General features: G+C 33.9%; 52 protein-coding genes and 1 pseudogene (1 of these 53 running past the window's edge). 36 read left to right on the forward strand and 17 right to left on the reverse strand.

Translation table 11 applies throughout. The annotated features are described in order from the left end of the window. Nucleotides 1–2,907: pseudogene (locus tag BMW63_RS18210) on the forward strand (hypothetical protein); the annotation flags it as partial. Beyond that, nucleotides 2,908–3,570: a hypothetical protein gene (locus BMW63_RS15810; RefSeq protein WP_074724431.1), complete on the forward strand. Its 663-nt coding sequence runs from the start codon at nt 2,908–2,910 to the stop codon at nt 3,568–3,570. Nucleotides 3,571–3,973: 403 nt separating this feature from the next. Here BMW63_RS15810 and BMW63_RS18640 read toward each other — a convergent pair whose 3' ends face one another. The 4 genes from BMW63_RS18640 to BMW63_RS15825 form a co-directional block, all read right to left on the reverse strand. Next, nucleotides 3,974–4,138: a hypothetical protein gene (locus tag BMW63_RS18640; RefSeq protein ID WP_317040301.1), complete on the reverse strand. Its 165-nt coding sequence runs from the start codon at nt 4,136–4,138 to the stop codon at nt 3,974–3,976. Nucleotides 4,139–4,207: 69 nt separating this feature from the next. Next, on the reverse strand, nt 4,208–4,576 hold the full coding sequence (locus BMW63_RS18645; protein ID WP_317040302.1) for a transposase: 369 nt from the start codon (nt 4,574–4,576) through the stop codon (nt 4,208–4,210). A gap of 1,070 nt (nt 4,577–5,646) precedes the next feature. After that, complete coding sequence (locus BMW63_RS15820; RefSeq protein WP_074724432.1) at nt 5,647–6,336, reverse strand: SIMPL domain-containing protein; 690 nt, start codon at nt 6,334–6,336, stop codon at nt 5,647–5,649. Between the two features lie 53 nt (nt 6,337–6,389). Next, the gene (locus BMW63_RS15825; protein WP_074724433.1) at nt 6,390–7,028 is read right to left on the reverse strand and encodes a rhomboid family intramembrane serine protease; all 639 of its coding nucleotides are present in this window, start codon (nt 7,026–7,028) and stop codon (nt 6,390–6,392) included. A gap of 115 nt (nt 7,029–7,143) precedes the next feature. Between BMW63_RS15825 and BMW63_RS15830 the strand changes: the two genes are divergently transcribed. Continuing rightward, nucleotides 7,144–8,013 carry a lysophospholipid acyltransferase family protein gene (locus BMW63_RS15830; protein ID WP_074724434.1) on the forward strand — a complete coding sequence of 290 codons (870 nt, stop codon included), beginning with the start codon at nt 7,144–7,146 and terminating at the stop codon, nt 8,011–8,013. 79 nt (nt 8,014–8,092) lie between these two features. Further along, on the forward strand, nt 8,093–9,658 hold the full coding sequence (locus BMW63_RS15835) for a protein adenylyltransferase SelO (protein ID WP_074724435.1): 1,566 nt from the start codon (nt 8,093–8,095) through the stop codon (nt 9,656–9,658). 77 nt (nt 9,659–9,735) lie between these two features. On the opposite strand, the gene BMW63_RS15840 is transcribed toward BMW63_RS15835, so the two are convergent. From BMW63_RS15840 to BMW63_RS15855, 4 genes are all read right to left on the reverse strand, one after another. Then, a complete protein-coding gene (locus BMW63_RS15840; RefSeq protein ID WP_074724436.1) occupies nt 9,736–11,223 on the reverse strand; it encodes an aminotransferase class V-fold PLP-dependent enzyme in 1,488 nt (495 codons plus the stop codon). Between the two features lie 198 nt (nt 11,224–11,421). Next, the gene (locus BMW63_RS15845) at nt 11,422–12,003 is read right to left on the reverse strand and encodes a porin family protein (RefSeq protein WP_074724437.1); all 582 of its coding nucleotides are present in this window, start codon (nt 12,001–12,003) and stop codon (nt 11,422–11,424) included. 22 nt (nt 12,004–12,025) lie between these two features. Continuing rightward, entirely contained in the window at nt 12,026–12,802 is a 777-nt protein-coding gene (locus BMW63_RS15850) for a membrane metalloprotease (RefSeq protein ID WP_074724438.1), read from the reverse strand. Nucleotides 12,803–12,896: 94 nt separating this feature from the next. After that, the gene (locus BMW63_RS15855; protein WP_074724439.1) at nt 12,897–13,940 is read right to left on the reverse strand and encodes a hypothetical protein; all 1,044 of its coding nucleotides are present in this window, start codon (nt 13,938–13,940) and stop codon (nt 12,897–12,899) included. Nucleotides 13,941–14,188: 248 nt separating this feature from the next. On the opposite strand from BMW63_RS15855, the gene BMW63_RS15860 reads away from it, so the two are divergent. The 3 genes from BMW63_RS15860 to BMW63_RS15870 are packed head-to-tail and all read left to right on the forward strand — an operon-like array spanning nt 14,189 to nt 18,191. After that, nucleotides 14,189–14,704 (forward strand): RNA polymerase sigma factor, encoded by a 516-nt coding sequence (locus BMW63_RS15860; RefSeq protein WP_074724440.1) that lies wholly within the window; start codon nt 14,189–14,191, stop codon nt 14,702–14,704. Nucleotides 14,705–14,764: 60 nt separating this feature from the next. Beyond that, nucleotides 14,765–15,673, forward strand: coding sequence for a FecR family protein (locus tag BMW63_RS15865; RefSeq protein WP_074724441.1), 909 nt, complete (start codon nt 14,765–14,767; stop codon nt 15,671–15,673). Continuing rightward, the gene (locus BMW63_RS15870; protein ID WP_074724442.1) at nt 15,639–18,191 is read left to right on the forward strand and encodes a TonB-dependent receptor plug domain-containing protein; all 2,553 of its coding nucleotides are present in this window, start codon (nt 15,639–15,641) and stop codon (nt 18,189–18,191) included. Before BMW63_RS15865 ends, BMW63_RS15870 begins: the two co-directional genes overlap by 35 nt. 166 nt (nt 18,192–18,357) lie before the next feature. On the opposite strand, the gene BMW63_RS15875 is transcribed toward BMW63_RS15870, so the two are convergent. Further along, nucleotides 18,358–18,834: a hypothetical protein gene (locus BMW63_RS15875; RefSeq protein ID WP_074724443.1), complete on the reverse strand. Its 477-nt coding sequence runs from the start codon at nt 18,832–18,834 to the stop codon at nt 18,358–18,360. Nucleotides 18,835–19,242: 408 nt separating this feature from the next. Here BMW63_RS15875 and BMW63_RS15880 point away from each other — a divergent pair, with 408 nt between their 5' ends. The 26 genes from BMW63_RS15880 to BMW63_RS16005 all read left to right on the forward strand — a co-directional run bounded on the left by BMW63_RS15880 (nt 19,243) and on the right by BMW63_RS16005 (nt 44,168). Further along, complete coding sequence (locus BMW63_RS15880) at nt 19,243–19,716, forward strand: rhodanese-like domain-containing protein (RefSeq protein WP_245744995.1); 474 nt, start codon at nt 19,243–19,245, stop codon at nt 19,714–19,716. After that, a complete protein-coding gene (locus BMW63_RS15885; RefSeq protein ID WP_074724445.1) occupies nt 19,706–20,332 on the forward strand; it encodes a TIGR04282 family arsenosugar biosynthesis glycosyltransferase in 627 nt (208 codons plus the stop codon). Before BMW63_RS15880 ends, BMW63_RS15885 begins: the two co-directional genes overlap by 11 nt. 39 nt (nt 20,333–20,371) lie before the next feature. Further along, a complete protein-coding gene (locus BMW63_RS15890) occupies nt 20,372–21,241 on the forward strand; it encodes a sterol desaturase family protein (protein ID WP_074724446.1) in 870 nt (289 codons plus the stop codon). Nucleotides 21,242–21,309: 68 nt separating this feature from the next. Next, nucleotides 21,310–22,068 carry a DUF547 domain-containing protein gene (locus BMW63_RS15895; protein ID WP_074724447.1) on the forward strand — a complete coding sequence of 253 codons (759 nt, stop codon included), beginning with the start codon at nt 21,310–21,312 and terminating at the stop codon, nt 22,066–22,068. Next, on the forward strand, nt 22,061–22,753 hold the full coding sequence (locus tag BMW63_RS15900) for a TIGR04283 family arsenosugar biosynthesis glycosyltransferase (RefSeq protein ID WP_074724448.1): 693 nt from the start codon (nt 22,061–22,063) through the stop codon (nt 22,751–22,753). The genes BMW63_RS15895 and BMW63_RS15900 overlap by 8 nt, the downstream gene beginning before the upstream one ends. A 187-nt stretch (nt 22,754–22,940) precedes the next feature. Then, the gene (locus BMW63_RS15905; RefSeq protein ID WP_074724449.1) at nt 22,941–23,825 is read left to right on the forward strand and encodes a hypothetical protein; all 885 of its coding nucleotides are present in this window, start codon (nt 22,941–22,943) and stop codon (nt 23,823–23,825) included. A gap of 17 nt (nt 23,826–23,842) precedes the next feature. Further along, complete coding sequence (locus BMW63_RS15910; RefSeq protein WP_074724450.1) at nt 23,843–24,802, forward strand: fasciclin domain-containing protein; 960 nt, start codon at nt 23,843–23,845, stop codon at nt 24,800–24,802. A 330-nt stretch (nt 24,803–25,132) separates the two neighbouring features. After that, nucleotides 25,133–25,888, forward strand: coding sequence for a DUF6503 family protein (locus BMW63_RS15915; RefSeq protein WP_074724484.1), 756 nt, complete (start codon nt 25,133–25,135; stop codon nt 25,886–25,888). An 80-nt stretch (nt 25,889–25,968) separates the two neighbouring features. After that, complete coding sequence (locus tag BMW63_RS15920; RefSeq protein WP_074724451.1) at nt 25,969–27,264, forward strand: NAD(P)/FAD-dependent oxidoreductase; 1,296 nt, start codon at nt 25,969–25,971, stop codon at nt 27,262–27,264. A 2-nt stretch (nt 27,265–27,266) separates the two neighbouring features. Further along, entirely contained in the window at nt 27,267–28,856 is a 1,590-nt protein-coding gene (locus BMW63_RS15925; RefSeq protein ID WP_074724452.1) for a 4Fe-4S binding protein, read from the forward strand. A gap of 17 nt (nt 28,857–28,873) precedes the next feature. Then, nucleotides 28,874–29,593, forward strand: coding sequence for a DUF547 domain-containing protein (locus BMW63_RS15930; protein WP_083380524.1), 720 nt, complete (start codon nt 28,874–28,876; stop codon nt 29,591–29,593). Between the two features lie 45 nt (nt 29,594–29,638). Next, nucleotides 29,639–30,028 (forward strand): toxin-antitoxin system YwqK family antitoxin, encoded by a 390-nt coding sequence (locus BMW63_RS15935; protein ID WP_074724453.1) that lies wholly within the window; start codon nt 29,639–29,641, stop codon nt 30,026–30,028. 11 nt (nt 30,029–30,039) lie between these two features. After that, on the forward strand, nt 30,040–30,729 hold the full coding sequence (locus BMW63_RS15940) for a glycosyltransferase family 2 protein (protein WP_074724454.1): 690 nt from the start codon (nt 30,040–30,042) through the stop codon (nt 30,727–30,729). A gap of 4 nt (nt 30,730–30,733) precedes the next feature. After that, entirely contained in the window at nt 30,734–32,215 is a 1,482-nt protein-coding gene (locus BMW63_RS15945) for a cellulose synthase family protein (RefSeq protein ID WP_074724455.1), read from the forward strand. A gap of 305 nt (nt 32,216–32,520) precedes the next feature. Next, a complete protein-coding gene (locus BMW63_RS15950; RefSeq protein ID WP_245744997.1) occupies nt 32,521–33,558 on the forward strand; it encodes an MptA/MptB family glycosyltransferase in 1,038 nt (345 codons plus the stop codon). Between the two features lie 19 nt (nt 33,559–33,577). Continuing rightward, nucleotides 33,578–34,159: a sigma-70 family RNA polymerase sigma factor gene (locus BMW63_RS15955; RefSeq protein WP_074724457.1), complete on the forward strand. Its 582-nt coding sequence runs from the start codon at nt 33,578–33,580 to the stop codon at nt 34,157–34,159. Nucleotides 34,160–34,182: 23 nt separating this feature from the next. Next, nucleotides 34,183–34,452 carry a hypothetical protein gene (locus tag BMW63_RS15960; protein ID WP_074724458.1) on the forward strand — a complete coding sequence of 90 codons (270 nt, stop codon included), beginning with the start codon at nt 34,183–34,185 and terminating at the stop codon, nt 34,450–34,452. A 70-nt stretch (nt 34,453–34,522) separates the two neighbouring features. Next, nucleotides 34,523–35,188 (forward strand): hypothetical protein, encoded by a 666-nt coding sequence (locus tag BMW63_RS15965; protein WP_074724459.1) that lies wholly within the window; start codon nt 34,523–34,525, stop codon nt 35,186–35,188. Between the two features lie 207 nt (nt 35,189–35,395). Continuing rightward, nucleotides 35,396–36,460, forward strand: coding sequence for a DUF2652 domain-containing protein (locus BMW63_RS15970; RefSeq protein ID WP_074724460.1), 1,065 nt, complete (start codon nt 35,396–35,398; stop codon nt 36,458–36,460). Nucleotides 36,461–36,580: 120 nt separating this feature from the next. Beyond that, complete coding sequence (locus BMW63_RS15975; protein ID WP_074724461.1) at nt 36,581–37,609, forward strand: glycoside hydrolase family 113; 1,029 nt, start codon at nt 36,581–36,583, stop codon at nt 37,607–37,609. Between the two features lie 15 nt (nt 37,610–37,624). Beyond that, complete coding sequence (locus BMW63_RS15980) at nt 37,625–38,311, forward strand: haloacid dehalogenase type II (RefSeq protein WP_074724462.1); 687 nt, start codon at nt 37,625–37,627, stop codon at nt 38,309–38,311. A 930-nt stretch (nt 38,312–39,241) separates the two neighbouring features. After that, nucleotides 39,242–39,568 (forward strand): hypothetical protein, encoded by a 327-nt coding sequence (locus tag BMW63_RS15990; RefSeq protein ID WP_083380526.1) that lies wholly within the window; start codon nt 39,242–39,244, stop codon nt 39,566–39,568. After that, nucleotides 39,565–39,732 carry a hypothetical protein gene (locus tag BMW63_RS18290; RefSeq protein WP_217643742.1) on the forward strand — a complete coding sequence of 56 codons (168 nt, stop codon included), beginning with the start codon at nt 39,565–39,567 and terminating at the stop codon, nt 39,730–39,732. The genes BMW63_RS15990 and BMW63_RS18290 overlap by 4 nt, the downstream gene beginning before the upstream one ends. Before the next feature lie 679 nt (nt 39,733–40,411). Further along, nucleotides 40,412–41,065, forward strand: coding sequence for a hypothetical protein (locus tag BMW63_RS15995; RefSeq protein ID WP_074724465.1), 654 nt, complete (start codon nt 40,412–40,414; stop codon nt 41,063–41,065). A 570-nt stretch (nt 41,066–41,635) separates the two neighbouring features. Next, nucleotides 41,636–42,436, forward strand: a complete 801-nt coding sequence (locus BMW63_RS16000; protein ID WP_074724466.1) for a helix-turn-helix transcriptional regulator — start codon at nt 41,636–41,638, stop codon at nt 42,434–42,436. Between the two features lie 70 nt (nt 42,437–42,506). Further along, entirely contained in the window at nt 42,507–44,168 is a 1,662-nt protein-coding gene (locus BMW63_RS16005; protein ID WP_074724467.1) for a serine hydrolase domain-containing protein, read from the forward strand. Between the two features lie 158 nt (nt 44,169–44,326). On the opposite strand, the gene msrB is transcribed toward BMW63_RS16005, so the two are convergent. The 6 genes from msrB to BMW63_RS16035 all read right to left on the reverse strand — a co-directional run bounded on the left by msrB (nt 44,327) and on the right by BMW63_RS16035 (nt 51,720). Beyond that, complete coding sequence (msrB, locus tag BMW63_RS16010) at nt 44,327–44,872, reverse strand: peptide-methionine (R)-S-oxide reductase MsrB (RefSeq protein WP_074724468.1); 546 nt, start codon at nt 44,870–44,872, stop codon at nt 44,327–44,329. 4 nt (nt 44,873–44,876) lie between these two features. Next, a complete protein-coding gene (msrA, locus tag BMW63_RS16015; RefSeq protein ID WP_074724486.1) occupies nt 44,877–45,509 on the reverse strand; it encodes a peptide-methionine (S)-S-oxide reductase MsrA in 633 nt (210 codons plus the stop codon). Between the two features lie 153 nt (nt 45,510–45,662). Further along, nucleotides 45,663–46,625 (reverse strand): nucleoside hydrolase, encoded by a 963-nt coding sequence (locus BMW63_RS16020; RefSeq protein ID WP_074724469.1) that lies wholly within the window; start codon nt 46,623–46,625, stop codon nt 45,663–45,665. A gap of 6 nt (nt 46,626–46,631) precedes the next feature. After that, nucleotides 46,632–47,621: an aminoglycoside phosphotransferase gene (locus BMW63_RS16025; RefSeq protein ID WP_074724470.1), complete on the reverse strand. Its 990-nt coding sequence runs from the start codon at nt 47,619–47,621 to the stop codon at nt 46,632–46,634. A gap of 177 nt (nt 47,622–47,798) precedes the next feature. Next, on the reverse strand, nt 47,799–50,774 hold the full coding sequence (locus BMW63_RS16030; protein ID WP_074724471.1) for a TonB-dependent receptor domain-containing protein: 2,976 nt from the start codon (nt 50,772–50,774) through the stop codon (nt 47,799–47,801). Nucleotides 50,775–51,021: 247 nt separating this feature from the next. Beyond that, nucleotides 51,022–51,720, reverse strand: a complete 699-nt coding sequence (locus tag BMW63_RS16035; RefSeq protein WP_074724472.1) for a DUF2064 domain-containing protein — start codon at nt 51,718–51,720, stop codon at nt 51,022–51,024. Nucleotides 51,721–52,117: 397 nt separating this feature from the next. Here BMW63_RS16035 and BMW63_RS16040 point away from each other — a divergent pair, with 397 nt between their 5' ends. Beyond that, nucleotides 52,118–53,281 carry a hypothetical protein gene (locus BMW63_RS16040; protein WP_074724473.1) on the forward strand — a complete coding sequence of 388 codons (1,164 nt, stop codon included), beginning with the start codon at nt 52,118–52,120 and terminating at the stop codon, nt 53,279–53,281. A 172-nt stretch (nt 53,282–53,453) separates the two neighbouring features. Here BMW63_RS16040 and BMW63_RS16045 read toward each other — a convergent pair whose 3' ends face one another. Next, complete coding sequence (locus tag BMW63_RS16045) at nt 53,454–53,906, reverse strand: hypothetical protein (protein WP_074724474.1); 453 nt, start codon at nt 53,904–53,906, stop codon at nt 53,454–53,456. Between the two features lie 289 nt (nt 53,907–54,195). On the opposite strand from BMW63_RS16045, the gene BMW63_RS16050 reads away from it, so the two are divergent. Together BMW63_RS16050 and BMW63_RS16055 are read left to right on the forward strand one after the other, a co-directional pair. Beyond that, nucleotides 54,196–55,152 (forward strand): CorA family divalent cation transporter, encoded by a 957-nt coding sequence (locus tag BMW63_RS16050; RefSeq protein ID WP_074724475.1) that lies wholly within the window; start codon nt 54,196–54,198, stop codon nt 55,150–55,152. 88 nt (nt 55,153–55,240) lie between these two features. Continuing rightward, a complete protein-coding gene (locus tag BMW63_RS16055) occupies nt 55,241–56,167 on the forward strand; it encodes an alpha/beta hydrolase (RefSeq protein WP_083380530.1) in 927 nt (308 codons plus the stop codon). A gap of 373 nt (nt 56,168–56,540) precedes the next feature. Here the strand turns inward: BMW63_RS16055 and BMW63_RS16060 are convergent, their stop codons facing one another. Beyond that, a protein-coding gene (locus BMW63_RS16060) for a M28 family peptidase (RefSeq protein WP_074724476.1) crosses the window boundary here: on the reverse strand, nt 56,541–57,671 show its 3' portion. It continues 174 nt past the right edge of the window; 1,131 of the gene's 1,305 nt are visible here — the last part of the coding sequence; its start codon lies beyond the right edge, outside the window — the gene reads right to left on this strand; its stop codon occupies nt 56,541–56,543.

Genomic DNA, 57,671 nt, shown 5'->3' on the forward strand with positions numbered 1-57,671 from the left:
TCTGACCTGAACGGGGAAGAGACTTTTATTGCCAAAGCCACCTTCAAAAACGGAAAAACCAAGGACAACATCGTTTTTAAAACCGATAAAGGCGCAAAGGTTGAAACGGAATGGATAGACGCTACAACGGCAAAAATCACGATCCAGAAAACTTTTGACTTTGCTAAAGAAAGTATTATTGCCACGGTAAGCCCAACAACCCAAAAAACGGAAGAACCAAAAGCCAAGGATGACATTGCTGGTAAAGTAAACATTTGGCATCTTTCACAAAAACCTATAAATGTTACTTTGGTAAGTGTAAATGGTGCCACAATACCAGCAAAAGCAGCTGAGGATCTAAATACCATTTACAATAAAGCAGGAGTGCAATTTAGTGTAAAAGAGGAGAATATAAGAATTGACAATTTACCTAATAAAATAATTTGTGGTTCTAGTGATCTCTTGAACACCTATACCCTAGATCAAATAAGCATAACTACTGCAATCCGGAAAGCTCTTGGTAGTAGTTATGATAAGGAAACGTATTACATGCTTTATACGGGCAGTACAGCTGATAACGGGGTAGACGGTTTCATGCCATTAGGACGCCAGTATGGTTTTATTTTTGACAATAAAAATCACACATTAGCACACGAATTAGGACACGGAGCATTAAGACTAGAGCACCCTTTTACCGAGTTTAAAACGACTAAAGGCAGCACCACATTATTAATGGATTATGCCGACGGAACTAAACTAGACCACAACAACTGGCAAAGCATTCACGGAGGCGGATGGAAACCGTATTTGTTTCAGAATGATGCGGATGGGGCTTTGGCAGGCGGTTATGCAATTGCGCCTGATTGGAGTTTTGTGAGTAATGGGTCGGAAGGTACAGTAAAGGCTAGTGGTGATAGTGACTCTAAAGGTTTCTTACGAGGTATTGTTGTTAATGATGTTACCTATATATGGAAGCTTGATTCTGATAGAAAATTCAAATATTTAAATGAAAATTCAGTTCCGTATACAAATCCACAAATTTTGCCTAAAGAGGATAAAGACCTTATATTTTTATTCTTTGCAAATCAAAATTCTCGTGGAAAGTATATAAAAACGGTCTACAAAGAATTAGCAAGTATTATCAAATCAAAAAGCGATAAAGATTTAAGTGATTTTATTACGAAGCATAGTACTCCCGATTTATACACAAAAGCAAAAGATGAAAAACGTAATACCTATTGGGGCTATGTAGGCTGTAGCAATTGTGATAGTAATGGCGTTGAGAATGGAAGTAGTGACGAACAAAAATTACAAGATTTAATAGCTAAATTAAAAATTAAGACTGGAGTGGAATCTGTAGCTTCAGAAGCTATAATTTTAGATAAAAACAACCCGCAATATCAAGAAAAGTTAGCTGAGGCACTAGAAAAGACTTCTTATATTCTAGCAACTTATGATAGTAGTGGAAAGGAATCTCTAAAACTACAATACAAATTGCAAGTTCCAAAAGCGATCAAGGATCTTTTTCCTGATTTCAAAACATCAGATAATTGTATTCAAGACTATATAAACAATAGTTTAGAAAACCTACATAAAAATTTAATTTATAAAAACTATCAGCCTGTCGATCAAGCTTCATTAGAAATTTGCACTGTTTTTTATCAAGGTTTTTTCGGTATGTGGTCTTGTGCAACTAGTGAAGAAAGCATTGCAAATTCAGGTGAAATACAACAATGTTTAGCAGGTGCCACACATGAAGCTATTGCAATGATTGATGTAGTTGCGCTAGTAAATGGAGTAGCCACATTAGCAAAAGAGGGTACAAAAACATATCTGGAGAGCTATGTAAAATATTATGAAAATCTACAATCTATAAGCAGCACAATTATTCAAGGAAGCGAGGTACAAACCACACAAATTTTGGGCGCAGTATTAATTCCTCCATACAATATAGCTTCTCAAGTAATTGATAAAGTAGTAAAAGTCGCAGACAATTTTAAGAAATCATATTTTACAGAATGTAATAAAACGGAATTTAAAAACGGAAAAATTGCTGATATTTGCTGGTATCGTTATGGGCAATTGGGGGCAATGATAGCTCCAATTATATATACTGGTGGCGAATACGCAGTAACTAAAGTTAAGCAAATTGCCAACATATCCAAAACAAGTATTACTCTTGCAGAAAATGTTATAAAACTTAACGAAAAACTTATTGCAAAAGGTGTATATTTGCTCGAAGCTGATGGTAAAACCCTCATAAAAAATGCAACAACAGGAGAAGTTGTAACTGTTAAAGGGACTGCTGTAAAAGATGTTGAGAAGGCTTTGGATGAGTTGGGTGTTGTGCAAGGGGCGGGGAGTTTTATTCCTAACCTTTTAAATAAAGTAGATAACATAGAAAATGCTGTTGTATCTGTTGCAAAAAATGAGGCGGAAATATTAGACGAGCTTGTAAAAACCAATAACACCGTAACAGAAAATGCTAAAAAGTTTTGGGCTCAACATGAAATGAATGTTACAAAACATTTAGATGATGTTTATGGAAGTGGTAAAGTTGGACAACAAATAACAGTTGATATTTATATTCAAGGGCAAACATTGCCAGTACGCTGTAGAATTGATAACCTTATTGACGTTGGTGGTGGTAAATTTAGAATTGTTGACGGAAAAAGTAGCATAATAAATAATTTAAGTACAAAAACGCCAACGGAATTATTGAACAGCATGAGTACTGTTAACCAAAAAGCGTTTTATGATGCTTTGAAAAATGGCACGATAACTCAAATCAAACCTGCAGGAGCAAGAGCCCAAACGTTTTTAGGGAATCTAAATCCAATTCAGGTAGAGAAATCCGTTGACTTTTTTGTAAATGATGTGTCAACCAACGGTTACAATATATTTAAAAAGACATTAATACTTCAGTAAATGAAAATTTCAGAATTAACGAAACATATTAATGAAGCTGTAAAACAAAGATTGTCCCCACTTGGTTTTAAAAAAGATGGTTATGGATTTACTTTAAATGAAAACGGTTTTACAAAAAAAATTATTTTTTCTAGTATAGATAGAGATAATTCTTTTCCTACATCTTTTTCTGTATGGTTTGGATTTTTAGGTGTTGATAGGGTTTTATTTAGAGCAACTGGTAATGAAGTAGATTTAAAGAAAATCAAACATGGAGGGCAAGTTTTTATTCGTCAAGTAGAATTATTTGAGCAAGGGACATATCCATTTAAAGATTATGATATTTATACTTTTGAACAAGCTGATGATGCAGTAAGTGAGTCCCTAAATTATTTTATAGACTTCATTATTCCAGATATGAATAAGTTTAAAAGTGTTCTAAAACTGGAAGAACAAATCAATTTAAAAGGGCAATTTATAAATGATAGATTTTTATCAACTAAGGTAAAGTATGGTCTAATTTTAGCCAAGTTAGTTAATAATCCAAATTATGAATTTCTAAAGAATAAATATCGAGAATTGCTAAATGATTGGAGCGATTGGGATAAGCAGGAATTAGAAAAAGTGATTGATTTTATAGATACACATAGCCAAGAAGAATTATTGAAAATTGCAGAAGAATAAAATGAAATTTCTACTTCAAATATTATTTCTCTTTCTCACTTGGTTTTCCCCGCTGGCTTAAGCGTGTGCTAGCGCGAGCGTCTCGCTCGTGCCCGCAAAGTAAACACAACCCCGATGGCTCGGCTCGGATATGTCCACTCAACGATAGTGCGGAATTGTATTCCGTACCCACACAGTAAAGCAACAATCTAAAATAAAGCCGATGGGGAATGTTTCAGATTATTTAAAATAACTTTTTTTAAGATGTATCCCCCGCTGCCGCACGAATCCTTTCGTGTGGCTATAGCTACTAACGGAGCCGACGGTTTCATGCCATTAGGGCTCCGCTCTCCGAAGTGTTCGTTTCTAACGCTACGCAAATGTCTCCGACTTTGCGCTCACCTCCATTTTCTCTTATCCCATCTTAATAACTACTGTATTTTGTAAATGACCAAGACTTCAAAACATCGGCAATCGGATTATCCATTTTTTCTATGGTCACTAAACCACTATCGTGTACATAATTGCTCGCACTCGAGTAAATATAATCGGAAGCTTTTTCGACAATGCCTGCACGCAAAGGATTCATGTGAATATAATCTAGCTTTGACCAAATAAACTTAGGCGCATAAATTTCTTCTGCATGATTACCATACTGTCAAAATTGGTAGTTTTTGTCCCTCGAATGACTTTCGGTTGGCAACTTAAATCGTTCCAACATCCATTCACGTCTACTTTCTGGTTCAGTTTGATTTTTTTCTAAAATAATTTTTGCCCTAAATTTTTTAAAATCACGCAATAAATCCGACAACTCACCTGTACTAGATTGTAGCACCAAATGAATATGATTACTCATAATTACATAACCATATACAAGCATGCCCTTATTTTTAACATAAAAATTAAGACAATCAATAATGCTGTCTCGATATATCTTTCTAGAAAAAACATCAACCCAATCTACTACCGTTGCTGTTATAAAATGTGCCTTGCTTTGATCACGTATTACATAGCCTTCTTTGGTCATATTTCTATTTTAATTATTTTAGTATGTAACTAATTATTGATTAGCATTGTGGCTGATAGCAGTGGGCGCAAAGTCGGAGACATTTGCGCAGCGAGCAGACTATTAATTAACTCTTTGCGCAGCGGGATGTTCGACAGTCGAACACCTCAAGACATTTTTAATGAAACAATTTACATTTCAAAAAACTATATATTTAAAATTAAATATAAAAAACTCATAATTATCATTTAAAAAAGAGATACAAAAACAACATGAAAAAATTAAAAATCCCCAACAATCATAAGCCTTTACAAACTATTTCCTAAGTTATCCAAGAACATTAATATAGGTAAAAGGTGTTCGATTGTAATCCCTTACACTCTACGGGAGAGGATAATTTAAAAATCATCCCTTCTTTTATTTTAATTCAACAATCCTTTTTCTTGCATTAACAAATGAGTTCGAGACAATATTGGTATCATGGTAAGTGTTCAATAGACATCTTCCTGATAGTATAAATTGTAATCGAGTACCAATTTGCTAATTTCTTTTGTGAATAATATTTGGGTAATTGTATATCGACTTTAGATTTCCAAGCAGGCTTAAATTTTTTTTAAATTTTAAATATTTGAGAATTATCTTTTCTAAAACGCACAATTATACCCTCACAAGATTAAATAATATTCTTGCTAAGAATCAAAAATAAAATAATAGTTCTATAGTAACTTTAAAAAATTACTACAATTTTATTCTAAATTTAGCTATATTTGATTTTCATTAAATATGAATTATTACGTTCATTAAATTCAAGTTAATTAGCTGATAAGGTTATAATTTAGCTATCAAATTAATTCGTTTAATTTTGTGGCAAAATCATGGCACATTGGGTTATAAATTTAGACAAATGCAGCATAGATAAGGGTTCAGCCGATTAGGTTCGAATCCTACCATCCACACAAAACGCTGCAAGCAATTGCAGCGTTTTTTTTTATCCAATTATTACTATAGTTCAATACTAAATTTGCAAAATAAAAAAAGCTCCGCTTCTTAATAAAAAGAACGGAGCCATATCAAATCTGTAGTAACTAATTTTATTCTAATATAAAACTCACGCTTACATTTGCGGTTATCGTGATTTCTCCTTCAGCCAGTGTTTCTCTTGGCACTGTACTATCTTCCATAGCCATTGATTTCATTCTTGCATAAACGGGCTGTGGCTGATAAATTTGTGAGTTATCTGAGATAGTCATCGCTTTACCTACTTTTTGCCCTAAAACAGACACATAGTCTTCTGCTTTGAGTTTAGCATCCTTCATCGCTAATTTTCTTGCCTCTGATTGGTATTGCGCTAGTTTTGAAGACTGGAAAATCACATTATCAATTCTATTGATTCCCTGATTCACTAGTCCTTCCATTAACTCATCATATTGCGATAAATCTCTCAAAAGAATCTCAACGGTTTGGCTAGCATTATAGCTTGTCTTCTTTTTTTCATAATCATAAACCGGATTTAATGAAACACGCTGCGTTCTATAATCAGCCGGTGCCAGATTCATTTTTTTGATGATCTTCAAAACCGCTTCCATTTGTTGGTCATTTTGCTTTTTAACCTCCTTAGCATCATTCCCTTTTGTCTCCACTGTCGCAGTAATAGTGGCCTGATCTGGCACTACTTTAACTTTTCCTTCTCCTGCAACATTGATTTGCGGAATTTGTTTGATTTCTTGAGCATATGACAGGGTCATAAACATCATGGACAGTACCACTAGTGCTTTTTTCATTTTGATTTGTATTAATTAATATATGAACTATAAATCTTTCAAAAATTATGCCATTATAATTTTCCCATTTTTGCCATTACAAAAAGAATAATTATTGGAATAGTAAGTAATACCACCATAAAAGTATGATCAACCACTAAATGCGGATTAGAAATCAAAGTAATCAAATACCCCCCAATAGCGCCTCCAAAATGCGCTGTATGCCCTATATTATCGTTCTTAGCTCTCATTCCATAAATAGAATACAACAAATAAAGAATCCCAAAAAGATAAGCTGGCATTGGAATTATAAAAAAGATCCCTAACATCATATCTGGTTGCAATAATATCGCCGAATACAGAACACCCGTAACGGCTCCAGAAGCGCCTATTGCTCTATAATTATAATCGTCTTTATGGAACATGATGGTCAATAAACTTCCAAAAATTAAACTTCCAAAGTAAACAATCAAAAACGACAAACTACCCAAATGACCAATCACCACAGGAGCAAAAAAGTAAAGTGTAATCATATTGAATGCCAAATGCGCGATGTCTGCATGAAGAAAACCGGAGGATATCAGTCTGATTTGTTCCCCAGCGCGAACACTTCCCATATGGAATTCGTATTTTCTAAAAAAAGCTTGATCATCAAAACCTTTGAAACTAATAAGTACAGTTACAACAATTATTGCTATTAAAATGATATTCATAAAGTCTATTTATTGTGAATTACAAAGGTACTAATTCTGACAGACCCTATTAGTACCTCATCAAAATATATCTGGATATTCATTTTTGACTTATCTTTGCAAGAAAAAATACTGCATGCAATTCCTCGTTTTTATTATAGCTTACCCTTTTCTTTGGATGATTTCCATTCTTCCCTTTCAAATTTTTTATTGGTTGTCAGATGGAGTCTATTTTTTAGTGTATTACATTATCGGTTATCGCAAGAAAGTGGTTAGAGCAAACATTGCTTTGGCTCTGCCTCATCTTACCGATAAAGAAAGACTGTTAATCGAGAAAAAATCATACCATCACTTATGTGATATGTTTATGGAAATGATAAAAACCATGACCATATCGTCAGAAGAAATGAACAAAAGATTTGTAATTACAAATCTTGAGCTGATGACAGAATACGAACAAAAAGGAAAAAGCATTATGCTGATAGCTTCCCATTATGCCAGTTGGGAGTGGTTAATTACACTTAATCAAAAAATAAGCTATCAGGGTGTAGGTGTCTATAAAAAATTAAGCAATAAATATTTTGATAAACTCATCAGAGACATTCGATCAAAATACAATACTGAACTAGTTACTACTAGCAGAACAATTCCATATATCGCACACAATCAAAAAGAAAATATTCTTTCTGTATATGGCTTAGCTAGCGATCAATCGCCAAAAGCAGATCGTATCTTTCATTGGAAATCATTCATGGGAGTAGAAGTTCCTGTTCATACAGGCCCAGAAATGCTGGCAAAGAGATATGATCTTAATGTCATTTTTGCAAAAGTAAAAAAAGTTGGAAGAGGCTATTATGAATGCACACTGATTCCTATCAGCGACAATTCCAGGTCAGTTCCTAATTTTGAAATTACCGATGCTTTTATTCAAGAAGTAGAAAAACAAATCCATGAAGCTCCAGAATATTATTTCTGGACTCATAAAAGATGGAAACACAGGCGATAAGAAGGCCGCTGTAATTTTAGTTTTAATTAACTGTCGGTGCAAAAATATTTGACTAATTTTGAGGCTAATGCAAAATAAAATGAAGTTAAAAATCAATAATAGATTTAGCACAGAATTACCCGCAGATCCTGACGAAACTAATGTTACGCGTCAGGTTAAAAATGCTTGTTTTTCTTTTGTGACACCCCAAATACCCTCGAATCCTAAATTAATCCATTTTTCAGAAGAAGCGGCAGCACTGCTTGGCATTTCTAATGAAGACGCGCAATCTTCTGAATTCACAAACGTATTTTCAGGGAAAGAACTGCTACCAGGTTCACGTCCGTATTCGATGAGCTATGCCGGACATCAGTTTGGTAATTGGGCTGGGCAATTAGGAGATGGTAGAGCCATTATTCTTGCTGAAGTAGAAAACAAGGAACAAGTTTATACCTTACAATTAAAAGGAGCCGGCATGACTCCTTACTCCCGTAGAGCAGATGGTCTAGCCGTATTGCGCTCTTCCATACGAGAGCATTTGTGTAGCGAAGCCATGTTTCACCTTGGTGTACCCACTACCCGATCGTTATCCTTGATGCTTACTGGAGACCAGGTATTGCGTGACGTCATGTATGACGGAAACCCCGCTTATGAAAAAGGCGCAGTGGTTTGCAGAGTAGCGCCTTCTTTTATTCGTTTTGGAAATTTCGAACTGTTCTCTTCTCAAAAAGATCTGAAAACATTAAAAGCAATCACTGATTTTACGATTAAATATCATTTTTCCGAAATCAAAGGAAATACGGCAGCCAATTATGTTCAACTTCTACAAGTCGTTGCAGACAAGACTCGCAAGATGATTATACACTGGCAGCGTGTTGGTTTTGTACATGGCGTGATGAATACGGATAATATGTCCATTTTAGGACTTACTATAGATTACGGCCCCTACGGATGGTTAGAGGATTACAACCCCAACTGGACCCCAAATACAACGGATCGTGAAAATCGTAGGTATCGTTTTGGCAATCAAGCCGAAATAGCACTATGGAATTTATATCAGTTGGCCAATGCTTTGTACCCCCTGATTCAGGAAGCAGCGCCCTTAGAATCGATATTAGAAGCCTTTCAATCGCAATATGAGAAAGAATATTTAAGTATGATGCGAAATAAATTAGGACTGTCCACTACAGAAGAAGAGGACAACCAACTTATTCATATCCTTACCGAAAATCTTCAACTCACAGAAACAGACATGACAATTTTCTTTAGAAAATTAAGCCAAATTAAAAAAGAAGAAGCTGTTGAAGTAGCTTTTGAATTGATTAAGGAATCCTTCTATAAGATAGAAGAACTTGTAGACAAAACGTACGATGCTTGGATGTATTGGTTTACCCAATATTTAAATAGACTGCAACAGGAATCGATATCAGATGCAGACCGTAAAGTAGCAATGGATCAAGTAAATCCTAAATATGTATTGCGAAATTATATGTCGCAATTAGCTATTGAAGCGGCAGAAAAAGAGGATTATTCACTAATTGAAGAACTACACCTTTTATTAAAAAATCCGTATCAAGAACAAGACGAATACCAAAAATGGTTCGCCAAAAGACCGGATTGGGCTAGAGAAAAAATTGGAAGCTCGATGCTATCCTGCAGTTCTTAAAATGAATTAATACCAACTAAAAAGCCCTTTAAGTATCTCTTAAAGGGCTTTTTTATATAAAAATAGATTTCTATTGGTTATAGTGAAAACCAGCTTTTAACCAATTCATCTTCTAACGGCTGTGCGTCCTTGTGGACAAACTCATTTGTATCTCTATTGTAGGTATAATCCATAGCCCATGTTTTATGGTTTTCGGCCAAAGCCTTAATGCTGTTACAAACAAATTCAATCTCGGCATTTGTTGTTGTAGGATGAATAGACATTCTAATCCAACCCGGCTTTCTTATTAAATCCCCTAAGGTAATTTCGTCAATCAATTTATGAGACGTTTCCTGATCTACGTGCAATAAAAAATGTCCGTAGGTTCCAGCGCAACTACATCCTCCACGAGTTTGTATTCCGAATTTATCATTCAGTAATTTCACACCCAAATTAAAATGTAAATCATCAACATAAAATGAGATTACACCCAATCGATCTTGATGCTGTGCCGCCAAAATTTTAATATTCGAAACAGTTCCTAATTCAGAGAAGATATAATCTACAATTTCATGTTCTCTTTTCAGGATATTATCAATTCCCATCTGCTCTTTCAGTTGAATAACAAGCGCAGTCTTAATCACTTGTAGAAAACCAGGTGTTCCCCCGTCTTCCCTATCTTCAATATTATCGATATACTTATGTCCGCCCCAAGGATTAGTCCAAGAAACCGTCCCTCCTCCTGGATTATCAGGAACTAAGTTTTGATATAATTTTTTATTAAATACTAAAACACCACAGGTTCCAGGTCCTCCAAGAAATTTATGAGGTGAAAAGAAAATGGCGTCCAAAAAGCTTTCTGAATCTTCAGGATGCATGTCGATTTCTACATAAGGTCCCGAACAAGCAAAATCAACAAAACAAAGTCCGTTATGTTGATGCATTATTTTTGCCACCTCATGATAAGGTGTTCGTATCCCCGTTACATTAGAGCAGGAAGTAATTGACGCAATTTTAAAACTTCGATCTTTGTATTTATCTAATAGTATTTCTAAATTTTCTACGCTAAATAATCCATCCTCCGTAGAAGGAATAACCTCAACATCAGCAATAGTTTCTAACCAGGAAGTCTGATTTGAATGATGCTCCATGTGCGAAATAAAGACAACAGGTTTCTTATCAGCAGGTACATTTATAAAATCTTTCAGGTTCTCCGGTACTTTCAATCCCAGAATACGTTGAAATTTGTTGACTACCCCCGTCATACCCGTTCCGTCGGTAATTAGAACATCATCACTATTTGCATTAACATGCTTTTTGATAATGCTGCGAGAATGGTGGTAAGCTTTAGTCATCGCTGTACCAGACACCGTAGTCTCCGTATGCGTATTTGCAACAAAAGGCCCAAATTCATTCATCAATTTTTCCTCAATCGGACGGTATAAACGACCACTGGCGGTCCAATCCGTATAGATAATTTGTTGTTGCCCGTACGGAGAACGGAAGTCTTGATCGATTCCTATAATATTCTTGCGAAATTGTTGGAAATACTGTTCTAATTGGGTTGGATTCTCTTTGGTAGTCATTCTAATCATTATTTGGTCGTAAAGATAATTGAATTTTAGGGAATCTGCAATTGAGATCGACTGTCATTCGTACGAATGAAATCTACACTTTAGAATCAGAAAGAACTGTTTCCAATACATTACTCATTCGAAACAAAAACAAAACCCTTTCAAAGTACTACTCTGAAAGGGTTTATCATATTATTAAAACGTCATGACTTACAAATCAAATCCAACTGAAAATTGCCAAACTCGGTTCTGTGCTTTTCCTTCATCATACAAATCTCCAAGGCCTAGGTGGTAACGCACTCCTAAACTGATTCCGGAATTAGTTTTAAAACCTCCTCCAAAGTTCATTCCCCAGTCAAAGTTATTAGGATCATATTCCTGAGAACTACTAAACAAACCATCGTATTCTTCCTTATGAGAAATAGCTAATCCTATTTGTGGTCCTGCCTCTAAGAAGAAATTTTTAGACGGATAGGCTTTTAGCATTAGCGGTAAATTGATATAATTCAGTTTTTGAGTAAAAGTACCATTAGCATCTTTGATTTCGTAGCCTTGTTGAGAATACATCAATTCCGGTTGGATAGAAAAGCTTTCGCTGATAAAGGATTCTCCATAAACCCCTATGTGAAACCCTTGGCGTTGTCCCGTTTCTCCGTCACCGTCAAAACTTACGGCAGCTAAATTATACCCTCCTTTTATTCCCGCATTTGACTGATGCGTTGCTGTATTCTGCGCGTTTACAGATGTCACTATTCCTACTAATAAAACTAGTGTCCTATATATATATTTCATGTTTTCTTATTTATACTTATTTTTATTTCCCGCCGTTCGCTTTAAGATCTGCTAAACATTGGGCATCCAGTTTCGGGGCTGAACCTCCTGAAACCATATTGGCAACTCCACTTCCTGATTCTGCAGACCAATACATTAAACAACTTTCGACATTACAATGTTTTTCGTGTGCCGCATCTTCATGATTGCTTTGCAAGGGCGTGCCTAAATTAGTCAGTCCTAGAATATGCCCAAACTCATGCGTTATTACTGTTGTTTCAAATAAAGCCCTGTTAGGTTCAAAAGGACTATCGCTCAAACTTTGAACCGTCTTTTCATAGATGACAAAGGATGTATTTCTATAAGCAGTTACTAAAACATAGCTATTTCCTGAGTCAGAAGCAGAAGCTCCATCTATAAAAAGAGCCCAAACTGCAATCTGATTTGCCGTGTTGTACTTCGTCCTGTTAGCATCTTCGATAGCGACAATTTCTTGATTTGTAAAAGTGGCTTTCGCCGGTGACGCAATTGCTCTCTTTACCACTGTTATTCCCCCTGACTTATTAGTTCTGGCATTCAAAAAAGAAGTGAAATTACTAATTGCCGTCGCTGATGGTTCGTATCCTTGGACATAAACCAATTCGATTACCATACTTTTATAAGTATCACCAGATAATAAATCATGGGACGAACTTCCTGTTGCTTTCTTATTATTAGTGATTGAAAATCCGTCTACAGAGGCAGTATCTGTACTATCCTCTTTAGAACAGGAAACTAATAAGGCAAAGGCCATCGTTACTAATGCAATTCTTTTTTTCATATTATTCTTTTTTTTGAATCCCGTTTTAAAAAACAGCAACCATTTCCAGTTGCTGTCTAAAACTAATCCAATATTTTTAAACTAATAGCTCGAGTTATATTTGTGTCAACACTAAGCTTACGGCAGCATTTGTTGTACTTTGTAACGTTATTGTCGATGTAGTAAAACTTGCTACTTTCCATGTATTATTCAATAAGCTAAAAGAAGTACTTCCAGTGAAATTTAATTTCAGAAAAACATCTAACTCTGAACTTACGGCATAAGTCCCTGTAGCAGTCGTTGTCAAAGCAGTAACCGCTTTTACTTTCCAGTCGTTTGCAAAATCTACAGTAGTATCTTTATAATTGTTTGCTGAATCTACTCCAGCAGTTATAAACGATTGTACTTTAAACGTACCATTAACTAAAATCGTTTCTAGTTTTTTCGAATTCTGCTCTGCTTGCGTTATTGTTGCTTGCGTTGTAACAGAAGCATTAATATTTGATTGCAATTCAGCATCGCTATTAACTGTTGATTGTGTACCATCAATAAGTTTAACCGTTATTGGATACTTAACTGCAAACAATTCAGTACTGCTTACATTACTCATATACGTAAACAATTCCTTTTCGGATGTGATAACTACACTTCCTGTTTGTTGTAAACTCACATTATAAGTTAAAATTGTAATAGGAAAGTTAATATTTAATGAAGTAATGGCAGCTTGACCTGAACTTTCGGCTGAACTACATGCATTCAAAATTGCATTGTACTCCGTTTGATTGTTCACAGTAACCTCTGTATAGTTACTTGTTCTAACACGCAATGGAAATTGGAGTTCCACTGAATCCTGATCATTATTAAACTGCCCTAAAATAGAAATGACTTGTTGGTAATCCAATTGGCTTAAAATAGAAACCTGAATCCCGTTTACTTTTGCGGTAGCGGGCAATAAAATAGACGAACAAGAAGCTCCATCTATAAAATCATCAAATGAACCATCATACATCGAAGTACGTTTCAGGTTGTTTGCAGTTGTTGAATTAGCAGCATTTGTATTTGGATTCTCTCCTTGCACTTCATTTACTTCACTTTGGCATGATGTTAAACCAAATATAGCCATCAATGCAATTCCGGTAATACTTTTTAATCTTTTCATAATTTACAAATTTAATGTTTTTCTAATGTTATAGAGCGATGATTGATTCGCCTTTCTGTTAGTAAGACAATCAACATTATTTTTACCCTACCCCCTTTTTTAATTAAAAAATAAACAAATATCTAAATCGCTTTAAATCAATATTTTACAATCCTAAAAAAGACAAAAAAAAATTTCAGTTTAATCCTCTTGTCCCGTTGTTTAAAAAATAATTTACATTTACAGCCCATACAATGAACCTACTATAAATGAATAACGGAGATAAAAACCTTTGTGAGGAACAACATTTTAGCGACTTTTATATAAAGAACGTACAATCAGCAACTAATTTTGCCTACTATAAATGTGGAGATAGCGATGCTGCCTTAGATCTTGTTCAAGATGCATTTGCCAAAATTTGGGAGAATTGCTCCCAGATTGATTTTAGTAAAGTCAAAACTTATTTGCTAACCACCGTAAATAATTTATTTCTGAATACCATAAAACACAATAAGGTAGTTATGGCTTTCGCCAAAGAGACGCCTAATTTAGACACCACAAATCAAAGTCCAGAATATCTACTCGAAGAAGAAGAATTCAAAATAAAACTGCAGAATGCAATTGCCTCCTTAAGTGAATCACAGCGCGAAGTCTTTCTAATGAATCGCATTGACGGAAAAAAATACCGCGAAATCGCTGAATTGCTTGATATTTCGCAGAAAGCCGTTGAAAAAAGAATGTCGGCAGCACTTAAAATTTTGAAAACACAAATAGAAAACATATAATTATTTGATTTATAGTAGGGTAAATCGAATTGAAGTTGTCTTATACATATAGAGTTGAAAATGAAAAACGAAAACGAAATAATAAAATGGCTTAACGGCGAACTTTCAAGTCAAGAAATTGAGGATTTAAAACAATCTGAAGGTTTTGACACGCTTGAAAAAATAGCACATTATGCTTCACATTTGGAAACCCCAAAGGTAGATGCGCAAGCGGCTTTGGCAGCTTTCAAAACCAGATCCCTTTCGAAAAAAGAAACAAAAATACGAACGCTAAAATTTACAACCTTCTTTAAGGTGGCGGCCGCTTTATTGGTACTGCTTACTTCCTCTTATTTCCTGTTTTTTAACAATACCCAATCCTACGAAACCGGAATCGCACAAACAAAAACATTCCGATTACCAGATAACTCGGAAGTTTTATTGAATGCAGAATCAAAAATCACATTCAATGAAAAAAAATGGGAAAATAACCGTGATTTAACCCTTGATGGAGAAGCCTATTTTCAGGTACAAAAAGGAGAAACCTTCAGCGTACAAACTGCTGACGGTGTTGTACAAGTACTGGGAACTCATTTTAATGTGAAACAACGCAACAATTATTATGAAGTAAGTTGCTACGAAGGACTAGTAAGTGTAACCTATAATAATGAAACCGTTAAGTTACCTCCTGGTAAAACGTTTAGAGTTGTCAATAAGCAAATTGAAGCCGTCGATGATTCTACTGCTGAAAACCCATCGTGGATGCAAAAAGAATCCAGTTTTACTCGAATTCCTCTGAATCAAGTAATAGCAGAATTAGAGCGTCAGTACGATATTAAAATTAAAGTGGATGGTGTTGATACAACTAAGCTATTTACAGGAAGTTTTACCCATACAAATCAAAAAATCGCGCTGGAAGCTGTGACTATTCCTTTAAAATTGAGTTACAAAATAGATGGCAAAACTATCGTATTCTATAACTATGAATAAATGGATTCTTTATTTATTGTTGTGTATGACCACTATTGTTCAGGCACAAACTGCAACCAATAAAACCGCTTTAACAGCGATTATAGGTACTATTGAGCAGCAATTCAATGTAAAATTCTCCTATGCTGTAGAAGATGTAGCTACTATAGCTATCGAAAAACCAGCTCTTGAACTAACCCTTGAGCAAACTATAGCGTACCTCAACTCAAAAGTACTTTTGAACTTTAAAGCGCTAGACAATCGCTATGTAACAGTTTCTGTACTAAACAAAACATTCCCAGTTTGTGGCATCGTAATCGCTCAGGATTCAAAGACTTCTTTACTGGGAGCATCTATACGCATTGATAATAGCTCAAATGGAACCATTACTGCAAAAAACGGCACTTTTATCTTAGAAAAGGTAGCACTTGACGCCAAAATCACCATTTCGTACATAGGCTACGAATCCAAACAATTTACTGCAAATGAATTATTTTCTACGGAAGGTAATTGCAAGAAAATATTCTTGAACCCTTCCAAGGAAGAACTCAATCAAGTATTGATAAATGTTTACCTAACACCTGGATTACAGAAATACATTGACGGAAGCACGGTTTTAAACACTAAAAAATTTGGAATTCTTCCCGGACTAGTCGATCCTGATGTATTACAGTCCATACAAGCTTTGCCAGGAGTGGAAAGCACGAATGAAAGTATTGCTAATATCAATGTACGTGGTGGTACAAATGACCAGAATTTAATGCTTTGGGACAATATAAAGATGTACCATTCTGGGCACTTTTTTGGTTTGATTTCGGCTTACAATCCTAATGTAACTAATAAAGTCACCGTAAGTAAAAACGGAACCAGCGCTGCCTATAGCGATGGAGTCTCGAGTACCATCAACATGAGTACAAACGATCACATAGGAACTACAATTTCAGGTGGCGGTGGTGTCAATCTAATTAGCGCCGATGCCTTTGTAGAAATTCCTCTGGCGAAAAATCTCGAGTTGGATATCTCTGCACGTCGCTCCGTAACTGATGTAATTACCACACCCACTTTTTCCAACTATTACCAGAGAAGTTTTCAAGACACAGAGATTAATGCTGACCATACGGATAAAAGCACTAAATCCGATTTCTATTTTTATGACTTTACTGCTAAATTACTATTCGACTTAAACGACAAACATAGCTTTAGAGCCAATATAATCGGAATCAATAACGCCTTGAATTATGCTGAATATTTGAATACTGACCAAAGTGCTTCTAAAGTCAGCAAGCTTTCGCAAAAGAACATTGGATACGGAGGAAGTTGGAAAGGGCAATGGACGGATGCCTTTAGTACTGAGGTAGTCACTTATTTTTCTAGATACAATATTGATGCTACCGATTATCGCGTACCAACAGACCAGCTTTTGACCGAAGCTAATGAAGTACTTGAAACCGGAACCAAGCTGAATGCACATTATAAAGCTAGTTCAAACCTTAGTTTATTATTAGGGTACCAGGTGAACGAAACCGGAATGCTCAACCAAACTACCGTGAGTGCTCCCTCCTATTCCAGCACTAAAAAAGACGTATTACTCAATCATGCCGTCTTTGCGGAAGCAGAGTACAATAAAAACAACACCTATTTACGACTGGGAGCACGTTTAAATTATTTTAAAAAATTTGACAAATTACTAGTAGAACCTCGTATTAATGTCCGCCAACAAGTATCGAAGCAGTTTGCTCTAAAATTAGAAGGCGAATTTAAAAATCAGACCGCAACTCAAATCATCGATTTTGAAGACGATTTCCTAGGTGTTGAAAAAAGGCGGTGGGTATTGGTAAACAATGAAGACATTCCTATCGCAACTAGCAAACAAAGTTCTTTTGGAATAGAATTTAAACAAAATAAATTGAATATTGAACTGACAGGATTTTACAAAATCGTGGATGGTATTACGGCTTCTAATCAAGGGTTTTACAATAACTTTCAATATAAAAATGCGCACGGCAGTTATACGGCAAAAGGAATCGAATTTCTTGCCAATAAAACGGCAAGACGATTCAGTACCTGGATTAGTTATACGTATAGTACTAACGATTATGAATTTGACTCCTTTACTCCTTCTACCTTTCCAAATAATGTAGACATTCGGCATTCAGCTTCACTCGGGTTTAATTATGATATCCTGGACAATCTGAAAATTTCAGTGGGAGGAATTTGGCGAAATGGACAACCGTACACCAGCCCGATTGCAGGCAATGAAACTGTAAAAAGCGGTAATAATACTATGGTGAATTATGGCGCTCCTAACAGCGAGAATCTAGATGATTTTATGCGTTTGGATGCTTCTTTTAGTTACGGTTTCAATTTCAGTTCTGCCATTAAAGCTACACTACGTGGCGGGGTAATCAATATCACTGATGAAGACAATGTCATAAACCGCTATTACAAAGTAGATCCAAACGACGACAGTAAAACTGTTACCGTAAACAACAAATCTCTAGGTATGACTCCTAATGTAAGTTTTAGAGTTAATTTTTAACCTCGGATAAATCATCACCAATTTAGAAAAAAATCCCTTTCAAATTTCACTTTGAAAGGGATTCTTACATTGGACTATACGTAAATGCTATTATAAAAATATAACAGTCATTTATTTAGAAAGTATAACGTTATTTAGAACCAGAAATTCTCTATTTCTTTTTCTACTATTTATCAACACAATCCACAGCAGTGAATTTATATTTTACACGCTCAAAATCGATAGGCTCCCCTTTAACAAAATGAGAGGCTCCCAACGTAATTTGTATTTTCCCATCACCTAAAATCAGTTCGTCCCCACGCTTTAGAAATGCCATCGGATTTTTATATGTTTTCTCCGTATATCCACCCTGGGTAAACGTATAACTAGCAAATAAGGTATCACCATGAAATTCTCCTGCAATTTCACCAACTTTTTTCGGCATATTAGCAATCGCCATCTCCATATTACCCTTTATTTCCCCATTTTTGAAAGTATTAATTTTCAAATCAAGCGTATCTTCTTCATAAAGTGCTTTATAACACTGTACGCTTACGATCTCTACAGCTTCCTTAGCTTTAATGATTTTTTCACTTTTATTATTTTTACAACTTTGGAGTCCAATGCAAGTAAACAGCAAACATAAAAGGCCTAGATTTTTCATAATAGTATCTATTAGTTAATAATATTGGCAATAGCCATTGCTAATTTACAAATAAATAGCGTGAAATAATATAGATTTTATATAAAATTTGAAGAGAAATATCTTAATAAAATAGAAGCCTTACCGCTCCACTATACTGAAGTGCCATATATTTAAAAGAGCTGTCCCTAACATATATTACGGTTGTAATGCAATTACATTGTTTACAAAGAAGTTTAAAGACCCTCAGTGTAGAGGATATTAAGTAGCAACGAAAGCTAGACCAAATGAGATTCGAACTTAAATAAAATAATCTATTTTTATTTTTTACCGTATTTAAAATTTACACTGTCAGGAAATAAGTTTTTAGACGTCTAATAAATTAAATACCTTTATAAAAAAAATACCATGCGCCTCTATATCTATTTTATGAGTTTCTTTTTTTCAATAATGTTATCTGCACAGAATAACATTCCGCAAGTATTGAAAAAACTGAATAAAGAAACGGTTCCCTATATCAAAGTGAATGAACTGAAAGAGAAAAAAAACTTAGTTTTTCTGGATGCCAGAGAACCTAAAGAATACAAAGTAAGTCACATTCAAGGGGCCCTTCCCGTAGGCTTCGATCATTTTAAGTCTAACAATGTTACCGCTAACATTACAGATAAGAATGCCACTATAATAGTCTATTGCTCTATTGGAGTTCGTAGCGAGCAGATAGGCGAAAAATTACAAAAATTGGGCTACAAAAATGTTTACAATTTGTACGGAGGTATTTTTGAATATAAAAACACAGGCGGAAAAGTGGTGAACAATCAAAATAAAGTAACAGACAGTGTACACGCTTACAATAAGGCATGGAGTGTTTATTTAACCAAAGGAATCAAGGTGTATGAAGACTGATGCTTTATTAATTTTTACTCGTAATGCCGAATTAGGCAAAGTAAAAACCAGACTCGCAAAAACTATCGGTAATGAAAAAGCATTAGTTGTGTACAAAGATTTACTTTTACATACCATGACTGAAACCCATTCAATCGACTGTGATAAATTTGTGTTTTATGATAGCGGCATTGTCGAGGATGACATTTGGTCTAGAGAATTTTATCAAAAAAAGTTACAAGTTAATGGTGATTTAGGACAACGGATGCACGATGCATTTGAAATTCTTTTTGAAATGGGATACCAAAATTGTATTATTGTAGGCAGTGACTTATTTGACTTAAAAGCAATCATTATTGAAACTGCTTTTAAAAAGCTTATAAACCATGATGTGGCAATCGGGCCTGCAGAAGATGGCGGTTATTATTTATTGGGACTAAAAAAAGGCCATCCAGCAATTTTCCAAAATAAAGACTGGGGAAAAGACTCTGTTTTTAAAGCTACAATGAAGGATTTAAAAGGCCAGAAAGTTTGTCTTTTGGATACTTTAAATGATATTGATACCTTTGCAGATTTAGAACAAAGCTCTTATGACATTGCTGTCTTAAATCTAACTTCAATAACTAAAAGAGATTAAAAAAAGCTGCTTAAACCTTAAAATACGAATTGCAAACAAATGGAAAAATACATTGACATACTACTGAATTCCTACAGCGGTTATTTTAACTACCTGAAGAACGAAATTCTATATTGGAATTGGGACAACTATTTTTATGGGTTGATTGCCATTTCCTTGGTAGTCTGGTTGCTTGAAATTGCGTTTCCTTGGCGAAAAGAACAAGCTATTTTTCGCAAAGATTTCTGGCTGGATCTATTTTATCTTTTTTTCAATTTTTTCTTACTCAATCTAATTCTTCTTATTGCATTATCTAATGTAGTGGAACAATTTATTAATGATATACTCCATTTTTTTGGGCTCGAATTAATGTCTATTCAGCTCTTTTCTATATCTGAGTTCCCAAAACCATTAGCTTTATTCGTGTTCTTCCTAATTAGTGATTTCATCCAATGGAATGTACATCGTTTATTACACATGATTCCTTTCTTATGGAAAATTCACAAAACCCACCACAGCGTAAAGGAAATGGGGTTTGCAGCCCATTTTAGATACAATTGGATGGAACCTCTTGTTTATAAATCTATACTTTATATCCCTATTATTCTTATTGGGGGTGTAAACCTTGAAGATGTTTTTATTGTACATTTCATCTCGATTGCCATAGGCCATTTGAACCATGCTAATGTGGGTTGGGACTACGGTTTTTTAAAATACATATTTAACAATCCTAAAATGCATATCTGGCATCACAGTAAAAAAATACCAAACAAATACGGTGTCAACTTTGGAATTTCACTAAGTTTATGGGATTACATATTTAAAACCAATTATATACCTGAAGACGGAAGAGATATCGAACTTGGGTTTGACGATGAGAATGAGTTTCCAAATGATTTTATTAAGCAAGAAATATATCCTTTAAAATAATCATTGATTTTTTCTGTCAGGACTGACTGATATGATTGTCTATACTTGTATAATTTTAAAAAAAACCAATGAAAAAATATTTCTTAACACTACTTCTATTACCACTGCTTTCTTGCGGTAAAAATAAAAATAATCTTGAAATTCCAACTAAAGCATACCAAACAACTACCACAGCAGATGCTGAGAGTATGAATCATGCTAGATGGAATGTACTATTGCAAAAAAATGTTTCTAAAAATGGAAATGTAAACTATAAAGGCTTTAAAAAAGACAGTAACCAATTACAGACGTATCTAAATGAGTTATCGGAAAATGTGCCTACAAAATCATGGTCTAGAAACGCTACACTTGCTTATTGGATCAATGCGTACAACGCCAATACAGTAAAATTAATTTTAGACAATTATCCAACTAAAAGCATCAAGAACATTAATGATCCCTGGGGTAAAAAATTCTTTTCTTTAGGAAACAAAAAATACAGTTTAGAAGAAATCGAACATGAAATACTTCGCAAAATGGATGAACCAAGAATACATTTCGCCATCAATTGCGCTTCTTTTTCTTGTCCTAATTTACTTAATGAAGCCTATACTGCAGCCAAATTAGACCAGCAATTAGCTACTGGTGCAAAGAGCTTCATTAATGATAAAACTAAGAATACCATAACAGCAAACAAAATTGAAATCTCAAAAATATTTGATTGGTTCGCTGGTGATTTTAAGAAAAAAGGTTCCGTTATTGATTTTTTAAACCAATACAGTACTACTAAAATCAGTAGCAAGGCAAAAGTAAATTACAAAGACTACAACTGGAGTTTGAATGAATAAAATTTCAATAATAATTCCCATTTTTAATGAGTTAAAAACCATTACAAAGCTATTATTACATCTTGAAAATAAAGTGTTCCAGAAAGAAGCAATTGAAATAATAGTTGTTGATGGAGGAAGTACCGATGGTTCTCCTGATATATTGAAGGCTAATTCAAACGTAAAATTAATTCAAACAGAAAAAGGGAGAGCGATACAAATGAATCTGGGAGCCAAAAAGGCCACAGGAACCGTTCTTTATTTTTTACACTGTGATAGTTTTCCTCCAACCAATTTTGACCGCATTATTTATAATACTGTTCAAAAAGGAAAGCAGGCCGGCTGTTTCAGAATGAAATTTGATTATAAACATCCCGTTTTGATAGTTTCGCAGTGGTTCACTCGATTCAATCATATTTCCTGCCGCGGCGGCGATCAATCTTTATTTATAACTAAAAAATTATTCGAAGAAATAAACGGTTTTGATGAGCAATTTATCATCTATGAGGATAATGAAATCATTTCAAGGCTGTATGACAAGAAACAGTTTGTCGTGCTTCCTGATTATATAATTACATCGGCCAGAAGGTACCGACAAAATGGGGTTTGGCGTTTGCAATACCATTTTAGTATCATTCATCTTAAACGTAGGTTAGGCCACTCTACTGAAAGTATGCTGGAGTATTATAAAAAAAACATCCTGTGAACTAATACTATCCTGCAAAAACAAACTATAATCTATTTAAAGAATTAAATTTTTTTTGTTTTTTTTATGACGCTAACTATATCAAAATCAGCATTATTTAAAAATTTTTCCTTTTTTTTCCTTTTTTTTAAAACCAACTATATTCATTTTACGTAAATCAGTCACGAACGTAAAACAATAAACCATTATGATTAAAAAACAATTACTATTAATTTTAGCAGTAACAACACTAGGATGTGTTAATACTGCTTTTTCGCAGAGTCCAATAAGTGGGTTTATGCAAGGAAAAGGAAAAGGAAATGTATCAATTTCTTACAGCTATGAAAAATATGACAAAGTATTTTTTATTCCTGAAGAAGTAGATGGAGTCCCCGTTTTTAATGAAACAAAAATCTCCAGTACTTCAATTTATGCAACTTATGGGATTACTGACCAAGTTGATGTGGTATTAGTATTGCCATATGTAACTGCAAAAGGTAATGCAACGCAAGAAGTACTAACAAATTTGAACTTAGAAAACGAAAGAAAAGGTTTTCAAGATGTATCTGTATTTGTTAAATACAGTCCTTTTAATTTTAATTTTGGTTCATCTTCATTACGCCTTATTGGTGCTTTAGGTTTAAAAACACCATTAAGTAATTATAAAGTTGAAGAAGGTTTTCAATCAATTATTGCAATTGGTAACAGAAGTACTACAGTTAGTACAACTGGAATGGCAATGTTCAGAATGGATTCTGGAGTATTTGCTTCAGCGCAGTTAGCAGGAAATTATGCATCTAATGATGTTCCTAATTCTTATGCAACAGAGCTTAAAGTAGGTTATGCTGCAAAATACTTTTATGGAGATGCTTTTATCGCTAATCAAAAATCTACAGGCGGTGTTGATATCTTCGGTGAAGGTTTCGCAGGTTATTTCCCAATTACAAAAGTAAATTACACAAAGATAGGTTTAAACCTATACACCCCCCTTACTGAGGCCTTTGGTGTTTCTGCGGGAGCAAGCACTTTAGTAGCCGGTAGAAACATTGGTAAATCGACTGGTTTTTACGGTGGATTAGTTTATAAATTTTAATTAAAAAAACGAACAAAATGAAAAATTTAAATATAAAAAGTGTCGTTTTAGCACTATCTTTAATTGCAACTCTTGTTTCTTGTGATTCAGAATATAAAGACGAAACTCCAAGTATAGCTGGTATTGCAGTTGCTAATCCAAATTTCAGTACACTTGAAGGCGCTGCAGTTCAAGGCGGCGTTGTAGGAGTTCTAAGTAATAGCAATCCTAATGATCCTTCAGGACATTATACTGTTTTTGCCCCTACAAACGATGCTTTTGCAAGATTAGGATTGGTAAACACTGGTAGCTTAGGCGGTTTACAAAATAGTTTCTTAACGAATACATTATTATATCATGTTTCTAATGGTGATTTACTAGCCAATCAAATCATGTCAGGAAGTACTTCTGCATCTGCATTAACAATTAATAGACGTTTTATAAGTAGAGGAAATGATTTATATATTAATGGATCAAAAATTATCCTAACAGATGTAAAAGCTAGTAATGGGACTGTTCATGCTATTGACAAAGTAATGATTGCTACAGGTGTTGACATTGTTGCATCGGCGATATTACTAAAAGAAGCTAAGGTTTTTAAAACACCAGAACTTACTTTCTTAGTACAAGCGGTTATTACTTCTGGTTTAGCTCCAACTTTAGCTGATCCAAATAATAATTTTACCATTTATGCCCCAACAGATGCTGCTTTTATAGCTGCAGGTTTTGCAACTGTACAAGATGTTGCTAATACGCCAGCTGCTGTGTTGCAACAAGTTTTATTAAATCACGCTATCGGAGGAGGAAAATTTACTTCAGAGCAAACAAGTACAACTGCTACAACAGCTGGAGGAGGAACATTATCGTATAGTCCTTTTTTAAACGGAGTCTTTACTGTTAAAAGTAGAGGAATCACAGCGCCCGCAAATATGGTCATTCCAGATATTCAATGTAATAATGGTGTAGTGCACGTTATAGATAAAGTTTTACTACCCTAATTACTTTATATTAGTCTAAATAACCGATAAATATTTTTTGATTAATTAAAATAACAGTTGCGAAACTAGTTTTGCAACTGTTAAATTTTAAAAGTTTTAATTTCAATACACAAAAGAAACCTTTGAGCAATTAAATAAAAACACTGTCTAAATGAATTTATTTACAAATTGAATAAAAGGTTTTATGAAAATCATAATTTGCTACTATCGCTAGAACGGATATTTCAAGGTTTCGCAAAAAGAAGATACTGAAAATTTAACGTTTTTTAAAAAGTGTCACTAGAACTAAAAACTATATTTGCTTTTAGCATAATGAAAAAAAAAAAAATAATGAAAAAAATTGCCTTTACATTAACAGCAGTCATTCTTACAGCGGTAGGATGTAAATCGAATGAAGAAAACTTAAAATTTACGGACAAAGTTGAAAATGCACACCATAAACAAGAGTTTTTAGCTAAAGAAGCGGTGCAATTTAATCTAAAATTAGAGTTTGGAGGAGAAGAAAGAATGGATGCCAAATTTACAATTCTTACCAACTCAACTAAAGGAGTTATAGAATATAAAAATGGAGCGAAAATCATTTTTGACAAGGATAAAGTGTTTTACTCTCCTACAATTCCAAATGAAAAATCCGTTCGGTTTGATACATTCACATGGAGTTACTTTTTCTTATTTCCAAATAAATTAAATGATCCAGGAACGATATGGAATACGTATGATAATACAGAAAAAGATCATGAAAATTATGTGACAGAAAAGCTAACCTTTACATCAGGAACAGGCGAAGCACCAGATGATTGGTACGTAGTTTATGCTGATAAAACAACGCATTTAATCGAAAAAGCAGCTTATATCGTTAGTATAAATGGCGGTAAAGAAGCTGCAGAGAAAAATCCACATGCGATTCAATATTTAGAATACAAAGCCGTTGACGGTATTCCTATGGCAACAAAATGGATTTTCTGGGGATGGCAAGATGGAAAAGGTCTCACTGATGAATTAGGACATGCAACGCTAACAAATATCAAATTTGTTAAAGCAGATACTAACTATTTTACACCTGGTACTGACTTTAAATCGAAATAGAACCTTTGATTTTAAAGGATTAGCTTTAAATATCAAGGGATTAGCTTTATATTAAATACATAACGAACAAATTCATTTTTATGGAACATATTGTCATCATAGGTAACGGAATTGCGGGAATTACGCTCGCGCGTCACATTCGGAAAAAATCAGATTCAAAAATTACAATTGTATCTTCTGAAAACGAGTTTTTCTTTTCTCGAACCGCTTTGATGTACGTGTTCATGGGACACATGAAGTTTGAGCACATGCAACCTTATGAAAATGATTTTTGGAAAAAAAATAAGATTGACCTAGTTCAAGGAATGGTTACTGACGTAGTTCCTGATGCAAAAGAAATTGTATTATTGAACAATGAAAAGATAGGCTATGATAAATTAGTGCTGGCAACAGGGTCGAAACCCAATAAATACGGATGGCCAGGACAAGATTTAAAAGGGGTTACCGGTCTATATCACAAACAGGATTTAGAAGCTTTAGAGAACTGGGCTCCCACAACAAAGCGTGCCGTAATTGTAGGTGGAGGTTTAATTGGTATCGAATTAGCCGAAATGCTGCGTTCTCGAGATATCCAAGTCACTTTCCTAGTTCGTGAAAAAAGTTTTTGGGATGGTGTTTTGCCTTTCGGCGAAAGCCAAATGATTAACCGTCATATTTTAGAACATCATATCGATTTGCGTTTGGAAACTAATTTGGTAGAAATTATTTCGGACGAAAAAGGACATGCCAAAGCAGTTGTTACAGATAAAGGAGAGACTATTGATTGTGAAATTGTTGGCTTAACAGCTGGCGTTTCCCCTAATATCGATTTCCTGAAAAATTCTGGAATAGCACTGGGAAAAGGAGTCAAAGTGAACCGTTTCTTAGAAACGAATATTAAAGATATTTATGCCATTGGAGACTGCGCTGAACAGCACGAAGCTATTGATTTACGCAGACCAATAGAAGCCGTTTGGTACACTGGCCGTATGATGGGAGAAGTATTAGCGCAAACATTAACCGGCACACTTACCGCTTACAAGCCGGGGCATTGGTTCAATTCGGCTAAATTTTTAGATATTGAATATCAAACTTACGGCTGGGTTTGGGCTACAGCCAAAGAAAATGAGGAACAGTTTTATTGGGAACACCATTCTGGTAAAAAAGCAATCCGAATTTCATTTGACAAAAATGACCGAACTTTTTTAGGCATCAATATTTTTGGAATACGCATGCGCCATGAGTTCTTTGACAAAGTGCTCACGAACAAAAAAACTATTGATTATGTCGTTGATAATCTGAAAAAAGCCAACTTTGACCCAGAGTTTTATACTTCATACGAAACCGAAATACAAAAACAATTTAGTAGCCAATACGTTAGTGTAAAAACAATATAAATATGAGTAAATCAGTCACAAATATATCTATCGCCTCTCATGAAAACATGCAAATGGACGGAATCCAGAAACTAGGCATTGCACTTGGATTACTAGGTTTGTTCATTATGACACTAGCCTTATTAAATGTTTCCTTTCCTAACAAATCGATTTGGCTAGCAGGATCTATCATCTCCATTTTCACGGGAATTATAGTCTATGCTAACAGAACGTATCTAAACCAGCCTGAAGGAATAAAAAACAACGGTATATGGCATACGAACTTTACCAATAAAGGAAGTTGGGCTTGGATGACGGGTATTATACTGACTGCATTTTATATTGTTTTGTACTGGTTTCCACAATACTTGGGACTGAATCAAGACGGTGGTGTCAATACAGGGATTGTTGGATTTTTTGATCCTTTAAGTTATATTTTGAATGGAAAAGCTTCTAGTCAGTGGTTTGTATACGGAACATTGTATACCGTCGCCATTCTAGGTTTGGGTTATAAGTTTATTTTAAAGTACAGACACAATAAATACCAGTTAGTACGTACTCTTTCGGTAATGTTTTTTCAGCTGGGATTCGCTTTTCTAATTCCTGAAATACTCGAAAAATTAAACCCTGAAAAAGCGTACTTCGCGAAAGATTTAAAAAACATGTGGCCGCTTAATTATTATTTCTTTAATGATTGGCATTTAAAAAACATGCTTGAAGGAGGGAATTTAGGAATGTTCATGTTAGTATTTGGGATAGCGATGATTTTTATTATCTCCCCAATTCTAACCTATTTTTATGGAAAACGTTGGTATTGTTCATGGGTTTGCGGTTGCGGTGGTCTAGCAGAAACTGCTGGCGATAGCTTTAGACATCTATCAAGTAAATCAACCGTATCTTGGAAAATTGAGCGATGGATGATTCATAGCGTTCTTGTGTTTTCGTTTGTAATGACTATTGCGGTCATCTTTACTTTTTTGTCTAATAACCCTGAAATGAGTTTTATTACTAAAGGGCAATTCATCTGGGGTATCGTGATTTTTCTAGCTGTTTTCACTACGACTTTATATGTTTTCAAAAGAAAAGATTTGGACACAGATGCTATTTATACTATGGTTTCGTTAGTAGTAATAATTATTATATCTTTGCTCCTCAATTATTTTTATGGAAATCAAAACATTCTGTTTTTAGATAGTAATACACTGAGAGAATGGTATGGGTTTGCAATAGGAGCTGCATTTAGTGGCGTTGTAGGAGTTGGGTTTTACCCAATTTTAGGAAACCGTGTGTGGTGCCGTTTTGGCTGCCCTATGGCGGCAATATTAGGGCTTCAACAACGCTTATTCTCAAGATTTAGAATTACTACTAATGGCGGACAATGTATTTCATGTGGAAACTGTTCAACATATTGCGAAATGGGGATTGATGTTCGTAGTTATGCTCAAAAAGGAGAAAACATCGTTCGTTCCTCCTGTGTAGGATGTGGAGTTTGTTCAGCAGTATGCCCACGTGGAGTGCTAAAATTAGAAAATGATACTCCTGCGGGAAGAATCAACTCTAACGAGATTTTACTAGGAAATGACGTTGATCTAATGGACTTAATAAATCAATAATAATTAAACAATTTCAAATGAAAAAAATTACTTTAACGCTATTCTTTTTGGGTTTCTCCCTTATTTCTCTTGGACAAACTCCTCAAATATTTTTTGAGCAAACTACAGAATTTTTAAAGAAAAATGTAACTGAAGAAGGTAAAGTTGATTATTTTACCATCAAAAAAAGCCCTGGAGAATTAATCTATATTTTAAGCAATATTGAAAAACTAGATACTAAATTTAGTGACAAAAAATTTGCTAAAGCATTCTGGATAAATGTTTATAACCTTGAAGTAATTAAAGCTGTTATAGAGCATTTTCCATTAGCATCTGTAGAAAAAGTACCTGGATTTTTTGATACAACGACTTTTACTGTTGGTAATCAACAATTAACACTCAATGATATTCAAAATGTAATTCTTAGAGATTTATTTTTTGATCCAGCGGTACATTTTACATTGGCAAGTGGTGCAAATGGTGGTGCGCCGCTTTTAAACACTGCTTACTTACCCACTACAGTTGATGTACAAATCAAACAACGAGCTACTCTGGTTATTAATTCTAAAGAATATTTTTACATTAATAAAGACCTAAAAGTAATTGAACTACCTAAAATATTTGAGTGGTACAAAAAAGACTTTGCCGTAAACTATTTTAATGAAATCGATTTTATAAATCTGTTTTTAGAAAAAAAGGTAGACAACAAACTAACGGTTAAAACCTATGACTTTGATTGGTCTTTAAACCAAAAATAACTCCTAGAAAAGAGTCTTTGCTTGACCATTACTAAACTTATACAAATGATTAAATCTGTTTTCATAATAATTTTACTTTATTTTTTGCCAGCTTCAGGGCAAAAAATATACTTTAAAAATTATTATGAAAACGGAAATATGAAGTCAGAAGGATGGCTTTATGAGAATCAAAAAGTAGATTACTGGTTTTATTATTATGAAAATGGCACTAAAAAAGAAGAAGGTCACTTTGAGGATAATAAAAAAATTAAATGGTGGATCTTTTATGATATTAAGGAAAGCATTCAAAAAAAAACTGAATTTAAAAATAATGTACAAGAAGGACTTTGTATAATTTATAAAAACGGATCTATTATTAAAGCAGAACAATATACAAACGGAGTAAAAAGCAAAGAATGGAATTCTCTTTTAAAATACAAAAGAGATAATCCCTGATAAAAAGATTGATGAATAAAATTAACGTAATTATTCCTGCTTACAACGAAGAAAAAGCGATTGCAAATGTCATTCATGATATTCCAAATTGCGTTTCTGAAATAATTGTAATCAGCAATAATTCTACAGACAACACAATTCAAGTAGCTAAGGATGCGGGGGCAACTGTACTCGCTGAAAGTAGAAAAGGATATGGTTATGCCTGTTTAAAAGGGCTGGAGTATATTGCCCAACTGGAAACAAAACCAGATATTATCGTTTTCCTGGATGGAGACTATTCTGACTATCCAGAAGAACTAACTAAGCTAATTGCTCCTATTGTAAATGATGACATCGATTTTGTTGTTGGTGCTAGAGTTGTCTCTTTAAGAGAAAAACATTCGATGACGCCACAGCAGGTTTTTGGAAATTGTTTAGCAACAACTTTAATGAAAAACTTCTTCAATGCGACATTTACAGATTTGGGGCCATTTAGAGCCATTAAATATGAAAAATTAGTCGCTTTGAATATGGAAGATAAAACATACGGATGGACGGTAGAAATGCAACTTAAAGTTCTAAAACAAAAAATGTCCTACGTAGAAATTCCTGTTCGTTATAAAAATAGAATTGGAGTTTCAAAAGTGTCAGGAACCGTAAAAGGGAGCATTATGGCAGGAGTAAAAATAATAGGATGGATTTTCAAATACACCTTTAAATAATAGCATGCTACTACTTTCTTATATCATTGTAATTTTATACAGCATTTCGATTTTGCTTTTATTTTTATACAGTCTAGCTCACTTTAATTTACTGCTAAACTATCTAAAAAGTAAAACGAGTATCGATCAGTCTATACAATTTGACTTGTCAAACGCAAATGAAATTCCCTCCGTAACCATACAACTACCTATATACAATGAGAAGTATGTAGTGGAACGCTTACTAACTACCATTGCACAAATGGACTATCCAAAAGACCGATTGGAAATTCAAGTTCTCGATGATAGCACTGATGATAGCGTACTGGAAACGGAAGTGATAATAAAAAAAATTATACAGTCAGGATTAGATATCAAACACATTAGACGCACCAATAGAACGGGTTATAAAGCCGGGGCATTGAAGGAAGGTTTGCTTAGCGCCAAAGGAGAATTTATCGCTATTTTTGACGCTGATTTTGTCCCTCAAAAAGATTGGCTCTATAAAACGATTCCCTATTTTAAAAATCCAAAAATTGGGGTGGTCCAAACCCGCTGGGGACACCTGAACCGAAATTATTCTGTATTGACAAAAATTCAGGCTTTTGCCTTAGATGCCCATTTCACTTTAGAACAGGTAGGGCGAAATTCAAAATTGCATTTCATTAATTTTAATGGAACCGCCGGAGTATGGAGAAAGCAATGTATCCTAGATGCGGGCAACTGGGAAAGTGATACTCTTACTGAGGACTTGGACTTGAGTTACCGTGCTCAGTTAAAAAAATGGGAATTCAAATATCTAGAAAATGTGGTTACTCCTGCTGAATTGCCTGCTATTATAAGTGCTACACGTTCCCAACAATTTAGATGGAATAAAGGAGGCGCCGAAAATTTCAGCAAAAATGCTACTCGAGTATTACAATCAAAATCTATTGGATTTAAGACGAAAGCACATGGAATATTGCATTTATTGAATAGTTCTATGTTTTTAGCTATTTTTACAATGGCAATCTTAAGTGTTCCAATGCTCTACATAAAAAATGAATTCGCCGTATTTGAAAAAGTATTTGACTTGTTAATCTTTTTTATCATTACTTCTATCCTCTTTTTTATCAGTTATTGGGCAACATACAAAAGTATTCATGGAGGAGGTTTCATGAACTTTTTAAAATATATTACTTTATTCATCACATTCTACACTATTGCAATGGGATTTTCATTTCACAATACCATCGCAGTGCTGGAGGGTTTGTGGGGCAAGAAAAGTGAATTTGTACGCACTCCAAAATTGAATATAGAAACACTTAAAGAAAAATGGAGCCAAAATAGCTATATTTCCGATACTATTTCAAAAAACACTATTGTTGAAGGAATATTAATTCTTTACTTTATTTTTGCAATGTATAGTGCTTTTCTATTGAATGACTACAGCTTGATTGCCTTGCATTTAATGCTTTTCCTAGGGTTTAGTTTTGTATTTATCAAATCGATCCAAATTAATAAGTGAGTTTTAATGCTTCAAATAATAGGAAGTCCTATGGCTTTTTTACACTAAGCCTCCTTATCTATGCCTATATAGCTTATGTTTTAAATCGAGCTGATTTTCTATATTTAGTGATTTCTTATAGTTTTTTGTTTGTCTCATTTTATCAAATTATAAAGCTACAAAAAAACAATCTTTCTTTTTTAATTGGGGCAGCACTGTTATTTCGATTGGTTTTTCTATTTGCGTTACCCCGATTATCTCAAGATTATTTTAGGTTTATATGGGATGGGAACCTTATCCTTGAAAATATAAATCCCTATTTGCAGTTGCCAAAAGATCTAATCAATCAAAGCAAATTTGCTATTCCGAATGCCTATGATTTGTATAAAGGAATGGGAAGTTTGAGCGCTGGGCATTACTCCAACTATCCACCTGTAAACCAATTCTTATTTGCCATTGCAGCCTTTTTTAGTACGCAATCTATACTAGGAGCAGCAATAGCGATGAGACTACTAATTATTGCGGCAGATTTTGGAACATTATATTTCGGCAGTAAATTACTTGTCAGTTTAGGAATGGAGAAACACCGCATTTTCTGGTATGTACTCAATCCATTAGTTCTTATTGAGCTTACTGGAAATTTACATTTTGAAGGAATCATGCTCTTCTTTTTTGTTTGGGCAATGTACCTCTTAGAACAAAATAAATGGAAATTAGCCGCCTTAATTTTGGCATTGTCTATTTCCGTCAAATTATTACCATTATTATTATTACCGCTATTCTTAAAAAAATTAGGTTGGAAAAAGGCTATTTCATTTTATACTATTGTTATTGGTGTAAATGTGCTGCTCTTCCTCCCCTTTCTTTCGAAGGAATTAATTCAGAATTATAGCGAAACCATAGGCCTGTGGTTCACTAATTTTGAATTCAATGCCAGTATTTATTACGTCATCCGTCAGATTGGATTTTGGATTACCGGATACAACATCATTCATATCACGGGAAAAATTATTCCCGTTTTTATGATTTTTTATATTGCTTTTCAAGGTTTAAAGGAAAAAAACAAAAGCAGTATCGCACTTTTCAACAGTATATTATTGGTATTGACTGTGTATTTTTTTACTGCTACGACAGTACATCCTTGGTACGTAATTAATCTTATTTTGATTGCTGTTTTTGCATCCTACAAATACCCTTTTATATGGAGTTACACTATAATTTTAAGCTATAGCGCCTACTCTCACATAGAGTTTGCTGAAAATTATTGGTTAATTGCAATCGAATATTTAACGGTTATCCTTTTTCTTTTTTATGAAAAAAGGAAGATTTTAAGGTCTGGAAAAAGAGTATATTTGAATTTTTAAAATAAAAAAGGCAAAATTCATGGACCTGATTAAAGAAAATTCAAAATCCATTTTAGAGCAATGGGTCAATCAATTTAGTGATGAACTCTATTCTTGGGCATTTTTTAAAACTTCCTCCAAAGAAGTTGCCGAAGATCTAGTACAAGACACTTTTTTGGCTGCATTTCATAAAATAGATAGTTTTCAAGGCAAAAGCCAACCTAAGACCTGGTTGTTTTCAATACTCAATAATAAAGTGATTGATTATTACCGATTGAGTGCCCGAACGACTAAGAAAAACTTCAGTTTGACCGAAACTAGTGGCTATGAACTTTCTGATGGACTTTTTAATAGTTATGGATGCTGGAAAACTAATGATATCAATGCCGTTTGGGATCAAGAGCAGGAATTACTAGACAATCCTGATTTTAATACGATCATGGAAAAATGTATGGATGACCTGCCACAGAAATGGAAATTAGCCGTAACATCCAAATACTTAAGTGAGAAAAAAACAGAAGCCATTTGTCAGGAATTAGAAATTACTACGTCTAACTATTGGCAGATTGTTCATAGATCCAAGCTGCTTTTAAAAAAATGTCTAGAATTAAAATGGGTTTAATCAAACTTTAATATTCGAAGAAAATGAATACAGTAATGAGAATATTGTTGAGACCCTGTAAAAAGACAACAGAGTTAATCGACAAACAAATGTTTACTCCTTTAACGATAAAAGAAAAGATACAATTACAGGCTCACAAAGCCCTATGTCAAACTTGTAATACCTATGAAACCCAATCTAAATTAATTGATGCACTCATAGGAAAATGGTTTGCCGCTGACTCTAACAAAAAAACTTCTAAATTAGACGAAGAGAAAAAAAATAAAATTATTGAAGAGATTAAAAAAATCTAGTCTGATATAATTTGTCAGGAAACAGTACTAAGTGTGTCTATACCAGTAATACAAACCAGTGTATAAAAACATGAAAATGATTGCTGCTTTACTTTCCAAAAAGAATCCGCTTATGCTGGGTTTTTTAATCAGTTTAATGGGTGCATTACCTTTAGGATACATCAACATTATCAGCTTACAAATTTTATTAGAACAAGGAAACTGGGCATCACTTTCATTTATTCTAGGAATTATTTCAGTCCAATATTTTGTACTACAATCAGTAAATAAAATTTCAGGATGGCTCGTTAATCAAGAAAAGTTGCTGCTACTAATTGACCTTTTCACAATTCTATTCCTTTTGGCAATTGGACTATACTTCATGAGTAATACAGCTAGCCATGAAAACAGTAGTTTATCTTATTTTAAACTGGCACAATATCCCTTTCTATTAGCCCTATTTCTCAATGGTTTGAATTTTATCCAATGGCCGTATTGGTCGGGGATTTATATCTATCTTTTCAGAACGGCTAAATTAGATCCCAAGAAAAAAACCAACACTATATTCATTCTAGGAGCTGTGCTGGGAACTAGTTTGGGAATGTTTGTTTTTGCCCATTTTGGACAATTTTTAATTGTATCAAATCAAATAAAAATGACTACTTACCTTAACACGATTTTTATGGCTCTGTTCTTATTTTTAGCGTTGGTCCAAACGGTGAAATTTATTTTAAAAATAACTTATTACGCACCGTAAAAAATAGAATACGACTGTAAAGTAAATCCTTATCCTTAAGCTAGAAGAATCAACCAAAAAGTTATTGTACAACACAAAAAGAAAATTTTAACTAAAAAAGTGAAACAAGTATTGCGTTTTGCTATCAAAATATTTAGTTAAAAAAAGCTAACACAAGGAAATAAAATCTTAAATTACTAGTACTTAACTTCAAATTTTAAATAAAATATGGCTGAAGCACTCTATTTTATGCCAGATATAAGTGGCTTTTCGGATTTTGTAAATGAGACAGAAATAGAGCACAGCATCCATATAATAGCTGAATTGCTAGAACTTTTACTTGATAACAATACGCTTAACCTCCAACTCGTAGAAATCGAAGGTGATGCCCTGTTCATGTTTAGCACAAAGATTCCTAGTTATGAAGAGTTGATGCAACAAACAGAAACAATGCTGGAAGAATTTCATAGACACACAAAAGAGTATGATACTAAACGAATTTGTACGTGCGGTTCCTGTAAGACTACCATCGATTTAGACCTTAAATTTTTAGTCCATTATGGCGACCTAACGATGATAAAAGTCAAAAATATCATTAAACCTTATGGAAGAGAAGTCATTCAAATCCATCGATTACTAAAAAATCAAGTACCCGTTCAAGAATATGTTTTATTTACTGAGAACATCTATATACTCTATCAGAATAATATGATAGAAAGTTGGACAAAAAAAACGGAGATATACGATTTGCAAAATTTAAATTATTTCTACAAAATTTTGGATAATATCAAGCTCAAAGTGGAAGAAGAATCGCAGAAAGAAGCGCAAAAAAATGAGGATTTTACCATTCCTGATGCTATAATAAATAGAACGTTTAATGCCAACATTGAAAAGATTCACCGCTACTTAAGTGAACTAAAATACCGCCATATCTGGGATAAAGAAGTTATGAGAGTTGAATTTGATGAAAATGAAGTCAACCGAGTGGGCACCGAACACAATTGTGTTTTAAAACTAGGGACTTTAAAATTTGAGACTATTAGCAGACCATCAAAAGACAGCTTGATTTATGGTGAAAAAACCGAGAGTATCATTTTTCTAAAAAAATTCTATTACCTCGTAAATTTACATGCGCTAGATTTAAACGCCACTGAAATAAGTCTGAACTTGTATCTAGAATATACATTCCTGGGGAGTTTTATGAAAAAAAGCATCTTAAAGCGCATTACAAAAATGTGGCAAAATAAATTAGAATCCTTACATCAAGTTACAAAGAGTGAACTTTTTCCATAAATTATCTTAGGTCCTAGCTGACGGAAGTAAAAAATATTGTCACCTCTTCAAAACCTGAAAAATATCTTAAATTATCCCTAGAAATTAGCATCTCCTTTTTTAATAAGTAACTTTACTGTTATGAAGAAAACTTTTTTTATACTCATTGTATTTCTACTAATAATTGCTAGCGGATATTCTTTTTATCATTTCAAAACCTATACTGATATGCCTGCTTTGGCTAAATTAGAATATAAAGGAATGAACTTGGTAGCACCTATTAAAGAATTAAAAAACGCCACTTTTGATGAATTGAAAGCATATCACATCAATTCGATATCTTTAATTCCTTACGCTTTTGTTGATGTCGACAATGCCTCTATACACTATAATAACAAAAGACAATGGTGGGGCGAAAGAACAGAAGGAATTATCGCCAGCAATCAACTTGCCCATGATTATAAAATGACGGTAATGCTAAAACCGCATCTTTGGGTAAACCATAACTTTTACACCGGTAATTTAGATTTTTCAACTGATACCGAGTGGAAAAAATGGGAAACCGATTATGAGAAATACATTCTTGATTTTGCGCAACTAGCCCAAAAAGAAAATATAGAGCTTTTTTGTTTCGGAACTGAATTAGGAAATGCCGTTGCAAAAAGACCTGAATATTGGTTTCAATTAATCCATAAAATCAAAAAAATATATACCGGAAAACTAACTTACGCTGCAAACTGGGATGATTTTGATAAAGTCCCTTTTTGGAATCAGTTGGATTACATTGGGATTGATGCCTATTTCCCTTTATCAGATGCTACGACACCCGCAGTAGCCGACCTTAACAAAGCATGGCAGCAACACATCCTAAAAATGGAAAAACTGCAAGCCAAAACAAAAAAGAAAATAATCTTTACAGAGTTTGGCTACCGTAACTCAGATCAAGCAGCCAAAGAACCTTGGACAGAAAATCAAAATAGCATTAATAATTTGGCCCAAGCCAACGCCTATGAATCCTTATTTCAATCTTTAACTAAAAAAGACTGGTTTGCGGGAGGATTTGCCTGGAAATGGTATGCCGATGAATACCATAAAGAGGAAAAAAACAGTGTTGATTACACACCGCAGGATAAACCTGCACTTGAAACCATTAGAAAATGGTACCAATAATTTAAAATTAAAAAAATGACTCCACACAAAAATAAACCCGTACTTGTCTTTGATGTAAATGAAACCTTACTGGACATGACGCCTTTAAAAATATCAGTTAATGCATTACTTGGTAATGAGCAGGGCTTCCGAATATGGTTTGGTATGTTATTGCACTACTCCACTGTATCGAATAGTATCAATGAATATTATGACTTTAGTACTATTGCCGCAGCTACATTAGGAATGGCAGCTACCTCAATGAATAAAAAAATAGACGAAGATGAAATAAAAGAAGCACTTTCTACAATTAAAACGTTAGAAGCATATCCAGATGTTAAGAACGGTTTAAAGCTCTTAAAGGATAATGGATTTAGATTGGCTACATTGACCAATTCTCCACCTCATGCGCTAAAGCAACAGTTAATCAATTCAAATTTGACCGATTATTTTGAACAGACATTGAGCATTGATAGTCTTAAAAAATACAAACCTGAAGCAGCAACCTATTTATGGGCGGCAAAAGAACTAGCTGTGCAACCTGAAGAAATGCTTATGATTGCAGCACATGGTTGGGACATAGCAGGTGCATCTCACGCTGGTTTAGCGACCTGCTTTATTGCTCGTGAAGGGCAATCTATATATACTTTATCTAATAAACCTGATTATGTAGCTGATGATATTCTAGCGATCGCTGAGCAACTAGTTGCGGCTTATAAATAATAGCTAATAGTACGTTTCTAACTTCACTATTTTACATAAAGCAACAAGAATATTTTGGGCGTGACCCTATAACCCCTGATAGTAATCGGGGGTTTATAGGGTCGGGCTATCCGTTGCAAGTCCTCAACAAGTTTCGCTATCGCTACACTTATTTGTGGGCTTTTCACTGCTATCCCTCACGCGAGTAATGTGGAATTAAATGCTTTAAGGAGGTATTTTGGATTATTAAAAGAAGGAAAATACTTTAATCTAAATCAATAAAAGATACATAAACTTTTGTATATATACTAGTTGCAATACATATTGTTGCCAAATTTTGCGGTGAAAAATTTACTCTGATATCGTTAAGCAGAAAGTAATTTACTTCAATGTAAACGATGCAGTTTGCGTCCAAATAGATTAGTGCGAAATCGTTAAGCAGAAAGTAATTTACTTCAATGAAAGCGATGCAGTTTGCGTCCAAATAGATTAGAGCGAAATCGTTAAGCAGAAAGTAATTTGCTTCAATGAAAGCGATGCAGTTTGCGGCGAAATGTATTGCGGCGAAAAATTGAATAACGAAAAAACTTTGTGGTGATAAATACATATTGCAACACTGGTTTAGCATGATGGGGAATTTAGTGGAACTACGTTTATTTTCATATATTCGTGTAGCCAAAAATAATCTGCTTAAAAGTTCCCCAACAAGCTAAGCCAGGAAACGTTATAGGTAATTTTGAAAAAAAAAGAAACGACAACATAAATTATAATGGAATATAAACAAACAGAAATGAAATTGAAATAATTATTATAAGAATTAAAGCAAAAGAGAGTAAAATTTATTGCAGCATATTTATGTATAAAGACAAATAATTAAAAAACAAAGTGGACGAAATAAATATACCATATCATTTAGCAATACCGACAATTTTTAATCTCATTGGACTTTCAATGATATTATTTTATCGAAAAAGACTGTTCTCTAAAAATAAATTACTTTGGATAAGTATTACAGTATTTTTAGTTCTTTACTTAGTAATTGTTGGAAATGCTACACTTGATGCTATTTTTTATCATTGGGACTTAAATCGATACGACCTTGACAAAAATGGAATGTTTTCTGGAATAGAAATTACAGAAGAACAGAATCAAGCAATGAAAAAGTTGACAAATGATACTGGAAGAAATTTTTCTTTCATTACAGGTTTTATTTTTGCTTCAATTATTGCAACCGTGGCTTATTTTTCGGGAAGACTAATTTTAAAACACAGAAATTGAAAATAATAACTTGGAATTGTAACGGAGCGTTTAGAAAAAAAATTGAACATATTTCAGCATTAAATGCTGAAATTTATATTATTCAAGAATGTGAAAACCCGATCGCGCGGATATATACAGAATTGTATTCTGTGCCCGCAAAGATTACAGCTGCTGCTATTTAAATTATAATGTAAAAATTTAAGTTAAAAATACTTTGCGTGATTGCCGCGCTACGCTCGCAATGACTTGGTTTCTACTAATACTTATTCATCTCAATAGAGGAAGTAGAAACCCGATCGTAAGGATATACACACAATAGTTAGCGCAGAATTGTATTCTGTGCCCATAAAGATTAGCGCTGCTGCTATTTAAATTATAATGCAAAAAGTTTAAGTTAAAAATACTTTGTGTGATTGCTTCGTTCCTCGCAGTGACGTGGTTTGTACTAATAATTATTCATCTAAATCGAGGAAATCGAACTCGTAGAGATTCTTTCAGAATGACAAACGGAGTGGTGTTTGATTGCGAATTCTTTTTGCATCCCAATCCCTCGGATTTACTACGATAATTAACGTAGAATTTCATCCTGTACCCACAAAATTTAGTATTGCTACGTCTCGACGAAAGCATCTACAAAACGAACAGGATTATCTGGTATAATCATATCTTCTAAACTCAAAAAGACCATCTGATTTCGCGGAATTTCTGTGATGTGTTGCATCTTTAAATCTAAAACTTTTCTTGCTTTTGTATAAGGAATATGTATTATATTTGAAAGAACATAACGACTGTTTTTTTAACAGACTGACGTTGTCGGTAATTTTCCCTGAAAGCAACGAATATTTTACTTAAAACTATGAAATGAAAAAAAAAATATTTCTTATATTTATATTATTTAGCTCTTTCAGTTTAAATGCTCAAAATTATGTTTTCAACACTTTGACAAAATATTCATCAAAATTTGATAATAATAATAATAATAATGGCGAAGTAATAAGTTATTCTAATTCGAAAAATGATTCGTATTTTTTAAGACTTAAAAAAAATCAAAATTCATTTACTGCAAAACTATATGATTATAAAAATTTAAAAGTTCATGAATATACAGTAATTGAATCGAAATCAAAAGATGAAATATTTTTTAAATTTAACTATGAAGATACGACTGAATTATATTATTTTAATAAAAATGATTATAAAAAATATGTTTTTACTTTCCAAACCATAAATATAAATGATAGCATTAAAAAGGTAAAGTTTAATGTCTATAAAAACTCAAAAAAGAAAAAGTATCTTATGGAATATGAATTAGAAATAAAAAAAAGTAATGAAAATTTATTTCCAACATTCAGAATAAGTTGTATGCATCCATATGAGTTTCTTGAAAGACTAAATATTTTTGAAAATGGTGTTGTAATAAATGCAAAAGGAAAAACTTTGTCTGGAAACGAAATCGAATTTAAACTAGAGGAATTGAAAGTAACTAATTTTGAATTAGATATACCACAGCAATAAAAAACTCGATCGCACGGATATACACACAATAGTTAGTGCAGAATTGCATTCTGTGCCCGCAGAGATTAGCGCTGCTGCTATTTAAATTATAATGCACAAAGTTTAAGTTAAAAATACTTTGCGTGATTGCTTCGTTCCTCGCAGTGACGTGGTTTGTACTAATACTTATTCATCTGTATTGAGGAAGTAGAGTTCGTAGAGATTCTTTCAGAATGACAAACGGAGTGGTGTTTGATTGCGAATTCTTTTTTGCATCCCAATCCCTCGGATTTATCTTCAATCTGGTGCTCCCTTACAACGACAACTTAATTTTAAAAAAAAAACGTAGCATTTGTAATGCGGTTCAAATAGCCATATAATCAACTTTGTGTGAATATAGTAATGCGATTGCCACGAGATGCTCGCAATGACTAACTTTGCGGAAATTATTTGAAGTTAGCAACTTAAGTTTGCTGATTACAAACATTATAGATTTTGAGTTTGCACAATAACTGATTATGTAGCCAATGTTACTCAATAAAATGCATAGAAAATAGTGGTGACTTATAAATATTAATGAACTGAAAGGGAATGGATAAACTAGAAAAAGGGGAGTTTTACGGAATACATTACCAGAAGTCAGCTTTTGACAACATAATTATTACAGATACTGAATACACCCATAGTAAAGTCGACTGGCATTATCATGAAAACCCTTATTTTACTTATCTTCTAGAAGGTAAATTATTTGAATCTAACAAAAAAGAATCTTATTATTTAGAACCCGGTAGTCTATTGTTTCATAATTGGCAAGATGCGCATTATAATATAAAACCGACTGATTATACTAGAGGTTTTCATATCGAACTTAACGAAAACTGGTTTTCAAATTTTGATATAAAGACATTAGACATGCAAGGCAGTATTAATTTGAGAAACCCTTTAATTAAAAACTTGATCAACAAAGTATTTATCGAAACTAAAATTAATGATCAATATTCACATTTAAGTATCGAAGCGTCATTGATTGAACTATTTAATACCATAACTGAACCCGCAGAAAAGATCTACAAAAAACCATTATGGGTAAACAAACTACAAGAGCTTCTATGGGAAGAAGAAATAGATTATTCTTTAAATAATTTAAGCTCCATTTTAGAAATACACCCAATTCACTTATCAAGAGAGTTTAATCGCTATTTTGGGACAAGTCTAGGAAATTACATAAGATTACTCAAACTCAATAAAGCGTTTTACCTTATTACTTCAAACAAACTATCCATGACAGAAATTTGTTATCAATGCGGTTTTTACGATCAAAGTCATTTTATTACCAATTTTAAAAAAATCTATAATACCACTCCAAAAAAATTATTAGGAAAAATTTGCTGATGTTAATTTTATACAATTTTAGATCGTTTAAAAAATTTATTTTTACAGCTCAATCAAAATCAATCAAAAAATGAGATTTCAAAACAGCGTATTATTTTTTTTCCTCCTTTTTATTCTTTCTGTTAATGCACAGCAAATGGAAGAATACGCACATCCTTGGGAAGGAAAGCTAGAAAATTCTAAAACATTCCATTTTACAGTAACAATAGAAAACTTAGGGTTTGAAGATGCAACATTCAAAATTTCAAACGATCACAGCATTATTAATTATCCGTTTAAAAAAGCAAATATCACACAGATAAATATTCCATTTGCAGAAAATTTATTTTTCGAAGGTACTATTGCTCCAAATGGCAAAGAAATAAATGGATTTATCAAATCTGGATTACTGCTGTATCACTTAAAGTTAACTAAACGAAAAAACAATTCTTTTGTAGGGATTTGGAATGTATTAATGGTGGATGAACTGAAGTCCCAAAAGTTCTTTTTAAGTATCGAAAACGGCTCTGACAATGATTACCAGGCCTATCCTATTTTTGGAGACAATCGCTTTACAGGCACTTGGTGTACTAATTTTCAAAAAGAAAACAATAAAATAACATTTAACGATTTTAAGACGGGATTACAATTTAAAGGAACTTTATTAACTAATGAAATTCAGTTGGAAATATTCTTAGGAAACCACCTAATCACCCAAGTAAATTTGATTAAATCCACAACCGATTGGAAAATTGGTGGTTTCAGTACTAATAATAAAAAGTCAAAGCTTTCACTTGTTGAAATGGAAAACCTTATATCAAAGGATTCGTTACCCAATACACATTCCGTTTTAATTTCGAGAAATGGCAAACTTATTTATGAGAATTATTTTGATGGTTATGATGCAAATGTCCCACACGACATGCGTTCGTCATCAAAAAGTATTTCTTCTGCAATTGTAGGCATCGCACAAGACCAATCATTATTCAAAAGTGTGGAGCAATCTATTTTTGATTTTTTACCTGCAAAATATCAAATTCAAAAGGACCGTATAAAAGAGAAAATAAACATTCAAAGTCTTTTGACAATGAGTTCAGGATTAGATGCCATTGATTACGGTATTAATGCCAATCCAAAATCTCCTGCAGTGGAAGATAACTATCAAATGGCAAACGATTGGACAGCGGCAGTACTAAGTGCTCCAATGATAAATAATCCGAATACAAAAGCAAATTATGGTTCTGCAAATCCTTATTTACTTGGTATCGCCATGGATTCTTTAATTTCAGAACCTTTGGAGTTGTTTATGGATCAGAATTTATTTCAAAAACTAGCTATTTCAAACTATATTATACAAACTGATTTGAATGGAGACCCCTATTTTGGAGGCGGAATGTATCTCACTCCAAAGGACATGTTAAAATTTGGAGAACTATACCTAAACAAAGGAAAATGGAACTCAAAACGCATAATCTCTGAAAAATGGATCGAGAGCTCATTTAAGAATTATCGCGTTTTAGAAAACACAAAAGATAAAAATGGATACGGCTATTTGTGGTGGCACAATATCTACCAGAGCAACGGCAAGAGTATTGAATCAATCGAAGCTCGAGGCGCTGGAGGACAATATATTTTTGTTGTTCCTTCTTTAAAGACTGTAGTCATTATAACATCTGGAAATTATAGAAATGGAAAAACGCAACAACCCGAAACCATTTTTGAAACATATATTCTACCTTATCTTGAAAACTAAAGCTAGTTTGCAACCACATTTCTAAATAATGTCTAGGTTAGGTTTTGGTTCTACGCCACTACTTATAGCTGTAAAGCATTTAGTGATACAAAACTCAAAAGGCAGTTAGTTCCAAATGGAACAAACTGCCTTTTTTCGAACAAACAATTAACCACTATTTATTTTGATTCCTGAAATAACATCGCTGCAGAATTCATGCAGTACCTCAATCCAGTAGGATTAGGACCATCATCAAATAGATGTCCTAAATGCCCTTCACAACGGGCACAAACAATTTCGCCACGCACCATTCCCAGACTTTTATCTACCACTTCTTTTACTCTATTTTGATTAATTACATCATAAAAACTTGGCCATCCAGTACCTGAGTTAAATTTTGTTTTAGATGAAAACAAAGGCAATTTACAAGCGGCACAAAAATAGTTTCCTTTTTTATGGTTGTCATTAAATTCATTTTGATAAGGACGCTCTGTTCCTTTTTTACGCAAAACGTAATATTGATTAGGAGTCAAAACTTTTTTCCATTCTACATCCGTTTTAACTACTTTCTTCAACGAGGTATCTGTCAATGACAAAACTGGTTGCTGTTGCATTGTAGTTTCTGTTGATGCAGCAATTACTTTTTCACTTTTATTTGCTTGCATACATGCCATAAAGCCAAAGGCTATAACAGGTAGTACTAAGAGTTGTTGGTATCGTTTCATAATTTTAATGATTAGGTTTTAACTTTCCTTTATATGTTTTTTTGAACTTGTTATACCTTGGTATTGAAACACCTCTCACATAAGGCTGATTGGGATTTAGTTTCACATAATCTTGGTGGTAATCCTCCGCTTCATAAAAGTCCATAACGGGTTTTACCTCAGTAACAATCGGATTGGCGAAAACTTTATTGGCGGTAAGCTCCTTAATTTTGTCTTCGATTATCTTTTTCTCAACTGCATTTTTATAAAAGGCAATCGAACGATAGGACGAACCTTTGTCAGGTCCTTGTTGATTGGGTGTTGTAGGATCTTGTGAGGCAAAAAAAATAGCCACTAACTCTTTGTAAGGAACCACCTTTGGATCATAATACACTGCTACAGACTCAGCATGCCCAGTCCTTTCAGAGCTCACTTGCTCATAGGAAGGGTTTTTAGTTGTTCCTCCAGAATATCCAGATATTGCTTCGTCTACTCCTACCACAGCTTCAAAAACGTGTTCACTGCACCAGAAACAACCCTCGGCAAAAACAGCAATTGCTTTTCCTTTTTTTGGTTCTAAAGACAATTTCTTCGTCTGTGCATTACAACTTAAAATTGTAAACAACACGACTACGTAACTTGCTAATTTAATTTTCATTTGCTCGCATTTATTTGTTTTATCGAATCTATTTAAGGCAGTCATCATTATGGATCTTTAAACCCACAATAACCTTGTTTATTTTATAATTCAATCTATTTAAATATACGGTTGATTTCTAGATTTGGTTTTGAAACAACTCCTAAAGTTTTGTTAGTTTTTTACACTTAACGTTTCTAATATCTTTTCTTCAAAACCTTGTAACGCTCTGATCGCATAATCTACCTTCTTTTTGGATTTATATTTATACGATACTTCTAGGAAGTTTTTAAAGGGAACATTTGGTTGTACTTGCAACGCATCATTCTTTCTATAATTTACTTTAATGGGAATATCTTTGTAATAGGTGAAATATTCAGGATGCGTTATCACTCCTAAAGTCGAACAATCAAAAGGAATAAATCCTCTAACGCCAAAAAACTTCTCATTCTTCTCCATCCAAGGCTGAACTACGTCAAACAACCATTTATCAGCTTCATTGTTCATGTCTAAACTAGCCAAATCAACATTACCAATAAACGTGTAAGAACTGGGTTCATAGCCCGCAAAAACAAGCGGAATAGACGAATTCAAAACCACATCCATCGATTTATAGTCAAACTCGTAATTGTAGTCAAACACATTCAATTTTCCGTTTCCGGGATTAAAAGGCAGTCCAGGAGTTCTTGCTGCGCAAATTGAAATTTTCTCGATTTGCGGAATAATATCGGGGTGATTCTGAATCAATGACGCAATATTAGTCATTGGCCCCAAAGCTAAAATAGTCAACTTTTCTTTCTTCAAAGCTTGATATAACGCTCTCGTTCCCTCATTTTCCACTCCTAAATCATCCGCTTTTGGCGATCCTTTGTAAACCGGAATTGAAGCGCCTCTATTATGCCATTTTAGGATTTTATTAATCACATCATAGCTATAATCAACATAAGTAATCGAGCTGATTCCTACAATTTCGATTTGAGGTTGCTTCAAAGCCATTATCAAGGTGATTCCATCATCTACCTCACGTGGCGTTTTATCAGGCATCCCAATCATAAGATCCGTATCAAACCATACTTTAGTTTGTGCTTGCAATGATGCTGTGAGCAATAATGCAAAAAGTAGTATTTTATTCTTCATAATATTTTATTTTAAAATTAAATCCCGAGCAAACGTTAATAAAGTTGCTTTCGTTTTCAATTCCATTTTCAAAGGCAATTGTGCTAATCCTATTAACCTACGCATGATTTCAGCACCTATAAAACCATTTAAAATGGTCGTGTTTAATTCCTCAAAAGAGTAGTAGTTTTCTTTTATATAAGCGATAGTAGATTCCTTTTGCTGGGTCAAATACATATGCGCTAAAAAAACTCCGAGATCAAATTCGCGTAAGCCATAAAAGCAAAACTCAGGGTCGATCACCTTAATTCCTTCCGCCGTTTTTAACCAGCTCCCTGGATAATAATCGCCTTGTAATAAGTATTTCCCTTTTGACAGATACAAAGACCCCAGTCGCTCAATTTTTTGCTTCAATTCGGAGTCTTTTTTATAAGACATCGCCACAGCTTGCAAACCCTCTTGAACCGCATCTAAATCAAAACCATTTTCTTCTCTAAAAGGATATTCAAAAATATGTTCATAGTTTAGCTTTCGCATTTCTGTGTTTTCCAGCTCATCATCAACAACCGTTTTCTGAAAACTTTGGTGCAAACCATTCAAATAGTTTACCAACTGACGTAACTCTTCTTCTTCTATTTTTTGTTTTAAATCATACAAAACAGTGAAATCATTTGACTTCCCTAAATCCTCTAAAGCAATTAAATTATTCATCGCATCAATCCCTAAAAGTTTGGGCATAATTTCCTGCACTTCTTGAACAGCTGCTATTTTTTCATAAAAAGCACCTTCCGTAAGTACCCGATTTGCAGGTGCCAGAACCTGTGGATATTTCTCCACATAACCTCTGGATTGCTTGATAATAAATGAGCGCGTTGCCATTTCTATTCGCAATACACAATTCATATTTCCATCGCCTGGCTTTGATATAGCAACAACCGTCTCGTCCTCTTTTAACCATTTTTGTTGGTGTAAATAAGCAGCCAATTCCTTTGGCTCACTTGCATTTAGTATAAACATATTTTACATTTTATTTGGGCGTTACCACAAGGGTCGGGCTATCCGTTATATTCCCGCTAAATAAAAACTACGGCTAAAAAGCCTTGTTTTTATAAATCGGGAGATACCACTTCTATCCCTAACGCAAATTAAAAACATCCTGCAAAGCCATACTAACTCGCAGGATATTGATTGTTATTAGAATAAATAACGCACTCCAAACTGGAACTGTCTTGGTGGCGAAGCGTTTCTTTGTGTAAATAATCCGCTGGCGCTAGAACCCCCTTGAATCTGGTTACTTTGAGTCGCATTATTACTATATCCACTTAAGTTTTCGGCATTCAATACATTAAATATATCAGCACGTAATTCTATTTTATTATTTCCAGCAATCGTGATTTGGTGTTGCACTCCTAAGTCAAAAGTAGTACTCCACGGTAATCGATCATTGTTTCTGCTCTCTCCCGGAAAACGGTCACTATTCCCTGTGTAAGCATCAGAAAAACTGGCACCATCTCCATTCAAATCTGTAGTTCCAAAACCAAGTGGAATTCTGTTAATCGGTTGTCCACTTTGCAGTAAACCCGCCACTGTAACCGTAGTTCCTTTAAAAGGATAATAGCTATAAATTCCGTTAATATTATGTGTTCTATCATTTACAGATGGCCCCCATTCATTCGCATAATTATTCCCATCGGATGCTCTAAAATTGATTCCGTCCGTATCATTTTTACTTGAAGATAATGTATAGTTCAATCGGTACGAATACTCATCAGTACCTCTTGTTTTTTGGTAATTAAAACTCATGGCATAATACCTAGATTTCCCTTCGTTTTCACTTACAATAACGCTTCTAGCAATTCCTGTAACCCGCTGTCCGTTGATGGTAGCACCTCCATTTATAATAGGAATTGGTCGAGATGCATCCGCTTGCGCCTGAGTTCTTATTACTACATTATTAGGATCAATAGGATATTCCGCAGCTGCATTCAGGTTGCGTAAACGCGTTAAGTTCTCTCCTCTATTGTGAACCACATCTACAAAAAACAATCGCTCGTCTGTTAATTGCAATTGGTATCCTAACGCCAATTCATGAGTATAGGCATTCTTATATCCATTCGGATTCAGAATTCTGCGTTCATTCGAAAATATATTCTCTCTTTGTCCTTGTAAATCTGTAGCTGAAGGGCCTTGTAAATAATTCACGCCAGAAACTGTAGCTGCTAAATTTCCGTTATAGGTAATTCGGTCAATATTAGTATTCGCTGGTAAAAGTCCCAATCTTTTTAGCTCTTCCAATTCTAACTTATAGCTTTGAGAAGTCGTGTTTTGCTGCAAAGCATCACTATAAACAGCATAATTTACTTTGTCGTATGAAATTCCGTATCCACCACGTAAACTGCTTGAATTATCTAATTTATAATTGAAATTAAAACGGGGCGCCAAGTTGTTGTAATCGCCTTTATCGCTTCCTCCTTTTGATAAATTATCGAAGTCATAACGCAACCCTAAAGTAAGATTCAATCGATTAGTAACCGACCATAAGTCCTCAATATAAGCCGAATAAATATCTTGCTTTTTTCCAAAAGAAGCTGGTCGTAATTCTACATTATAATTTAAAACTTGAACATCTTGCGGAATATCATTTACATTTAAATCTCCTCCTACACCACTATTTTTGATAACATCAATTTGGTTTTGATTCAATTTCACTCGGTAATTCCCTACTGGATTTCCACCTCCAAATAATTGGTGATCGCCTCTAATAAAATTAAGACCTGCTTTAATGGTATGATTTTCTGCGTAATACTTTACTTTTTGTTGCAACTGAATCGTATTTTCGATAGCATCAAAAACATAACCTGGATTTCCAATAACGCCTAATGTTTCATCATTTACACCTAAAATCGTTACTTGCGAACTATTGGGATTAAATGGCTTTGCATAATTCCATCTAAAACGACTATACTGCACATTAGTTTCTCCAGAAAAATCACCAAATTTATAACTGTTTTTTAAAGCCAATAAAATACTGTTGCGTTGCTGTGTATTTCCTGCTGATTTAAAAGTAGAACCACCATCGAGTCCGCCACCTTGTCTTTCAACATCGATCACGCCCACGTTTGCACGCAAGGAAGAACTGAAATTTGGATTCCAAATCTGATCAATTTTCGATGAAAAATAATTGAATGTGTTCGTTCCTCTTACGGTTTCAGTAATGCCTAATTGTGGCACATTTAACAAGTTATCTTTGATATCAGTCGTGTGTTCAAAATTGAAATAATAAAAGGTTTTGTCTTTTACTAAAGCCCCTCCAATTCCTCCACCCGCTTGATAACGAGCAAAACCATTTTTAACTTGGTTTCCAGACAAATCTCTCTGTGCAAAACTAGATTTTCCATCAATGGATGGTCCAGGCCTTGTAATAAAGAACACTTCTCCAGTAGTTTCATTAGATCCAGAACGTGGGGTAATGTTGACAATTCCGCTTCCAGTTAAACCATATTCCGCCGAGAAATTATTAGTTAAAACCGTAACATCTTTTACAAATCCTGACGGAATTGCAAATTTTTGTCCTCCTAGAAATCGCTCATTATTGTCTAATCCATCAATCAAATAGGAAGTATATCCAGAACTTGCTCCATTGATACTCACATTTGCCGCTTCAGGAAAGAACCCTGTCGCCTGTGACACATTAGGCAAGCGAAACAAAACTCTTGTAATATCACGCCCTTCGACAGGGATTTCTTGAATTTCGGCGGCTTTCATTTCAAAAGAAACTTCGGCATCGCGGCGGTTAATTTTTGCAGTTGCTCCTTTAGTAATCAAAACTTCATTCAACTCGTTGGATTCTTTTGGTGCTAAGAGCAAAGTGATATTTGCCGCTTGATTTGAACGCACACTAATTAATTCTGATTTTTGCGCAGCGTAAATTGCCGTTCCTTCAAAAACAACTTGGTATCCATCTAAGGCTGGAATCCCTCTAAAAGTAACCTTACCTTGACTATTTGAAATTTGTTGGACGCTACTATTACGAGTGCTATTCAATAATAAAACTTCAATACTAGCAAGAGGTTTTTGTGTATTAAAATCGATGATTGAGACGGATAAGTCTTCTTGAGCGACAGCAAATGTTGTGACACTCAATAGTAAAAACAGGAAAAATTGTTTCATTAAAGTACGGTTTTGGATTATAATTTTTAAAATAAACCACTATGGACTTAAAGTCCATAGATTTGGTTGTCAATCTTAAAGTCTGCATGTTGTATTGCTAATATTTACCGCAGATTCGCAAATTATCTTATATCAATTATTTTAAAATTTGCGAATCTGCGGTGTTAACATTTTTTAGAAGCTAAAGCGAGATGCACTGAAAGTACATAGTTTTAAACTCTATTTGAGACCAATAAAAGCTAGAAAATTACTCCAATACGGGAGAGCCTTTATTAAAATTAAGTCCAATAAACGCATGAGCATAAAAGTGCTTTAAAAACGAGTATATAGCAATTGTATAGAAAAGAAAGGATGCCAAAATACTTTTAAAACTACTGTAAAAAGGAAGGTCACGCAAGCGCTCTTCAAAATCACTTTTAGTATTACAATCGGCTAAAGGAGTAATAATTCCTAGCTTTTGTGTACAATAAAGCGCTTGTAATTGTCCAAATACTTTTGGTGTTTGCCAATCAATTTTGGCGAAAGCCGCCTTATTAAATGAAAGTCTCGAAATTCCTATCAAGTAAGTACCGCCTTTAAAATTAGAACCAAGTACGACACTCTTATCTTGCAGCTCCCTAAAAGCTTCTTGCAAATGAGGCAACCGCAATCCCGGACTATCATTCCCTAACACAATAACCTTATCATACCCTCTATCCAATACGGATTGAATGGCGTGACTCAACTTATCTCCAAAAGAATCGCCTTGTTGCGTATTTTCATCAGAAATAAAATAAGGCAGTTTTGTTTTATGAACCGTTTGTAAGACTTTTTGATTCATTTTATGCCACAATAAATCATTCTGTCTTTTGCCATAAGCAATTGGTTTCAAAGCACTTTCTACCTCATCGCTTTGCGCAAAAAGGAGAATCGCTACTGAACAAGAATGTTTATTATTTAAATTCATATACTTAAAGACGAATAACAGGAGTGTTCCTGACAACAAAAATTATTTTTATTATACTTTTTTTGAAACTTTAATTTGGCTTCACCAAAAATGGCTTCTTCAAAGATACAATCTATATTCTTCTATCTAAGTACGAAAATTATCTCATTATGGTTTTATGTTTTTTAATTTTTTTTGCCATAAAGTAGTCTAGCATCAAGCAAAAGCTCGTTTTCTAGGCAAAGTGATATAATTTTATACCTTTGCAGGATGCATAAAACTATTTCATTACACTACTTAAAAAGTAAATCTTCACACAGCAATCCGTTATTTTGCTTCTTAACTAAAAAGACAATCCCTTCTTAAATTAGTATTTTCTTCTCAAATTAATTCATTTTTTAATTACAATAAACATTTTATGTTTTCAAAAATTACTTTGATAATTGGCTTTTTGCTATTATCAACCGGAGCTATTTATGCTCAAGACAAACCCGAAGTAACCATAGGTGGTGCTTTACGATTCAATTATAATTTATCAACGTGGAAAGAAGGACAAAAAAAACGAGGTGGCGATTTTGGCTATGATGTCTTTCGTATTAATGCTAAAGCTAAATACCAAGGAATTAAACTAAATGCAGAATACCGCTTGTATTCAGAAAGTTTTGGAGGCGGAATGCTAAAACAAGGTTGGCTGGCGTATGATTTTGACTCTAAAAACGAAATTCAAGTTGGATTAACCCAAGTCCCTTTTGGTATAACTACCTACAATTCCCACAACTGGTTTTTTAGCATTAACTATTACATTGGCCTGGAAGACGATCATGATATGGGTGTTAAGTTCACACATACCGATAAAAAATGGAATTACACTTTGGCTTTTTTCAAAAATGCAGAAGAGTTAAGATTTGGTAGCAACTCTGATATTTCAGATAGTCGTTATTCTTATGATGTTGCTTCTATAGATTTAGATGGTGATGGCGTTTTGGATTTACGCAATAAAGAAACAAACCAAGTTAATGGAAAGCTTAGCTATACAATAGGAAATGACAGTATTAATCATAAAATAGGCGCCTCAGTACAATATGGCGGACTTTATAACTTAGATACCCAAGAAATGGGATCGCATTATGCAGCGGCATTGCATTATGAATTAAAGTACAAGCGCTTTGGTGTAAAAGCCCAAGTGTCAACCTACAAAAAAAGTCCAAAAAACCCTAACGGACAAAACAACGAAATTATAGCGATGACAGCTTATGGTGCTCCATACCTCGTGGCAGCAGCAGGAAATACCTATACTTTAGGCGTACAATACACAGTACCTGTAAAATGGGGTCCAGTATCAAGCTTACAATTCTATAATGATTATGGATACCTAGAAAAAATAAACGCTGATTTTAAAGACTCGGCGATGAATGTTACTGGTGTTTTAGTTTCTGCCGGAAATGTATATACGTATTTTGATATTGCGGCGGGTAAAGACCAACCTTGGCTCGGACCAGTTTGGAAAAATGCATTGGCAAACGGAACTGCAAATGCCAAATGGGAAGTGCGTTTTAATATGAATATCGGGTACTACTTTTAAACCGTTTTTCTGTATCATAACCAATAGGAGATTTTACCTCTTTTATAATCAAAAAAAACAGCCTTTAGTTCCATCAGGATTAAAGGCTGTTTCTTTTATGTTCCTATTTAAACAAAAAGGAACGTTAAAAATTCTATCTTATTCAACAAAACAATTCTGTAACGATGACAAGTTAATAAACGTCTTCAATGACATAATTAGTTTCATTAAATTGGAATTTATTTCCTTTTTCTAAACCTCTCATGTTTGCATAAATGGGCGCTTTGGTTGAAATACCAAAGACCGTTTCTCCATCTACTTCCACTCTTTCACTGGATACACCAATAAAAAAAACAAATTGCTCAGTGACAACAACTGCTCCTGGTGCAACAACTGAGTTTTCCTTTTTAACATCCAGTGAATTTAGATAAGCTAATTCTTCTTGGGCAAAAGCGAGTTCGTCACCAATGGCTTTCAGTAATTCATATTTTCCAGCTCGGCGATCTTCACTCTGACTCGGTGATTCATTCTGGCTGAAGGTATCGTCATTCATTTCAGCTTCACGCTGTTTAAAATTATCAATCAATTCATGCTGCTTTTGTATACAGGCTTCAAATATTCGGGTTTTAACTATTCTACTTTTCATAATATAGGCATCAGTTTAATAAGTCCTAAAGATATACTTTTTATTCTAAAACCTCCATTAGGTTGTGTCCTGGTATACAATTTAAATCAATTTCGATTTCAAGCGACAATAAATTCGCTAGAAAGCCTCCTTTGTCAAGATTAGCTATTTTCGTGATTTTATCATATTAATCCATATATTCGTAAACACGGAATTACATGGGGTAGATATCCTTGCTCTGCATCAGGATACTTCACATTGGGAACAATAATTAACCGCCCCTAAATTCATATACTAATTGTAAAATACCATGATAGAATTATATTTAAAGACGAATGAAGTAAAGAAATTTAATTTCATTAGTGAGATTGACACTGATGCTGTCGATCTGTTTAATATTCGGATTATTGATTATACAGACAGTATACTAAGCGAGGTTTCTGAAAAATTTGGAATCGACATATCTATTTTTAAACAAAAAGAGGATATTGAAATAAGTTCCCATTACCTAAAATCAAACGATCAATTATCTTTTAATTTTTCAATACCCAAATACAATTCGGAGACCCTTTTTAAAGAAGAAGAAATATTTATTATCATTAAAAACGAATTAGTATTTTATTTTTTATCTTCAAACATTGATAACGATTTTTTAAAGCTGACCAAAACAAGATATGATTTCACGAGTATCCATTTTAGCTCTCATTTAGAACATTTTGTTTTCCAAATAGGAATAATCTCCGATTATTATGCCGATTTGACCGAGATAATATCCAGGAGAATAAAGCGTTTTTATGAGAATATTTTAAATTCGAAAGACTATAATGAAAAAGATCTGGATTTAATAATGATACTCAACTTCAATAATCTATTGATTAAAGAATCAATAAGTAATTTCCAAAGAATATTGCATTTGCTGATACAAAATAAATTTGAACTAAAGACGATAACAACTAAAATCAACCTAGAGCTGGATGATATCGCAGTAATTTCAGACCATATCCAATTTAATTTTGAAAGGCTTGATGACTTGGAGGATAATATAAACAGTAAAATTGATTTAGAACAAAATAAAATATTTAGAACATTGACAATTATAACCGTATGCATCTCTCTACCAGCGTTAATTGCAGGAATATATGGAATGAATTTTAAAAATATGCCCGAACTAGAATGGGAATATGGCTATCCAGCAGCAATTGGACTAATGATAATTAGTTTCGTAATTGCATTAATCTATTTCAAAAAGAAAAAATGGATCAAATAAATTAAGCAAAAAAAACAGTTAATTCCCATCCATTATTGTGATTTCCCAAAGCATTGACGGTGTTACTAATCAAATAAACAAAGCAAATATGAATCTAGATAAAGACTTTACTTTTCAAACTCTTAAACTAAAACCTGACTACGATGGAGAAGCAATTGCTACGTTAATTTCTTCAAAACACAACCTAGGGAATAGAAAAAGTGTATTGTACTTACATGGTTATAATGACTATTTTTTTCAAACCCATGTAGCTGAAAAATGCAATGAAAATAATTTTGATTTTTATGCTCTTGATCTTAGGAAATACGGCAGATCCCTTCTGAAACATCAGCACCCCAATTATTGCAAAGACATTGAAGAATATTTTGAAGAAATATCAATTGCTATACGTGACATTTATACCCTTAATAAAGAACCTATTTCCCTGTTAGGTCATTCCACTGGTGGATTAATAGCAAGTAGCTATATGAACAATGGCTCTGAAAGAAGCCATATAAGTGCTCTTATTTTAAATTCACCCTTTCTTGATTTTTATCAATCTAACTTTGAGAAGTTCATTACTTATTGGGGGTCAAAAACCATTTCCACCCTAGCCCAGTATGCCAAAATTGAAGGAGTACTATCGCCTGTCTATGGACAAAGTTTACATAAAGACTATTATGGTGAGTGGGATTATAACCTCGATTGGAAGCCAATAAAAGGATTTCCGACCTATTTTAAATGGGTAATGGCGATAAACATCGCACAAAAAAAACTAGCACACTCTAACATAAAAGTACCCATTCTAGTTATGCATTCTTCGGCTTCCAAAAAGGGTAATACTTTTTCCGAAGAGGCCATGTCAAGAGATACGGTATTGAACATTGAAGACATAAAAAGAGTTGGAGTAACGCTGGGCGATGATGTGACCTTACTGCAAATTGATCATGCGCTGCACGACATCTTTCTATCTCCAAAAGCGGTCAGAGAAAACGCTTTTGATACGATGTTTTCCTGGCTAGTAAAAATTAAATAAATAGCAACAATTAAAAATCGAAATAGCAATACGGGAATTTTTTATAAATAAATCTAATTTTCGGCACCTTATTTTAGAAGCTAAATGAGACACTACTCCATTTAAGTAGTTAAATTAGTCACTATGAAAGTCCGTTTACTATCCCCTCTTTTTTGTCAATAAAATCTATTATGAGTTCCAATAGCGATAAAGATAAGCCGAATTAAATTAATCAATTTACAAGTCTAAAAAAATTGAATACAACCTCCGTATACAATTAAAATAAAAACCATTTAGAGATTAAGACTCATTAAGTTTATATGCTTAATTTTCTTAATCTCTAAATGGTTCAAAAAAAGAGGTTACAATTTAATACAACCTTTCAAAAAAATGTTTATTTCAACTTCGCAGTATCCACTCTAGTTGGCGTGTCTTTTCCGCTGATGATCGTTGACGAACTAATCGCGATCGCTTTAATGATTTCGGTCATATTATTCATGTCTAAAGTCTCAATTTCATCACTTGCTTTGTGATAATTAGGTTCATTATCCATTTTTGAAGTCGAAATTGTATGCGCAGGAACACCTAATTTTGCTAGAGTAGCGTTATCAGAGCGATAAAAAAGCTGTTGCTCTGGATAAGGATCAGCATAAAATTTAAAGGCAGAACCTTCTAAGTTCTTCTGAAGTATTTCACCCATATTTGATTTATCAAAACCAGTAATATAAGCTGAATTCTTTCCCCATTTCGATTCTGTTCCTATCATTTCTAGGTTAAACATCGCTATCACTTGCGCTGGGTCTAGTTGTTTCGAAAAATATTTCGCACCATATCCACCTAATTCTTCGGCTACAAAAGCTGTGAAAATGATCGAACGCTCGTTAGTATCCATTTTCTTAAAATAGTCGGCCAGCAAGATTACAGCGGTCGTTCCCGCAGCATCATCATTGGCCCCATTATAAATAGAATCTTTTGCATCATGCGGCATTCCTTCCCCTGGAGACCCTACACCAAGATGATCGTAATGCCCTGAAAACACTACATATTCATTCGGTTTGCTTTTCCCTTTCAAAACCCCAACGACATTATTTAATTTATTAGTTGTAATGGTATGGGTCGCTTCAATCGAAAAATGGGTCGCCTCAGCAGGGCCAAAAACAAATACTACCGTATTCTTCCCAGGAGTTGCCGCCATCATTGGCATATGAAGCATGTTCTGAATCGCTTTTTTAAACGAATTATCAACAAGAACCAGCAGGTTTTTATCGCTTTGGTAATACTCATAAAACTTAGGGCCAAAAGCATCTCCAGCTCTAATATTCACCACCGCAATAGGACTATTCTCTGTAAAAGAAACTTGAGGTTGGTATGAAAACGAAAGCATCGAACCCGCATCAATCACTTTGCCGTCAATCGTTACTTCCAGACTTTTCCTTTTAGACTCCGTCATTGCAAATTCCTGCTTGTAATCTTTCGCGCCGTCAAAGGTTTGTAAACCTATTTTCTTGAACTGCGACTCAATATA

The sequence above is a fragment of the Flavobacterium frigoris genome, from assembly GCF_900111075.1.
GTDB lineage: Bacteria > Bacteroidota > Bacteroidia > Flavobacteriales > Flavobacteriaceae > Flavobacterium > Flavobacterium frigoris.

Coding starts and splice junctions, on each gene's coding strand:
- BMW63_RS15810 (WP_074724431.1), top strand. CDS start 2,908: ATGAAAATTTCAGAATTAACGAAACATATTAATGAAGCTGTAAAACAA.
- BMW63_RS18640 (WP_317040301.1), bottom strand. CDS start 4,138: ATGAATCCTTTGCGTGCAGGCATTGTCGAAAAAGCTTCCGATTATATT.
- BMW63_RS18645 (WP_317040302.1), bottom strand. CDS start 4,576: ATGACCAAAGAAGGCTATGTAATACGTGATCAAAGCAAGGCACATTTT.
- BMW63_RS15820 (WP_074724432.1), bottom strand. CDS start 6,336: ATGAAAAAAGCACTAGTGGTACTGTCCATGATGTTTATGACCCTGTCA.
- BMW63_RS15825 (WP_074724433.1), bottom strand. CDS start 7,028: ATGAATATCATTTTAATAGCAATAATTGTTGTAACTGTACTTATTAGT.
- BMW63_RS15830 (WP_074724434.1), top strand. CDS start 7,144: ATGCAATTCCTCGTTTTTATTATAGCTTACCCTTTTCTTTGGATGATT.
- BMW63_RS15835 (WP_074724435.1), top strand. CDS start 8,093: ATGAAGTTAAAAATCAATAATAGATTTAGCACAGAATTACCCGCAGAT.
- BMW63_RS15840 (WP_074724436.1), bottom strand. CDS start 11,223: ATGACTACCAAAGAGAATCCAACCCAATTAGAACAGTATTTCCAACAA.
- BMW63_RS15845 (WP_074724437.1), bottom strand. CDS start 12,003: ATGAAATATATATATAGGACACTAGTTTTATTAGTAGGAATAGTGACA.
- BMW63_RS15850 (WP_074724438.1), bottom strand. CDS start 12,802: ATGAAAAAAAGAATTGCATTAGTAACGATGGCCTTTGCCTTATTAGTT.
- BMW63_RS15855 (WP_074724439.1), bottom strand. CDS start 13,940: ATGAAAAGATTAAAAAGTATTACCGGAATTGCATTGATGGCTATATTT.
- BMW63_RS15860 (WP_074724440.1), top strand. CDS start 14,189: ATGAATAACGGAGATAAAAACCTTTGTGAGGAACAACATTTTAGCGAC.
- BMW63_RS15865 (WP_074724441.1), top strand. CDS start 14,765: ATGAAAAACGAAAACGAAATAATAAAATGGCTTAACGGCGAACTTTCA.
- BMW63_RS15870 (WP_074724442.1), top strand. CDS start 15,639: ATGGCAAAACTATCGTATTCTATAACTATGAATAAATGGATTCTTTAT.
- BMW63_RS15875 (WP_074724443.1), bottom strand. CDS start 18,834: ATGAAAAATCTAGGCCTTTTATGTTTGCTGTTTACTTGCATTGGACTC.
- BMW63_RS15880 (WP_245744995.1), top strand. CDS start 19,243: ATGAGTTTCTTTTTTTCAATAATGTTATCTGCACAGAATAACATTCCG.
- BMW63_RS15885 (WP_074724445.1), top strand. CDS start 19,706: ATGAAGACTGATGCTTTATTAATTTTTACTCGTAATGCCGAATTAGGC.
- BMW63_RS15890 (WP_074724446.1), top strand. CDS start 20,372: ATGGAAAAATACATTGACATACTACTGAATTCCTACAGCGGTTATTTT.
- BMW63_RS15895 (WP_074724447.1), top strand. CDS start 21,310: ATGAAAAAATATTTCTTAACACTACTTCTATTACCACTGCTTTCTTGC.
- BMW63_RS15900 (WP_074724448.1), top strand. CDS start 22,061: ATGAATAAAATTTCAATAATAATTCCCATTTTTAATGAGTTAAAAACC.
- BMW63_RS15905 (WP_074724449.1), top strand. CDS start 22,941: ATGATTAAAAAACAATTACTATTAATTTTAGCAGTAACAACACTAGGA.
- BMW63_RS15910 (WP_074724450.1), top strand. CDS start 23,843: ATGAAAAATTTAAATATAAAAAGTGTCGTTTTAGCACTATCTTTAATT.
- BMW63_RS15915 (WP_074724484.1), top strand. CDS start 25,133: ATGAAAAAAATTGCCTTTACATTAACAGCAGTCATTCTTACAGCGGTA.
- BMW63_RS15920 (WP_074724451.1), top strand. CDS start 25,969: ATGGAACATATTGTCATCATAGGTAACGGAATTGCGGGAATTACGCTC.
- BMW63_RS15925 (WP_074724452.1), top strand. CDS start 27,267: ATGAGTAAATCAGTCACAAATATATCTATCGCCTCTCATGAAAACATG.
- BMW63_RS15930 (WP_083380524.1), top strand. CDS start 28,874: ATGAAAAAAATTACTTTAACGCTATTCTTTTTGGGTTTCTCCCTTATT.
- BMW63_RS15935 (WP_074724453.1), top strand. CDS start 29,639: ATGATTAAATCTGTTTTCATAATAATTTTACTTTATTTTTTGCCAGCT.
- BMW63_RS15940 (WP_074724454.1), top strand. CDS start 30,040: ATGAATAAAATTAACGTAATTATTCCTGCTTACAACGAAGAAAAAGCG.
- BMW63_RS15945 (WP_074724455.1), top strand. CDS start 30,734: ATGCTACTACTTTCTTATATCATTGTAATTTTATACAGCATTTCGATT.
- BMW63_RS15955 (WP_074724457.1), top strand. CDS start 33,578: ATGGACCTGATTAAAGAAAATTCAAAATCCATTTTAGAGCAATGGGTC.
- BMW63_RS15960 (WP_074724458.1), top strand. CDS start 34,183: ATGAATACAGTAATGAGAATATTGTTGAGACCCTGTAAAAAGACAACA.
- BMW63_RS15965 (WP_074724459.1), top strand. CDS start 34,523: ATGAAAATGATTGCTGCTTTACTTTCCAAAAAGAATCCGCTTATGCTG.
- BMW63_RS15970 (WP_074724460.1), top strand. CDS start 35,396: ATGGCTGAAGCACTCTATTTTATGCCAGATATAAGTGGCTTTTCGGAT.
- BMW63_RS15975 (WP_074724461.1), top strand. CDS start 36,581: ATGAAGAAAACTTTTTTTATACTCATTGTATTTCTACTAATAATTGCT.
- BMW63_RS15980 (WP_074724462.1), top strand. CDS start 37,625: ATGACTCCACACAAAAATAAACCCGTACTTGTCTTTGATGTAAATGAA.
- BMW63_RS15990 (WP_083380526.1), top strand. CDS start 39,242: ATGATATTATTTTATCGAAAAAGACTGTTCTCTAAAAATAAATTACTT.
- BMW63_RS15995 (WP_074724465.1), top strand. CDS start 40,412: ATGAAAAAAAAAATATTTCTTATATTTATATTATTTAGCTCTTTCAGT.
- BMW63_RS16000 (WP_074724466.1), top strand. CDS start 41,636: ATGGATAAACTAGAAAAAGGGGAGTTTTACGGAATACATTACCAGAAG.
- BMW63_RS16005 (WP_074724467.1), top strand. CDS start 42,507: ATGAGATTTCAAAACAGCGTATTATTTTTTTTCCTCCTTTTTATTCTT.
- msrB (WP_074724468.1), bottom strand. CDS start 44,872: ATGAAACGATACCAACAACTCTTAGTACTACCTGTTATAGCCTTTGGC.
- msrA (WP_074724486.1), bottom strand. CDS start 45,509: ATGAAAATTAAATTAGCAAGTTACGTAGTCGTGTTGTTTACAATTTTA.
- BMW63_RS16020 (WP_074724469.1), bottom strand. CDS start 46,625: ATGAAGAATAAAATACTACTTTTTGCATTATTGCTCACAGCATCATTG.
- BMW63_RS16025 (WP_074724470.1), bottom strand. CDS start 47,621: ATGTTTATACTAAATGCAAGTGAGCCAAAGGAATTGGCTGCTTATTTA.
- BMW63_RS16030 (WP_074724471.1), bottom strand. CDS start 50,774: ATGAAACAATTTTTCCTGTTTTTACTATTGAGTGTCACAACATTTGCT.
- BMW63_RS16035 (WP_074724472.1), bottom strand. CDS start 51,720: ATGAATTTAAATAATAAACATTCTTGTTCAGTAGCGATTCTCCTTTTT.
- BMW63_RS16040 (WP_074724473.1), top strand. CDS start 52,118: ATGTTTTCAAAAATTACTTTGATAATTGGCTTTTTGCTATTATCAACC.
- BMW63_RS16045 (WP_074724474.1), bottom strand. CDS start 53,906: ATGAAAAGTAGAATAGTTAAAACCCGAATATTTGAAGCCTGTATACAA.
- BMW63_RS16050 (WP_074724475.1), top strand. CDS start 54,196: ATGATAGAATTATATTTAAAGACGAATGAAGTAAAGAAATTTAATTTC.
- BMW63_RS16055 (WP_083380530.1), top strand. CDS start 55,241: ATGAATCTAGATAAAGACTTTACTTTTCAAACTCTTAAACTAAAACCT.